This is a genomic window from Rhodococcus sp. C26F (assembly GCF_053345925.1).
The window spans coordinates 1-41,536 of the sequence record NZ_JBKFBA010000025.1 but is presented as its reverse complement, the minus strand read 5'-3'; the positions used below and the strand labels follow the sequence as shown (position 1 = coordinate 41,536).

The window sequence follows — 41,536 nt, the reverse complement described above, 5'->3', positions numbered from 1 at the left end:
TGGCCGGGCAGCAGCAGCTGCCCGTGCAGACGACGGACGTGGTGCCCTTCCCGGACGACGATCCGCGCGGCGCCGGCCTGACCGCCGCGGCCCTGCCGATGGTCTTCGGCGGCCTCATCCCGGCGATCGCGCTGACCCAGTTGTTCCCCGGCCGCGACCGGCTGGTGCTGCGTCTGGTCGGCGTGGCCGGGTTCGCGGTGGTCGCCGGGTTCGCGCTCACCGCGCTGCTGCAGTTCGGTCTGGGCTCGCTCGACGGCAACTACTGGCTCACCGCCGCCGGCTTCACGCTCGGTCTGGCGGCGCTCGCGTTCACGATCCTGGGTCTCGAAGCGCTGCTCGGACTTCCCGGCATCGCGATCGGGGCGGTGACGATGATGTTCGTCGGCAACCCACTGTCGGGCCTGGCCACGGGACATGCCTGGCTGCCCGACGGGTGGTCGACCCTCGGTCAGCTGCTCCCGCCCGGCGCCACTGGATCCCTGCTGCGGGCCAATGCCTTCTTCGACGGCGTCGGCGCAGCTTTCCCCACGATCGTCCTGCTGTGCTGGGTGGTCTTCGGTCTCGTCCTGGCGTTCGTGGCCTCGCGTCGAAAGCCGGTGTCGGACTCGACGCGAACCGAATGACCTGCGACTTCCCCAGCGATATCGCTAGAAATATGTACATGACCACTCTTCCTGTCGCCGTCGCCCGGGCGCAATTGTCACGATTGGTCGACGAGGCCGAACGCACACACGAGCGATTCGAGATCACCCGTAACGGGCACCGCGCCGCGGTGCTTCTCGGTGCCGACGATTACGACGCGATGCAGGAAACGATCGCGGTGTTGTCGGTTGCCGATCTGCTGAGGACGCACATCGCGGGCCGAACCGAGGTCGAGTCGGGTGACGTCGTCGATGCGGAGGAGCTGAGGCAGCTGATGCATGACGACCGGTCGTCCGAGGAATGAGCGCCGCACGGTCGAGGTCACCGCGATTTCGCACCGTGCCGATGCGTATCGATAGAAGACGGTCGGACAGTGCTGCCGCGAGCCGTCGGGGTTGCGGCAGCTACCGATCTGTCAGAGTGCTCCGGCCTTCAACGCCGCCGCGTTGACGCGCACGAGCGCGGCGTGCAGGTCCTGGAGTTCGTCGAGCCCGACATCGAGGGCATCGACGACCTGTCCCGGCACCGACTCGGCCTCGGCACGCAGCGCCCGGCCGGCGTCGGTGAGTTCGAGGACGAGTTGCCGTTCGTCGGCCGCGCTGCGTGCGCGGGTGATCAGGCCCAGCGCCTCGAGTCGCTTGAGCAGCGGAGACAGCGTGGGGGAGTCGAGCTGGAGCAACTGCCCCACCTCCTTGCTCGTCAGCGGCGAGCGTTCCCACAGGGCGAGCATCACCAGGTACTGCGGGTGGGTCAGTCCCAGCCTGTCGAGGATCGGTCGATAGACCGCGAGCACGGCGCGGTTCGCCACGGCGAGCGCGAAACACACCTGCCGCTCCAGCGCGAGAGGATCATCACCGGAAGCGGGGAGGTGGGTGGCCGGGGACTCGACGCTCATGAACCGACGATACCGAACCGGTATGCCCCGGCCCGGGTTCTCCCGGGTGCGACGATTCTCACGGGTCGTAGTCGGGATAGATCGTGTGCAGCCTCAGGTAGCCGGTGACGTTCTCGCGCAACCACCCTTCGCTTTCCTCCGGTGTCACGCCGTCGCAGACCGCGTCGCCCTCGATGCAGATCCGTTCGACGGCGATCGTGCCGAAGTCGTCGCGACCACCGCCGAGCGTGATGCCCGGGACGACCTCGCCCGGGAACAGCGTTTCGACTCCCCGGGTGTCGCGCGGGTCGGAGTACAGCACACCGCTGATCCGCTCCGGCGGCACCGAACCGTCGGCCGCGATCTCGGCGAGGACGTCGCCGGCGATCGACGCGCCCTGCGAGTAACCGAGGACGACGAACTCGCTGTCGGGGCACGAACCGTGCCGGACGATGATCGTCTCGCGCAGGCGCTGATGCCCGATCCTCTTGGACTCGTCGTAGGCGAGACGCCCCGACCCCTCGCTCGACCCGGACTCGGGCACCGGAACCACGACGGCGGGATAGCGGATGTGCTCGACCACCGTGCCGGGTGCCGCGTACCGCGCCGAGATCTTCGCGAGGGGTGAATCGGGATCGATCGAATCCGGGGTGTCGATGTTGCGGGTTCCGTCGACCGCGATGACGAACCGCTCCGGGCACGGACGGAAGGTCTCCGCGCCGGCGGTGGACGCGGTGCCGTCAGTGGTGGTGGCGGCGACGGGTCCGGTCAGGCCGAGGGCGAGTCCTGCGATGATCGCCAGGACACGACGACAAGCGAAGTCGGACATGGCAGTCTCCTGTGATCGACCCCGACACCGATGACTACCGCACGAGAATGTCGTCCGATTTGACGTATTTCTCGCCGGAGAACCGCTACTCCGAGTGTAGTTGGTTACAAAGTCACAGACCGAACGTTCGGCATTCCCGAGCGGTTCGATCAAGCGAGTCCGGTGCTCCGCAGGGTGATATTGAGGCGCCCCGCGGTGAGTCCGCAGCGGGCATTGCCGGTGTCCGGATACACGACCGGCACCCCGTGATAGGCGAACCGCGACGGACCGCCGAAGACGAACAGATCGCCGGACTCGAGACGCACGTCGGTGTACGGCCGGCCGCGCGACTCGGTGTTGCCGAACCGGAACAGGCAGGCATCCCCGAGACTGAGCGACACGATCGGCGCGCTCACCCGCTCGTCCTTGTCCTGATGCATGCCCATCCGCGCGTCGCGGTCGTAGAAATTGATCAGAGCGGTATCGGGCTCGTACCCGCCCCCGGCCGCCGGATCGTCGTAGGCATCGGCGACGGCACGCCGCCCGAGTTCGACGAGCCGGTCGGGAAGCGGCGGAACGGGAGCGTCGTCGACATCGACCGCGGTGCGGGTGTAGCGGTACGGCGACCAATGCCATCCGAGGCACACCGTGCTCACCGACATCCGTCCGCCACCCGGCAGCAGGGTGTGCCGCATCGGCGCCGGCGGGCGCGCCCATTCACGACACAGCTCGACGAGCTCGCGCTGTTCGCCCGGGTCGAGCCAGTCGGGCACGTGCACGGCGCCCGGCGCGATCTCGCGTCGCGGACGGGAGACGGAGAACAATTCGTCCATCCCGGGTACTCGACCTCCATGCGTGTGAGCGGTACCTACAGCCGGTGATACGTGTAGACAGGTTCAGTACCAACTGTGCCGCACGGGACGGCACTGCGATTCGACGGGGAGGTATCAGCGATGAAGGTCGAAGGCAGAGTGGCCGTCGTGACCGGCGGGGGCGGCGGAATCGGCGGCGCCATCGCTGCCGGCCTCGTCGAGCGAGGTGCGCGAGTGGTGGTCGCCGACCTCGACGAACATGCGGCGCAGCGCGTCGTCGCGACGCTCGAGGAGAAGACGCCGGGGAGCGCCGTCGCGGTGGCGGCGGACGTCTCCGACGACGAACACATCCGCGGCCTCGTCGAGCGCGCCGAAGCGGAGTTCGGTCCCGTGGACCTGTACTTCGCCAACGCGGGTGTCACCGGTGTGCCCGGCCTGGAGATCGAGGACTCGGTCTGGGAGCAGTCCTTCGACGTCAACCTGCGCGCACACATCCGTGCGGCGCGACTGCTGGTACCCCGATGGGTCGAACGTGGCGAGGGCTATTTCGTCAGCACGGCGTCGGCGGCCGGCCTGCTCACACAGATCGGCTCGGCCACCTACTCGGTCACCAAGCACGCGGCCGTCGGTTTCGCCGAGTGGCTGTCGGTGACCTACGGCGACAAAGGTGTGAGGGTGAGCTGCCTGTGCCCGATGGGCGTCAACACACCTCTGCTGTACTCGGGGGATGCATCCGGGCACGCGCTCGGTGAACTCGCCACCCGGGCCGTCACGACCGCCGGTGCGGTGCTCGAACCCGCGGACGTCGCGGAGACGGTGTTCGCCGCGATGGAGGAGGAGCACTTCCTGATCCTTCCGCACCCGGAGGTCCTCGAGATGTACCGGAACAAGGGCGCCGACTACGACCGATGGCTGCGCGGCATGCGTCGCTATCGTCAGGCCCTCGAGGAGTCGACTCCCACCGATTCGTGAAATCGGTGCCCCTGCCCCTGGTGGTGTCCTAACGTCACCGGTCATGACATCCCTCGACACCGTTCGCGGCCCTCTCGACACGGGCCGTCTGGGCAGAGTCCTCATGCACGAGCACGTCTTCATTCTCGGCGAGGAGATCCGCACCAACTTTCCCGACTACCCGAGCCCGTGGGACGAGGACGAACGCGTCGACGACGCGGTCGCGAAGTTGAACGCGTTGTCGGAGCGCGGCATCGACACGATCGTCGACCCCACGGTGGTCGGTCTCGGCCGGTACATCCCGCGCATCCAGCGCGTCGCCGAACGGGTGGACATCTCCATCGTCGTCGCGACGGGCCTGTATACCTACAACGACCTGCCGTTCCAGTTCCACAACGTCGGGCCGGGGCTGCTGGTGGACGGACCGGAGCCGCTCACCGAACTGTTCGTGAAGGACATCCGCGAGGGCATCGCCGGCACGGGGGTGCGTGCAGGAATGCTCAAGTGCGCCATCGAGCTTCCGGGACTCACGCCGGGCGTCGAGCGCGTGATGCGAGCGGTGGGGCAGGCGCACGTCGAGACCGGTGTGCCGATCACGGTGCACACCAATCCGCATACCGGGTCGGGGGAGGTGGCGCAGCGAGTGCTCGCGGAGGAAGGTGTCGACCTCACCAAGGTGGTGATCGGGCACAGCGGTGATTCGACCGATCTGGACTACCTGCGTCGCATCGCCGACGCCGGTTCGATTCTCGGGATGGACCGCTTCGGCCTCGATCTGCTGTTGCCGTTCGAGCAACGCGTCGACACGGTGGTCGCGCTCGTGGAGGCCGGTTACACCGAGCGCATGGTGCTCTCGCACGATGCGTCGTGCTTCATCGACTGGTTCCCGCACGACGTGAAGCAGGCCGCCGTGCCCAACTGGAACTACAACCACATCAGCGACGAGGTGCTGCCGGCCCTGCGCGAACGGGGCGTAACCGACGAGCAGATCACCACGATGCTCGTGGACAATCCGAGGCGGATCTTCGAACGCTGAGGCGGCGTAGGTCGCGTCGGGTAGCACCGAGGACGCTCAGGCGGCGTCGTGCAGTACCAGGCCGAGCGTGCGACGCAGGCCCGATCGGACGGTGCTCACGCCGTGCCGGACCGGCGCCCGCGACCATCCGCGCGCCGACCGGATCGGTCGGTCGCGGGTGGTGAAGATCAGCGCGTGGCCTTGCTCGAGCACGGTGACGGTGCCCCGCGACTGCGCGCGGGGCCGTTGTTCGACCAACAGGAACTCGCCGCCGGTGTAGTCGACGCCCGCCCGGTCGAGCCCGATCACGACCTGCAGTGGGAACACGAGGTCGCCGTAGAGATCGCGATGCAGGGCGTTCCAGTCGCCAGTGGTGTAGCGCAGCATCAGCGGGGTGGGGTCGGTCTGGCCGGCCGCGTGGCACATGTCGAGCCAGTCGTCGAAGTCGTCGGGCCAGGGTGCCGGATCGCCGAGGCGTTCGGCCCACGAGCGCGCGACGGCGAGCAGCTGCCGGTAGAACGCCGAGCGCAGGTGTGCGACGGCGTCGGGGACGGGTGAGCCGAAGTACTTGTAGGTGCCGTGTCCGTACCGGTAGCGGCTCATGTCGACCGTGGTGCGGAAGCGGGCGTCGTCGTCCCACAGGGCCGCGAGTTCGGTGCATTCGTCGTCGCTCAACAGCGGCCCGGTGAGGGCGCAGCCGTTCTCATCGAGCTCGCTCGTCAACTCGGGCCAACGCAGCTCGTCGACGCGTGGCTGCAGATTCTCGATGGTCTCCACGGGCTCTCCTCGATCGGCCGGACAACACGGGCACAAGCCCTCGTCGGGAAGACGTCGCCGCCGTCGGAAATGTGAGTACCCGGAACCGGAAGGGATCAGCGCGGCCGGTCGTCGACGAGTTTGTGCAGCAGATCGGACAGTCGTGCGCGTTCCGCGGCGTCGAGCCGGTCGAACATCTCGACGGCGTCGGCATCGCGGGCCGAGGCCAGTTCGGCCCGGATCCTGCGGCCCTCGTCGGTCAGTCGCACGCAGACCGCGCGTCGGTCGGCGGGATCGGGGAGTCGCTCGGTGAGACCCCGCGACTCCAGGCGGTCGACGACCTCGGTGGCCGAGCGGGGGACGATGCGCAGTTCCTTGGCCACGACGCCGAGGCGGATGGGGTCGTCGGCGCGTCCGATGACGTCGAGCGCCCGGTACTCGTGGGGTGACAATCCCCACGGTTGGAGGAGGTCGTGCCAGCGTCGGCGCAGCGTACGCGTGGTGGTGAGGAGGAGATCGCGCAGTGCGACGGGTGAATCCGACATAGTGGTCACATTACCTCACTTGACGGTTACCACTCAATGAGTCAGCCTCAATAAGTACGGAACACGAACCACGAATCGAGGTGGCGCACATGATGCAGCCCCCACCCACTCTCGGCGGCAAGCCGGGCAGCCGCGGCAGGATCGACAAGAAGGATCTCGAGCAGCTCCGCGAGGCCCCGGTGAGCCTGCGCCGTATCGGCGCCCTCTTCGCGCCCTATCGGTGGAAGATCACCCTCGTCGTCGCGCTCATCATCGCCTCGTCGGTGATCTCCCTCGCGACGCCCTTCCTCGTCCGCGCCGTCATCGACGACGCCATCCCGCACCAGAACGTGAGCCTGCTGCTGTGGGCCGTCGGCGGCATGCTGGCCGTCACCGTCGCGAGCTCGCTCCTGTCCGTCGTCCAGACCTGGATCTCCACGACCGTCGGCCAGAACGTCATGCACGGTCTGCGTACCCGGGTCTTCTCCCACCTGCAGCGACAGTCGCTGAACTTCTTCACCCGCACCCGCGGCGGTGAGATCCAGTCGCGGCTGACCAACGACATCGGCGGCATGCAGTCCGTGGTCACCAACACCGCGACCTCACTGGCGTCCAACGTCACCACCGTCGTCGGCACGGCGATCGCCATGGCGGTCCTCAGCTGGCGACTGGCCCTGCTCTCCCTGATCGTGCTCCCGCCGGCCATCTGGCTCACGCGCCGGGTCGCGCTCATGCGCCGCGCCGTCACCGCCCGTCAGCAACGGCGCCTCGCCGACATGCAGTCGCAGATCGACGAAGGACTGTCGGTCAGCGGCGTGCTGCTCGTCAAGACGCTGGGCACCGGCCCGGCACTGTCCGACAAGTTCGCCCGCACGTCGGAGGAACTCGCCGATCTCGAGGTGCACGCGCAGTTGTCCGGCCGCTGGCGCATGGCCACGATGAACATCGTCTTCGCGGCGATCCCCGCGGTCCTCTATCTCGTCGCCGGTCTGCCGGCCACGTCGGGCGGCATGACGATCGGCACCCTGGTGGCCTTCACCGGCCTGCAGGGCGCGTTGTTCCGGCCACTGATGAGCCTGCTCGACGTCGGTGTCTCCGTCACCAGCTCGCTGGCCCTGTTCAGCCGCATCTTCGAATACCTCGACCTTCCCGTCGACATCGACGACCCGCGCGATCCGGTGCCCGTCGACCCGGCGACCGTCGCCGGCCGGGTGCGGTTCGAGAACGTGAGCTTCCGCTACGAAGGCGCGCACCGCAACGCGCTCGACGGGATCGACCTCGACGTCCCGGCGGGGGCGCAGGTCGCGCTCGTCGGTGAGACCGGCTCGGGCAAGACCACGCTCGGCTCGCTCGTCGCACGACTGTACGACCCGGTCGAGGGACGCGTGAGCATCGACGGTGTCGACCTGCGCGACATGCGGCTCGCCGATCTCGCCGGACTGGTCGGCGTGGTCTCGCAGGAGACCTACCTCCTCCACGCGACCGTCCGGGAGAACCTGCGCTACGCGAAGCCGGACGCGACCGACGACGAGATCGAGGCCGCGGCCCGCGCCGCCCACATCCACGACCTGATCGTCTCGCTGCCGGACGGCTACGACACCGTCGTCGGCGCCCGCGGACACCGTTTCTCGGGTGGCGAGAAACAGCGACTGGCGATCGCCCGCACGCTCCTGCGCGACCCGCGTGTCCTCGTGCTCGACGAGGCGACCAGCGCCCTCGACAACGACACCGAGCACGCCGTGCAGCAGGCCCTCGACGCCGCGCGCAGCGGACGCACGACCATCACCATCGCGCACCGGCTCTCGACCGTGCGCAACGCCGACGAGATCGTGGTCCTCGACCGGGGCCGCATCGTCGAACGCGGAACGCACGACGACCTCGTCGCCCACGGGGGCCGCTACGCAACCCTCGCGGCCCGTGCCGAGCGAGGTGAGACCATCCCGTCGGCGCGGAGCGAGATCAGTCCTTCAGAGTGGCCGCGAGAGCGCGCCGCAGTTCGTTCCGGCTGATCTTGCCCACTCCCGTGACCGGGAAGGCGTCGACGAACTGCACCTTGTCGGGGATCTTGTACTCGGCCAGCCCTCGTTCCCTCAGGAACTTCTTGAGCGCGAGGGTTTTCGGCGCTTCACCCTCGGTGACGACGAAGGCGCAGGTGCGCTCGCCGAGATACTTGTCGGGTATCGACACCACCGCCGCGTCGAGCACGGCCGGGTGCGCGATCAGATGATTCTCGACCTCCTCGGCCGCGATCTTCTCGCCACCGCGATTGATCTGGTCCTTCGCGCGTCCCTCGACGACGATGTAGCCGTGCTCGGTGAGCCGGACGATGTCGCCGGTGCGGTAGAAGCCGTCCGGGGTGAATGCCATCGAATTGTGTTCCGGCGCATTGTAGTAGCCCCGGATCGTGTACGGGCCGCGGGTGAGCAGGTGGCCGGTGGTGCCCGCGGCGACGGGCTCGTCCGTGTCGTCGACGACGCGGATCTCGTCGTCGGGGCTGATCGGCCGGCCCTGGGTGGTGACGATGGTGTCCTCGTCGTCGTCGAGCCGGGTGTAGTTGACGAGACCCTCCGCCATGCCGAAGACCTGCTGCAGCGTGCAGCCGAGTTCGGGGCGGACGCGTTTGGCGGCCTCGGCCGGGAACTTCGCTCCACCGACCTGCAGCACCTCGAGCGACGACAGGTCGCGTTCGGTGCGGGCCCGCGCCGACAGCCACGCCTGCGCGAGGGGCGGGACGAGCGATGCCATCGTCACGCCCTCGCTCTCGATGAGGGCGAACGCGGTGTCGGGGCTCGGATCCGGAGCGAGGACGACGGTGCCGCCGGCGTGCAGTACACCGAGGATGCCCGGCGAGCTCATCGGGAAGTTGTGCGCCGCCGGCAGCGCGACCAGCATGCGGGTGTTCTCGTCCACTCCGCAGATCACCGCGGATTCGCGCACGGAGTACAGGTAGTCGGCGTGGGTGCGGGGGATGAGCTTCGACGTTCCGGTCGTGCCACCCGACAGCTGCAGGAAGGCAACGCTTCCGGCGTCGTTCTCCGTGATCGGCGCCGCTTCGCGGTCGCGCAACGACCCGAGCGCAGTGAATTCCTCGGCCTCACCGGCGACCACGACCACCGGCGGATTCTCCATCTCGGAGGTGACCTGCCGGGCGAGCACGCGGTAGTCGAATCCGCCGTGTTCGGCGGCGATCACGTACGCTGCGGCGTCGCTGAACCGGCAGAAGTAGCCGATCTCCGACGCGCGGTGCGCGGGCAGGGAGAAGACGGGGAGCGCGCCGAGGCGGAAGACCGCGAAGAGCACTTCGGTGTACTCGACGATGTTCGGCAACTGCAGGACGACTCGGTCGCCGTTCCGGACCCCGAGGTCGGCGAGACCGGCGGCGATGCGGGCCGAGGCGTCGTCGAGTTCGCGGTAGGTGATGCGCCGCCAGGTGCCCGTCGCGTCGTGTCCGACGACGGCGATGCGACCGGCGAACCGGGCGGCGCGGGCCGGGAGGAATTCGCCGAAGGTCTCGTTCGTCCAGTAACGGGCTGCGCGATACCGCTCGGCGAACTCCTCGGGGTAGCGGGCGGTGTCGGCGAGCGGCGTGCGCTCGAAACCGGTTGTCACGGAACGGTTCCTTTCGGGATTAGGGTCGATGCAGGTCTGTCGGTCAGGCGCGGAGGGTGGCGCCGCCGTCGATGTAGAGCGCCTGCATGGTGATGTGACGAGCACGGTCGGACAGCAGGAACTCGATGGCCTCGGCGATGTCGGCGGGCTCGGCGATGCGGCCGAGGGGGATGCCGACCTTGAACTGCGACAGGTCACCTTCGATGGCGCTGCGTGCGCCGGCGTCGTCGTTCGGGTCCTCCCACAGCGAGCGCTGCATGGCGGTGTCGGTGGAACCCGGCGCGACGATGTTGGCGCGGATCCCGTACTGCGCCAGCTCGAGTCCGAGGATCCGGACGATCATCGTGGACGCGGCCTTGGACGATCCGTAGGCGCCCATGCCCATGCGCGGCACGCCCGCGGAGTTCGATCCGACGACGACGATCGAACCCGACCGCCGCTCCCGCATGGCCCGTCCGACCGAACGCAGGACCGACAGCAGGCCGGTGACGTTGACGTCGTACATGTGCTGCCAGTCCTCGGGATCGGAGTCGAGCACCGAGCCCGTGGTGAAGACACCGGCGACGTGCGCGAGATGCTCGATCGGTCCGTGCTCGGATTCGATGCTCTCGACGACGTAGGCGACGGCGTCGTGGTCGCGGATGTCGACGGGGTAGGTGGGGACGGAGCCGCCGAGCAGCGCGGCAGTCTTGCGCAGTCCTTCGGCGTTGCGGTCGGCGAGCACGAGACGGTGACCGGCACGCACCAGGGCCTCGGCGGTCGCGCGGCCGATACCCTGCGCGGCCCCGACGACGAGCGTGACGGGGGAGGGTGCGGTCTCGGTCATCGGAGTACTCCCAGTGCATCGAGGACGGTGCCGAACTTGACGGTCGTCTCGGCCAGTTCGTCGGCAGGGTCGGAGTCGGCGACGATACCGCCCCCGGCGTAGGCCGTGAGCCCGACACCGTCGGCATCGAGGACGGCGCAGCGGATCGTGACCAACCATTCGCCGTCGCCCGCGGCGTCGCACCATCCGAGGGCACCGGCGTAGAAGCCCCGGTCACCCTCGGTCGCGAGGATCAGATCGCGGGCGGCCGCGGTCGGCGTGCCGCAGATCGCGGGGGTGGGGTGCACCGCGAGTGCGAGATCGAGGGCCGTGACACCCGGATCGCGCAGGCGACCCTCGATGGGAGTGCCGAGATGCCACAGCTGGCGTGTGCTCGTCACGGTCGGCTGCTCGGGGATGTCGAGGTCGACGCACAACGGTTCGAGCGCGGTGCGGATCGCATCGATCACGTGCGCGTGCTCGGCGAGGTTCTTCGCGGAGCCGGCGAGCCTGTCGGCCGTCGCCCGATCGATCTCGGGGTCGCGGTGCCGCGGTGCGGATCCGGCGAGGGGGTGAGCGGTGACCCGATCTCCGCGACGGCGCACGAGCACCTCCGGGCTCGACCCCACCAGGTGACGTCCCGTCCACGCGCCACCGGCTGCTGTGAGGTCGACGAGGAAGCCGTTGTGCAGCGGATCGTTTCGCGTGAGAGCGACGAGGAGGTCGTGCGGGGTGACGGGCCGGTCGGCGCGCAGGGCGAGTGCCCGGGCCAGGACCACCTTGAGCAGGTCGCTGTCGTCCGAGCGGAGCAGGCGCAGTACGGTCTCGACCCGATCGATGTGCTCGCCTTCCGACGGCAATGCGCCCGTGATCGTGATCGGGGGCAGGTCGGCGGCCGGTGCGTCGTAGTGCGCGGGGGAGTGATGGAGTGTGTTCGGAGCGGTCAGTGCGGCCGGACCGTCGGGTGCGAAGGGCAGTGCTCCGACGATCGCGGCGACCTGTCCGGTGCGCAGGGCGTCGGCGGCGGCGGACGCGCGGTCGAAGCGTTCGCTCACGCCTTCGGCGATCACCGTGCCGTGCGGGCGGGACAGGACGAACGGGTGCGCGACGGGCCGCTCGGCCCGGTCGGTAGCGGTTGCACCGAGGACCGGCACTTGCATTCTCGTACCTTCCGGTTGAGGAGGTCTGCTGGCAGGACCGCGCCACAGGACACACGATCACTGAGCAACATATACGGTAAGCCTAACCTTTGGTACTGTGCCCTCCGGCGCCGCAGCGCGCACATCAGCGGATTCCGTTCCCAGTCAATCGTTTCGATCGAAGGAAAGAGGATCTCCAGTGCTCCTTGCCGGCCCGGACGCCTCACGGCTCGCTCTGTCGCGCGCACAGTCGGGCGTATGGTTCGCCCAGCAACTGAACCCCGACAACCCGCTGTTCAACACCTCGGAGTGCATCGAACTGCGAGGCGCGGTCGACGAGGAAGCGCTGGTCACAGCGGTTTCCAAGGCGGCATCCGAGGCCGAGGTGCTGGTCGCGGGGTTCGAGACCCTCGCCGACGGTACGGTCGTCCGGATTCCCGGTGCGCGCACACTCGATCTCGCCCCGACCGTCGACTTCACCTCCGCGGCGGACCCCTGGCAGGCGGCCCACGAGTGGATGGCGCGCGACCTCGAGCGGCCCGTCGACCTGTCGGTGGATCCGTGCGTCCGGGCCGCGGTCCTGCGACTCGCCGACGATCACGTCCTGCTCTACCTGCGTGCCCACCACATCGTCCTCGACGCCTTCGGGTTCTCGCTGTTCAACCGGCGCATCGCCGAGCGCTACACCGCCGCGGTCGCCGGTACGGAAGTTGCTGCCGCACGGTTCGATTCGGTCGAATCGGTGATACGGGAAGAATCGGACTATCGCGACTCGGCCGACTTCGACGCAGACCGTGACTTCTGGAGCGCGTACCTCGACGGCGTGGACGAAGCGGTCGCCCTGCGGCCCGGCCCGGGTGGCATCGCGCGTCGCTCCCGTGGCGCGCGCTTCACCCTCGACGCCGACCGGCAGCGCGGTCTGGTGGCTCTCGGCAAGGAGGTCGGCGCGAGTTGGGGTGACGCGGTTACCGCGCTCGTCGCCGCCTACCTGCGCGGAGCTACCGGACGCGAGGACCTCACACTCGGTTTCCCCGTCATGAACCGGCTCGGCAGCGCCGCACTGCGGGTGCCGATCACCGCGGTCAATGTCGTTCCGCTGCGCCTGAATCCGACCGCATCGGCCACGCTCGTCGATCTCGTGGCGCAGGTGCGCGACGGAGTGGCGCTGTGCCGCAACCACTATCGTTACCGCACCGAGGACATCCAGCGCGACCTGCGACTACCGACCGGATCCCGCGGCGTCATCGGCCCGTCGGTCAACGTCAAACCGTTCGGCGACTCGCTCCGGTTCGGCGACATGCGTGCGGCCGTGCACTCGGTCGCCCGAGGACCCCTGCAGGACTTCATGGTCACCGTGCGGCCCCTCGACGGCAGTGCCGGACTCGAGGTGTTCGTCGACGTCGACGCCGACGTCTACAGCGAGGAGGATCTGACGATCCACACCGAGCGCTTGGAGATGCTGTTCGGTTCGGTGGCAGAGCGGGATCTGCACACCCCGCTCGCACAGGTGTCCGTCCTGACCGCCGACGAGCGACGGACGATCCTCGACGACTGGAGCCACAGCCCCGACATCCCGTTCGACCCCGACCTGACCCTCGTCGACCTGCTGCGGGAGCGGATCGAGGCGGCCCCCGACGCACCGGCCGTGGCGGACACCCATGTGACGCTCACCTACGCACAGTTCGGCGCCCGGGTGCACCGCCTGGCCCGCCACCTCGCCTCGAGCTTCGATCTCGACCGGCCGCACGCGCGGGTCGCCCTCGCGCTGCCCCGCACCGTCGACGCGCTGATCGCGATCCACGCCGTCCTCGAGACCGGCGCCGCCTACGTCCCGCTCGACGTCGATCAGCCCCTCGAACGCCTCGCCCACATCCTCGGCTCCACCGACCCCGTCTGCGTCCTCACCACCCGCACGACCCACGACCGGGTCGCCGTGGTGACGGGGGCGCCGAAGCGCGTCGTGCTCGAGGATCTCGACCTCGACGCCGTGTCCGATGCTCCGCTCGACGACTCGGAACGCGGTCCGCTGACACCCGACTCGATCGCCTACGTGATCCACACGTCCGGCTCGACCGGCAGACCGAAGGGCGTCGTCGTACCCCACCGCGGGCTGGTCAATCTGTTCCACAGCCACCGCGCCCAGGTGTTCACCCGCGCCGCCCGCGAGGCCGGCCGCGAATCCGTCCGCCTCGGACTGGCCTGGTCGCTCGCGTTCGACGCGTCGTGGCAGCCGCTGCTGTGGATGCTCGCCGGGCACACCGTCGACATCGTCGACGAGGCGACCCAGCGCGACCCGGCGGCACTCGCACGTCGCGCCCTCGACGAGGGATGGGACTTCGTCGAGTTCTCACCGAGCCAGCTCGAGCAGTTCGTCGACGACGGTCTGTTCCCCGACGGCACCGTGCCTACCCTCGGTTTCGGCGGCGACGCCGTCTCCGAGCGGTTGTGGAGCCGCCTGCGCGAACGCCGGGGCGCGGCCTTCAACTTCTACGGCCCCACCGAGTGCAGCGTCGACGTCCTCGTCGCGGAGGTCGCCGACGCCGAGACACCGGTCGTCGGTCGTCCCGTCGCCAACCTGCGCGTCCACGTCCTCGACGCGGGACTCGCACCCGTGCCCGCCGGAACCGAGGGTGAGCTGTACGTGGCCGGACCGGGCGTGGTCCGGGGATATCTCGACGCGCCCGCCCTCACCGCGACGAGGTTCGTCGCGAATCCGTACTCGGCGGACGCCTCCGGTCCGTACGCCCGCCTGTACCGCACCGGTGATCTCGTGCAGTGGACCGAGGACGGCCGCCTCGTCTACCGCGGCCGGGTCGACAACCAGGTCAAGGTCCGAGGATTCCGCATCGAGCTCGGTGAGGTCGATGCCGCCCTACTGCGCATCCCCGGTGTCTCCCGCGCCGCGACCGTGGTGCGCACCGATCCCTCCGGCACCGCGCAGCTCGTCGGTTATCTCGTCGGACAGGACGTGCCCGAACCGGTCGAGGCCCGCCGTCTCGTCGCCGAGTTCCTGCCCGGGTACATGGTTCCCGCGGCGCTCGTCGTCCTCGACGAGATGCCGTTGACCTCCAACGGCAAGCTCGACCGCAAGGCGCTGCCCGAACCGGACTTCTCGTCGATGGTCTCGTCCCGCGTCGCGGAGACCGAGACCGAACGGGCGCTGTGCCGGATCTACGCCGACATCCTGGGCCTCGACACGGTGGGCGCCGACGACGACTTCTTCGCCCTCGGCGGGCACTCGCTCAGCGCCGCGAAGCTGCTCGCCCGCATCCGCGACGAGCTCGGTGTGGAGCTGCCGATCCGGACGGTCTTCGACCATCCGCAGGTCGTCGCGCTCGCCGCACACTGCGGAGATCGACCGACCACCGCTCCGGCCCGGCCGGCACTCGTCCCGCGCGGTGGGACCGGCCGTGCACCCCTGTCCCTTGCGCCACTGTCGTATGCGCAGCAGCGCCTGTGGTTCATGTACCGCATGGAAGGGCCCAGCCCCACCTACAACGTCCCCATCACGGTGGACCTGCACGGACCCGTCGATCCGGATGCACTGCGGCACGCGGTCTCCGACGTCCTCACACGCCACGAGAGCCTGCGCACCGTCCTCGTCGAACGCGACGGCGTGGGGATGCAGCATGTGCGCGGAGCAGAAGAGGTTGCCGAGATCGAAGTTCCCTTCGCGGTCGAGTCCGTCGACCGCGACGCGCTCACCGGCCGCCTGCATTCCGAGGCCCGGCACGCGTTCGATCTCGAACGCGAGATCCCGCTGCGGATCCGGTTGTTCACGATCGCGCCCGACGAGCACGTGATGCTCGTGCTCGCCCACCACATCGCGAGCGACGAACTGTCCACGCCGCTGCTGCTGCGCGATCTCGGCAACTTCTACTCCGCGCACGTACGCGGCGGCGCCCACGAGCCTGCACCGCTGCCCGTGCAGTACGCCGACTACGCGATCTGGCAACGGGAACTCCTCGGCGACCAGGACGACGAGGACTCGCTCGCCGCACGACAACTCGCGTTCTGGCGCAAGGAGCTCGACGGTCTCCCGGCCGAACTCGACCTCCCCGTCGACCGCCCGCGCCCGACCGTGGCCTCCTACGCGGGTGGCGGTGTCGAGCACCGGATCCCGGCCGACCGCGCAGCGACGATCCGGGAGGCCGCGCGCACGACCGGCACCACGATGTTCATGATGGTGCACGCGGCGGTGGCGGTCGCACTGTCGCACAGCGGCGCGGGCGAGGACATCCCGCTCGGATCGCCCACCGCGGGACGGCCCGCACCCGAACTCGACGACCTCGTCGGCTTCTTCGTCAACATGGTGGTGCTGCGCACCGACCTCTCGGGCGACCCCACGGTGCGGGAGCTGCTCGCCCGGATCAAGGACACCGACGTCGCGGCGTACTCGCACCAGGACGTCCCGTTCGACCGCGTCGTGGAGACCCTCAACCCCGAGCGCAGCGCCGCCCGGCACCCCCTGTTCCAGGTGATGGTGCAGTATCAGAGCCCGCCCGCCATCACGGGATTCGACGAGCTGACGCCCACACCCTCGTTCGTCGCGAACGACACCGCGATGTTCGACCTCACCTTCGATGTCATCGAGGAATCCGGCGGCGGTCTGTGCGTGCGCGTCGAGTACGCCCGCGACCTGTTCGACGAGTCGTCCGCCGAGGCCTTCGCCGCGCGGGTCGAGCGGGCGTTCGCCGCGGTATGTGCCGATCCGGACGCGAGGCTCTCGCAGCTCGATCTGCTCACCGGCTCCGAGCGCGAGGTGCTGCGTGCCGGTGATGCCACCGCGCTCCCGGACCCGTCCGGCCCGCACCGTGGCAGCGCCGACTGCTCGGCGACCCGCAGCCTGCCCGCACTGTTCGCCCGCACCGTGGAGCGCTACGGCGACGAGACCGCGCTGGTCACCCCGTCGAACCTCCTGACCTTCCATGACCTCGACGCATGGTCCGACCGGATCGCCCGTCACCTCGTCGCCGACGGGATCGGCCCCGAAGACGTCGTGGGACTGAGTCTTCCGCGGGAATCCGTGCTGGTCGCAGCGATCCTCGGCGTGTGGAAGTCGGGAGCGGCCTATCTGGTGCTCGACCCGGAACAGCCGGCGGAGCGGAACGACTACATGCTCCGCGACGCCGGTGTGGGTGTCGTGCTCGATGCCGACGCGGTCGACTCGATCACCGATCACCGCCCGGACGTGCACCTGCCGGTCGTGCACCCGGACACCACCGCCTATCTCGTCTACACCTCCGGATCCACCGGCACCCCGAAGGGCGTGGTGGTGCCGCACCGCGGTGTCGTGAACCTGTGGGAGACGGTGCGCACCCGCACCGTCGGCGATCCCGCGACGCGCCGCCGCACCGTGCTGCTCAGCTACACCTTCGCGTTCGACTCGTCCGTCGAGCCTCTCCTCGCGATGCTGGGCGGCCACACCGTGCACGTGCTCGCCGAGGACCTCATGGCCGATGCCGAGGGCATCGTCCGGTACGTCCGGGAACACCGCATCGACGCGCTCGACTGCGGTCCGGTGCTCGCCGGCCGCCTGCTCGCCGAGGGACTCCTCGACCCCGCCGCGCCGCACCGTCCCGAGTCGATGGTGCTCGGCGGCGAAGCGGTACCGGGTGACCTGTGGACGCAGCTCGCTGCGGAAACCGATGTGCGTGTGAGCAACATGTACGGTCCGACGGAATGCACCGTCGACGCGACCGGCGTCGCGCTCACCCCGGGAAGCGCCCCGAACATCGGAACCCCGATCCACGGCGGCCGGGTGTACGTCCTCGACGCGTACCTGCGGCAGGTGCCCCCGGGCGTGCCCGGCGAACTGTACGTCGGCGGCCCGCACGTCACCCGCGGCTATCTCGGTCGGAGCGCGCAGACCGCGGGACGATTCGTGGCCGACCCCTTCGGCACCGACGGCGAGCGCCTGTACCGCACCGGCGATCTGGTGCGCTGGAGGATCTCCCGGACCGACGGCCCGGTGCTCGACTACCTCGGCCGGACCGACGACCAGGTGAAGATCCGCGGCTTCCGCATCGAACTCGGCGAGATCGAGACCGTGCTCGGCGGCCATCCCGCGGTGAGTGCCGCGGCGGTCGTGGTCCGCGAGGACGAACCGGGTCGCAAACGGCTCGTCGCCTACGCGGCCGGAACGACGGACCCCGACACCCTCCGGATGTACGTCGCCGACCGGTTGCCCGACCACATGGTCCCCGCCGTCACGGTCGTGCTCGACGAGCTCCCGGTCACCCGCAACGGAAAGATCGACCGCAGAGCACTTCCCGAGCCGGTCTTCACGCCGGCCACCGAGAGTCGCCTGCCGGCGGACGAACTCGAACAACGCCTGTGCGAGCTGACGGCGTCGGTGCTCGGACTCGACGCCGTGGGTCCCGACGACGACTTCTTCGCTCTCGGTGGCGATTCGATCGTCTCCATACAGTTGGTGTCCGCGGCGCGCGCCGCCGGGATCCGGTTCACCGCGCGGCACGTCTTCGAACACCGCAGCCCGGCGGGACTCGCCCGCGTCGCGGAGATCGAGGACGGGCCCGGGACGGTCGACGTCGAGGCGGCACTCGGGGAGGTTCCGGCGACCCCGATCGTCCACGACATGCTCGACCGTGGTGGACCGTACGCCCGCTACGCGCAGTCGCGGCTGCTCCTCGCGCCCGCAGGGCTGACGCTCGACCGGCTGACCGACGGCGTCCAGGCCCTGCTCGACACGCACGACGCGCTGCGGGCCGTCTTCGATCCGCAGGCACGGGTGCTCGACGTCCACCCGGTCGGTTCCGTCGACGCCGCCGATGTCGTGACCCGCGTGGACGTCTCGGACTCGGTCGACCTGCAGGAGGCGATCGTCGCAGCGACCGGGACCGCCTATGCCGAACTCGATCCCGCCTCCGGCGCGCTCGTGCGCGTGATCTTCTTCGACGCCGGTCCCGACGCGCCGGGACGGGTGTTCGTCGCGGTGCACCACCTCGTCGTCGACGGTGTGTCGTGGCGCATCCTGGTGCCCGATCTCGCCGGTGCGGTCGACGGTGTCGCCCCGGTGCGCGCAGGCACGTCGCTGCGCCGTTGGGCGCGGGGACTGCTCGACGGAGTGCCGGCGCGCAGATCCGAATTGTCGTTGTGGCGACGCATCCTCGCCCCGGCGGGACGCGTGCGTCTGGCGTCCGGTGATCCGGATCCCACGCGGCACACCATGGCAGAAACCGCGAAGGTGCAGGTCGAGGTTCCCTCCGAGCTCACCGACGCGCTGCTCACCACCGTTCCCGAGCGGTTCCACGCCGGCGTCGAGGACGTCCTGCTCACGGCATTGGCGTTGGCCTCCGCGCGGGTGTGCGGCGAAGGGGCGGTCGCGGTCGACCTCGAAGGGCACGGCCGTGAGGAACAGGCCGTTCCGGGGGCGGATCTGTCGCGCACGGTGGGGTGGTTCACCACGCTCTATCCGGTGCGCCTGGACGTCGCGGGACTCGATGTCGCCGACGCGTACGCCGGCGGAGCGAGCGCGGGTGACGCTCTGAAACGCGTGAAGGAACAGCTGCGGGAGATCCCCGACAGTGGAATCGGATTCGGGATGCTGCGGCATCTCGACCCAGTGGGCGGCCCGGAACTCGCGAGCGTCGGCGCTGTGGACATCGGATTCAACTACCTCGGCCGGTTCACGCTGGGCGAGACCGAAGGGCAGGCGTGGGCCGGTGCTCCGGAGGGTTCGGCGCTCGGTGGGGCCACCGAAGCCGACATGCCCGTGGCGCACGCTGTCGAGATCGGTGTGTTCACCGACGATTCCGGTGCCGAGCCGGTGCTGCGCGGGATGTTCGGGTACAGCCCCGATCTCGTTCCTGCGGAGACGGTGTCGGCGTTGGCCGACGAGTGGATCGCGGCGCTGCGTGCGCTCGCCGGGCACGCGTCGGACGAGGACGCGGGCGGGTTCACACCGTCCGACCTCACGCTCGACGACCTCGACCAGTCGGAGATCGACGATTTCGCGCTCGAATTCGGCTGAGGGCGGAGCGCTTGGCGGGGCGGTCTCTTTCGGTTAGCCTAACCAATCGTGACCGGGGCAACGCGCCCCGGCGGGAGACTCTGGGAGAACAACGATGCGCGTTCTGGAACGCAAGCGCGCGCGGGGCGCCGCGGCGCTCGGCGCGGCAGCTCTGCTGGCCGTCGGACTTGTGGGATGTTCGAGTGACGGCGACAGCAGCAGCACGGAGAGCGGCACCGACTCCGCCGCGACGCGCACCTTCGAAGCGCAGAACGGCAGCATCGAGATCCCGGCCGACCCGCAGCGGATCGTGTCCTGCGGCTACGCGACCCTCCCGCTCATCCAGGCCGGCGCGAACCTCGCCGCCGTGTGCGAGTGGAGCCGCGAGCTCGACAACATGGACGAGGAGACCCTGGCCGCCTACGAGGCGCTGCCGAAGGTCGCTCCAGACGGCGCTGTCTCGGAGCTCAACTACGAGGCCGTCACCGCCGCCGATCCCGACCTCATCATCATGGGCGTCCCGGCCCGCGTGCAGGAGCAGGTCGACGTGGCCAAGCTCGAGGCGCTCGCCCCGGTGGTCTTCGTCGGACTCACGGTCCCGGGCGAGTGGCGCGAACTCGGTGAGCAGTACGCCGACGCTGCGAACGTCAGCGACTCCTACGGGGAGTTCAAGGAGGAGTACGAGGCTCGCGCTGCCGAGATCGCCGACAAGTACGCCGACTCGCTCGGGGGCCTGAAGTTCGCCGGCGTCTGCGGTGTGTGCGGTACCGAGCCCGGTGAGTTCTCCCGCGAATACGCCTCGTCGTACACCACCAACCTGTTCGACGATCTCGGGTTCGACTTCTTCGGTGAGCCGACCGATCCCGAGGGAGTTCACGCCGAGTACCTGTCGGTCGAGCAGTTGCCCGAGAACCTCGGCGAGGCCGACGTGATCGTCTACGGTGTCGAGGCCGACGGTTCGTTGCCGCCCGAGCTGGAGGAACTGTTCGCCTCCCCGCTGTGGCAGGATCTGCCCGCCGTGAAGGCCGGCAACCTCGTCGCCGTCAAGTACTCCAGTGCGGCGACCTACGAAACGGCTCTGCTGGCACTCGATTCCATCGATGCCGAGCTGGCGAAGCTTCCTGCCAACCAGAACCAGGAGTAGTCGCGGCTGCGGGTCCTCCCCGCGCCGCCGACCGAACGGCCCCCGGCGTCCCGACGCGGGGGCCGTTCCTCGTCCGTGCCCGAATCGACCGTCCTATACCGAAAGCGACAGATGACCCGTTCCACTGCGCTCGAAGACATCGTCCCGCTCTCACCGCTGCAGCAGGGCCTGCTCTACCTGAGTACCGTTGCGGCGCCGAACGGCTCGACATCCGACGACACGGGTGCGACCGACCCCGACGCCTACACGGTGCAATCCGTGGTGCGTCTCTCGGGCGCGGTCGACGAGGAGCGGATGGCGGCCTCCGCCCAGGCGCTGCTCGACCGTCATCCGGCGCTGCGCGCGTGTTTCCGTCCCCGCAAGGACGGCCGTACGGCGGGTCTCGTCGTGTCGGGAGTGGAGAATCCCTGGCGGAGCGAGGATCTGTCCGGTCTCGAACGCGCCGAGGCGGAACGCCGGCTCCAGAGGATCGTCGAGGACGACCTGCACGAATGGTTCGACCTGACGCAACCGCCGCTCGTGCGCTGGACCTTCGTGCGGTTCGGCGCCGACGAGGTGCGCCTGCTGCTCACCGCCCACCACATCGTCGTCGACGGCTGGTCGTCCCCGATCCTGGTGCGCGAGCTGCTCGAGATCTACGCCGCCGGGGGATCGGCGTCGGGCCTGCCGTCCGTGCGCCCCTACCGCGACTACCTCGCGTGGCTCGGGCGCCAGGACCACGAGGCCGCCCGGTCGCTGTGGCGGGAGGCGCTCGACGGGGTGAGCGAGCCGTCGCTCGTGGCACCGCCGGGTGCGACCCGCTCGTCGGAACGCTGCGACGAACTCGAGGTGCCGGTCCCCGACGGGCTCGGTGCGGAGCTCGCGGAGCTCACCCGCGCGAGCGGGGTCACGCTCAACACGGTGCTGCAGACCGCGTGGGCGATGCTCCTGTCCGGTCTGCTCGGCCGCGACGACATCGTCTTCGGCGCGACGGTCTCCGGCCGACCGCCGGAACTCGGCGGCGTGGAATCGATGGTCGGACTGTTCATCAACACCGTTCCGGTGCGGGTGCGGCTCGATCCCGCCGCGACCGTCACCGAGCTGCTGCGACGCGTACAGCTCGAGCAGTCGCGCACCGTCGACCACCAGTATCTGGGCCTGTCCGAAGTGCAGCGCGCCGTCGGGATCGGTGAACTGTTCGACACCCTCACCGTCTTCGAGAGCTATCCCGTCGACCGCGACGCCCTCGAACGAGCGCAGCACGCCGGGGGAGTGACGATCACCGGCGTCGACGGACGCGACGCCACCAACTATCCGCTGGTCCTCACGGCCGGCATGTCCGACCGGCTCGTCGTCAAGATCGACCACCGCCCGTCGCTGATCGACGCGGACGAGGCCGCCGCCCTGGGCGCCCGCCTCGTCGCGATCCTCGCGGCCCTGTGTGCCCGGCCCGATGCGCCTGTCGCCGACCTCGACGTTCTGCCGCCCGCGGAACGGGAACGCGTGCTGGGCACCTGGTCCACCGCACCCGCGGCACCGTCGAGCGGCACCGTCGCCGACCTGCTCGCGCACCGGTTCACCACCGGCACCGACCGCCCCGCAGTGGTGTGCGGTGAACAGCAATCGTCGTTCGGTGAACTCGGCGCGGCCTCCGCACGACTGGCGAGGTTGCTCGTCGACCGCGGGGTGCGACCCGACGACCGGGTCGGTCTCGCGCTTCCCCGGACCGGCGCCATGGTCGACGCGATCGTCGCTGTCCTCACCTCCGGAAGCGCCTACCTGCCGCTCGACCCGTCCTATCCCGCCGACCGGCTGAAGCACATGATCACCGACGCCGCACCGCGACTGGTGATCACCACCGAGGCCGTGCGCGCGGGTCTCGGCGACGTGCTCGACGGGGCCGACGTGCTGGTCCTCGACGACCCGGACGTCGAGTCCACACTGTCGGCGCTGCCGTCCGCTCCGCTCACGGATGCGGACCGGCGCGCTCCGCTCCGCCCCGGTCATCTGGCCTACGTCGTCTACACCTCCGGCTCCACGGGTCTGCCGAAGGGCGTGGCCGTCACGCACGCCAATCTCGCCGACCTGCACGCCGCACAGGCCGCCGGGCCCATGCAAGCCGCCGGTCGTGCGCCGCGCGACGGCCAGTGGCACGTCCTGCTCACCTACCCGTTCGCCTTCGACTCGGCGGTCGCCGCGCTCACCTGGCTCTTCGAAGGCCATGTGCTGCACGTGCTTCCCGACGAGTACCGTGCCGACGTCGACCACATCGTCGACTACGTGCGCACCCACGGCATCGACTACGTCGACACCGTGCCCGTGCTCATGAACCGCCTGCTCGACGCCGGTCTCCTCGAACCGGGTGGGCACGTTCCCGCGATCGTCACCGTGGGCGGCGAAGCGGTGAGCACCGCGCTGTGGCAGCGACTCGCCGCGAGCGACGTGGTGGCGACGAACTGCTACGGACCCACCGAATGCACCGTCGACGCGACCTCCGCGCACATCGCGGGGGACACCGTGACGATCGGCGGTCCCACTCCCGGGACGAGCGTGCGGGTCCTGGACCACTGGCTGCGTCCCGTGCCCATCGGAGTGGCCGGTGAACTGTACGTCTCCGGAAACGGTGTCACCCGAGGCTATCTCGGCCGGCACGACCTGACCGCGGCGCGCTTCGTCGCCGACCCCCACGGGCCCGCGGGTGCCCGCATGTACCGCACCGGCGACGTCGTGCGCTGGACGGACGACGGCACACTCGAATACGTCGGCCGCGACGACGACCAGGTCAAGATCCGAGGATTCCGAGTGGAACCCGGCGAGATCGAGACCGCACTCACCGCGCATCCGGCCGTGCGGAACGCCGTGGTGGTCCCGCACACCGACGACCGGGGGACCACCCGCCTCGTCGGGTACATCGTCGGCGACGGACCCGACACCGCTGAGGTGCGGGCCGCGCTCGCCGACCGGTTGCCCGACTACATGGTCCCGGCCGTGCTCGTCGCTCTTCCCGTCCTTCCGCTGACGGCAAACGGCAAAGTCGATCGGAAGGCGTTGCCCGAACCCGACTTCTCGTCCCTCGCAGGTGCCGGCGAACCGCGCACCGAGACCGAGCGGACGCTGTGCGCCACCGTCGCCGACGTCCTCGGCCTCGACCGCGTGGGTGTCCACGACGACTTCTTCACCCTCGGTGGCGATTCGATCGTCTCCATCCAGCTCGTGTCGCGTCTGCGCGCGGCCGGCCTGCGCGTGACGGCCCGCCAGGTCTTCGAACTGCGCACCGCAGCCGCACTCGCCGCAGCGTGCGAGGCACCCGCCGAGGAACCCCGACGAGCCCGGACGGCGGCGACCGGACCGGTGCCCGTCACGCCGATCGTGCACGAATCCCTCGCATTCGGATCGTTCGACTCGCTGCGCCGATTCACCCAGTCCCGGACGCTCGTCGCCCCCGTCGGTCTGCGGGAGACGGATCTGGTCACGGGCGTGCGGGCGCTGCTCGCGGCCCACCCGATGCTGCGCTCGCGGTTCACCGTCGGCGACTCCGGACCGTCGTGGATCGTGCCCGAGGACATCCCGGAGGCCGCGACGCTCGTCCGGCGAGTGGATCTCTCGACCACGGAACAGGTCTCGTGGAACGATCTCATCGCCGAAGCGTCGTCGGACGCCGTCGACGCACTCGACCCCGAGGTCGGGGTCATGCTCCGCGTGGTCTTCCTCGACCCGGGACCGCAACAGGCCGGACGCATCGTCGTCGTCGCGCACCACCTCGTCGTCGACGGCGTGTCGTGGCGGATCCTGGTGCCCGACCTCGCCGGTGCCGTCTCCGCGGCCACCCGCGGGGAGACGCCAGCGCCGGAGGACACCGGGACGTCCTTCCGGGAGTGGGCGGAATCGCTCGTCGAAGCGGCCTCGTCCGAGCGGATCACCGGATCGTGGCCGGTCTGGGAATCCGCCCTCGCCGCCGAGAGTGCGCCCGCGGTGGGAAGCCGCGCCCTGGACCCGCAGCGCGACATCGTGTCGACCTCGGCGTCCGTCGAGATCGACGTACCGGTCGACGTCACCGAACGCATCCTCACCACGGTTCCGTCCGCCCTCGGTATCGGCACCGGCGATCTGCTGCTCGCGGCCCTCGCACTCGCCGTCACCGACGTCTGCGGCGGATCCGCCCTGCGAGTGCATCTCGAGGGTCACGGCCGCGAGGAACAGATCGTGCCCGGTGCCGACCTGTCGCGTACCGTCGGATGGTTCACCTCCCTGTACCCCGTGACGGTCGAACTCGGCGGAGACCGTGCGCTCGACGGTGGTGCTCCGCTCCGAGCCGTCGCCCACGCGACCGAATCGCTGAAACGCATTCCCGACAACGGAATCGCCTTCGGTCTCCTGCGTTTCCTCGGCGACGACCGCGACCGCTTCGATGGCTACCGGACCCCGGAGGTGATGTTCAACTACCTCGGCCGGATGACCCTCGGCGATACCGCCGACTCCGCGTGGTCGGCCGCACCCGAGGCGGCCGCGCTCGGTGGTTCCGTCGATCCGGCCATGCCCCTCGACCACGTCCTCGACGTCAACGCGATCACGGAGGACGGACCGGACGGACCCGCTCTCTCGGCGGTGTTCACCTACGCCACCGGTGCCCTCGACGCCGATCGGGCCCGCCGGATCGGGCAGCGCTGGCTCGCGGCACTGCACCTTCTCACCGACACGGTCTCCGGCGGTGCCGTGGGCGTCCCCGTGCCGTCGGTGCTCACGGCGTCCGGGCTGTCCGTCGACGAGGTGCTCGCACTGCACGCCGAGAATCCGGACGGCATCGAGGACATCGTGCCGCTGACACCCCTGCAGCGCGGCATGTACTTCCTGGCCGGACTGGACGAGCCGTCGGGATCGGGCAGTGTCGCCGAGGGTGTCGATGTCTACACGATGCAGACCGACCTCGCCCTCGACGGCCGCGTCGACGCCGGCACGATGCAGCGCTCGGTGCGTGCACTCGTCGACCGGCACGCCGTGCTGCGCACCGGATATCGGCTCGGCGCAGCGGGAGAACCGATCGGCGTCGTCCGTCGTACCGCCGAACCGCACTGGGAGGTCGTCGATCTCGGGACCGTCGGGCATGACGATCTCGACACGCGGGTGACGGAACTGCTGGCCACCGACCGTGCCCGCAGGTTCGATCTCGCGGCCGCACCGCTGGTGCGCTTCACGCTGGTGGTCGCGGGACCGTCGCGGGCGCGACTGCTGTTCACGATGCACCACCTCGTCTCCGACGGCTGGTCCACCCCGCTGCTCGTGCAGGAACTCCTGCAGATCTACGCCGCCGGTGGCTCCATCGCCGGACTCGCGCCCGTCGCGCCGTTCTCCGACTACCTCGACTGGCTCGGCGAACAGGACGTCGCGGCCGGTGTCGAGGTGTGGCGCGAGTTGCTCGACGGCGTGGACGAACCCACCCTCGTCGCACCGTCCGGTACGGCGCTGCGACCGGAGTTTCCCGCCGAACTGACGGTCGCCGTGCCCGGCGGACTCTCGCGACGACTCGTCGAAGCGAGCCGCGCACAGGGTGTCACGGTCAACGGACTCGTCCAGACCGCCTGGGGTCTTCTCGTCGGATCGCTCACCGGCAGAACCGATGTCGTCTTCGGTGCGATCGTCTCCGGACGCGTCCCCGACGTGCCGGGCGTGGAATCGATGATCGGCCTGTTCATCAACACCGTCCCGGTACGCGTCCGCACGCAGGCGGGGGAGTCGATCACCGATCTCGTCACGCGCACGCACGCCACACAGAACCGTGTGATGGACCACCAGTACGTGGGTCTCGCCGACATCCAGCGTGCCGTCGGGATCGGCGAACTGTTCGACACCCTGCTCGTCTTCGAGAACTATCCCGTCGACCGCGACGCCCTCGACGCGGCGCAGCGGGACGGTGGCGTGCGGGTCGGCTCCGTCGGAGGTTCGGACGCCACGAACTTCCCGCTCGTGCTGGTCGCGGGACTGGAGGACGAACTGCACCTCGGCCTCGAGTACCGGACCGATCTGTTCACCGAGGACGACGCCACCGCACTGGGGGAGCGCCTCGTCCGCATCCTCGACCAGCTCGTCGCCGAGAACCCCGGCACCGTGGCGCAACTCGATGTGCTCACGACCGCCGAGCGGGCCGGTCTGCGCAGCGACCGGTCGACGACCCCCGCGGCCCCGTCGAGCGGAGCGGCGACCGTCGCCGATCTCCTGGCGCGGCAGATCGCCCGCACCCCGCACGCACCTGCGGTGGTCGCCGACGGCACGACACTGTCGTTCGCGGAACTGGGCGAGCGATCCGCGCGACTCGCGCGGCTCCTCGTCGACGCCGGAGTCGGACCGGAGACGGTCGTGGGACTCGCGCTGCCGCGGTCCGAGCACATGGTCGTCGCGATCGCTGCGGCGATCTCGTCGGGTGGCGTGTACGTGCCGATGGACCCGTCCTATCCGCAGGATCGACTGGCGCACATGGTGTCCGACTCCCGGCCACAGGTGATCGTCACGGTCGCCTCGGTTCTCGACGGTATCGTCCCCGTCGCAGGCGATACGAGGATCGTGGTGCTCGACGACCCCGGCCTGCAGCGACAACTCGGTGGATTCTCCACCGCCCCGATGACCGACGCCGACAGGCTCGGTGCGCTGCGCCCGCACAACGGCGTGTACGTCATCTACACCTCCGGTTCGACCGGACTGCCGAAGGGCGTCGCGGTCACGCACGCGAACCTGCTCAACCTGTTCGAGAGTCACCGCGCGGATCTCTACGTCCCGACCGTCGCGGCGTCCGGACGCGATTCCGTCGGCGTCGGGCACGCGTGGTCGTTCGGTTTCGACGCCTCGTGGCAGCCGACCCTGTGGTTGCTCGACGGACACACGGTGCACGTCTTCGACGAGGACACCATGCGTGATCCCGAACGGATGGTCGCATACACGCTCGAGCACGAACTCGACTTCCTCGAGGTCACCCCGTCCTTCCTCGACCGCATGCTCGCGGCCGGACTGTACGAGAGCGGACACCGCCCCGCCTCCGTCGGATTCGGTGGCGAGGCAGTCAATCCGGCGTCGTGGCAGCGACTGCGGGAGCTGACCGACGGGCGCGCCTTCAACCTCTACGGACCGACCGAATGCACCGTGGACTCGCTCATCGGGGCCGTCACCGACGCCGACACACCGTGCCTCGGCCGGGCCGTGTACGGCGCCGGCGCGTACGTCCTCGACGCGATGCTCCGGCCCGTCCCGATGGGTGTGGTCGGCGAACTGTACGTCTCCGGTGCCGGTGTCGCCCGCGGATATCTCGGCCGACCCGACCTCACGACGGTGCGGTTCGTGCCGAATCCTTTCGCCGACGACGGCACCCGTATGTACCGCACCGGCGACCTCGTCCGGCGGGTGCGTGGTGCCGACGGCCGGCCCGTGCTCGAATTCCTCGGCCGCGGCGACGATCAGGTCAAGATCCGCGGCTTCCGGGTCGAACTCGGTGAGGTGGAGGCCGCGCTGACCGCGGTGCGCGGGGTGCGGGACGCGGTCGTGAACGCGCACACCGACAGTCGTGGAGTGACGCGTCTGGTCGGCTACGTGACCCCGGACGGTGCCGTCGATCCGGCGGTCGTCCGTGCCGCCGTTACCGAGCGTCTGCCCGACTACATGGTGCCCGCCGTGGTGCTCGTGCTCGACGCCTTCCCCGTCACCGCCAACGGCAAGGTCGACCGGAAGGCGTTGCCCGAGCCGGACTTCTCGTCGCTGGTCGGTGCGCGTGCACCGCGTACCGACACCGAGCGGGTCCTGGCGGGACTCGTCGCGGACGTGCTCGGACTCGAACGGGTGGGGATCGACGACGATTTCTTCTCCCTCGGTGGCGACTCGATCGTCTCGATCCAGCTCGTGTCGAAGGTCCGGGCGGCAGGGCTGTGGATCACCACGCGTCAGGTGATCGAGCTGCGCACCGTCGAGGCACTCGCGGCCGCGATCGACAGTGGCGGCGGACAGACCCGTCCGGTAGCCGTCGGCGACGTGGCGGGCGAGGTGACCGTCACGCCGATCGTGTGGGACACCCTCGAGCAGTGGACGGGGTTGTCCCGGTTCTCGCAGGCGCGACTGCTCGTCGCGCCGGTCGGGCTCACGCTCGACACCCTGCGTACCGCGGTCGAGGCACTCGTGGCCGCCCATCCGATGCTGCGCTCGACCTTCCGTGTCGACGACGAAGGCCGACCGTCGTGGACGGTCCCCGAGACCGTTCCCGACCTCACCGCAGCCGTGCGGCGCGTCGACGCCACGGGCCGGGACTGGGACGAGTTGTTCGACGAGGAGCGTGAGAACGCCTACGCCGCACTCGATCCCGAGAACGGGATGATGGTGCAGATCGTGTGGTTCGACTTCGGGCCGCAGCAGGCCGGACGCGTCCTGATCGTCGTGAACCACCTCGTGGTGGACGGCGTGTCGTGGCGGATCCTCGTCCCCGACCTCGCCGACGCCGTCGAACAGGCCGAGCGCGGGGAGCCGGTGACCCTGCCGTCGAGCGGCACACCCTTCCGGGTGTGGGCGGACGAACTCGCGAACGCCGCACGCTCGGAGCAGATCACCGCGTCGTGGTCGGCCTGGCAGCGCGCCGTCGACGCCGACGAACCGATGCTCGGTTCGCGCCCGCTCGACCCGGCACGCGACACCGTCCTCTCGACCCGGTCGACCCGCGTGCAACTGCCCGTCGACGTCACCGAACGGGTACTGGCCGCGGACGTCGTCGACGACATCCTGCTCTCGGCCCTCGCCGTCGCGGTGGCGTCGGTCCGGGGCGGCGACCAGGTCCGCATCGACCTCGAGGGACACGGCCGGGAGGAGCAGGTGGTCCCCGGTGCCGACCTGTCGCGCACGGTCGGCTGGTTCACGTCGATGTATCCGGTGACGGTGGATCTGGCGGAGGTCGACGTGGCGTCCGCGTCCCGGGACACCGACGCCGCGGGCGCGGCGCTGCGTGCGGTGGCCCGCGCGTCGCGGGAACGACCCGACAACGGCATCGGCTTCGGCCTGCTGCGTCGACTGAACCCGGACTTCGGCGACCGCTTCGCCCGGTACGTGCCGCCGGCCGTCGTCTTCAACTACCTCGGTCGGCTCACGCTCGGCGAGGCGTCGGGCAGCCCGTGGTCGGGTGCACCGGGCGCCGCTGCGATCGGGGGTTCGGTGGATCCGGACATGCCGCTCGACCACGTCCTGCAGGTGGACGCGATCACCGAGGACACCCCGGACGGCGCGGTTCTGGAATGCGAGTTCGCCGCCGCAGCGGACGTGGTCGACGCGGACACGCTCGCCGAGATCGCGCGGATCTGGCAGGACACGGTGCAGGTCGTCGTCGCCGCGAGAGAACTCACCGGCACCGCTTACTAGGGCATAGCGCCTGCACATCGAAAGAAGGAGAACACCATGCTCGATCGCACTACCGTCCTCGCCGACACCGCCCGGATCCTGGACATCGACGTCGACGAACTCGACCCCTCGGCGAGCCTCGTCGACCAGGGACTCGACTCCGTCCGGCTGATGGCCCTCGTGGAACAGTGGCGCAGCGCCGGCGTCGAGGTCGACTTCGTGGATCTCGCCTCCGCCCCCGACCTCGAGCAGTGGATCGCGCTGCTCACCCGCGGATGAGCGGGTGATCGTGGCCGTCTTCGAGAAGCTCCTCATCGACCTCGACCCGCTGCGGACCAGCCGCGAGTTCCGGTACCTGTTCACCGCACGCGTCGTGTCGCTGCTCGGTCTCGGTTTCCTCATCGTGGCCGTGCCCGTGCAGGTGTACCAGCTCACCGGCTCGACGGCGCAGGTCGCCGCCGTCTCCGCGGTGATCGGTGTGACCACCTTCGGGGCCACCTTCGCGGGCGGGGTGCTCGCCGACCGGTACGACCGGCGGAACGTCATCGCCCTCGCCCGCGGCACCGCGGGCGTCGCCTTCGCGCTGCTGGCGATCAACGCGTTCCTGCCCGAACCGCAGATGTGGGCGATCTACGTGCTCGCCGTCGTCGACGGCATCGCGGGCGGGATCTCGTCGACCGCGCTCATGGCGGTAACCCCCAGCCTGATCCCGCGCGACAAGCTCGCCGCGGCCGGCGCGCTCATGGCGCTGACCGCCGACCTCGGCTCCATGATCGGCCCGGCGCTCGGCGGTGTCGTCATCGCCGCCGGTGGTGTGGGTGTGGCCTACGCGCTCGCGGCGTTCACCACGGCGATCACCACCTTCTGCATCACCCGCCTGCCGTCGCTGCCGCCGACGCACGTGGCGGAGGAATCACCGCTGAAGTCTGTGGTGTCGGGCTTCCGGTACGCGGCACACAACCGCGTGGTGGGGCAGGTGCTGATCGTCGGATTCCTCGCGATGCTGCTGTCCGGCTGGGCCGTGCTGATCCCGGAGTTCGCCGACGAGGTGCTCGGCGTCGGACCGTCGGTGGTCGGCCTGCTCTACACCGCACCCGCCGTCGGAGCCGTGGTCGGCTCGCTGACCAGCGGCTGGACCGGCTCGATCCGCCGGTACGGGCTGGTGGTGTACCTACTCATGGCGGTCTCCGCCGCGGGTCTGGTGGGTGCCGGCGCGACCGGCGTCCTCGCCGTCGTGCTGCTCGGCCTCGCCGCGCACGGTTTCGGCGACTCGCTCGCGGACGTCGTGCGGTACGCGACCGTCCAGCGCAACACCTCCGACGAGTACCGCGGACGGATCGCGGCCGTGTGGGGCGCGCAGGTGACGGCCGGTACCTCCGTCGGCGCGGTCGCGGCGGGCGTCGTGGCCTCGCTGGTGCCGATCTCGATGGCCCTGACCGTCTACGGCGTGGCCGGTGTGGTGATCATCGCGATCATGTTCGTCGCGACCCCGACGCTGCGGCGGTTCGAGGACGCGGGCGATCTCGAAGCTGTGGGCTGACCTGCGGCTCGGCGAGCGGGGCCGGGGTGATCCCCGGCCCCGTCTTCGCGTCGATCAGCGCTTTCGCGTCATACCCGTCCGTCGCGCGCCCAGGCCTCCACGGCCGAATACCCTTCGCTGACGCCCTGGGTGTAGGCGACGAGCGCGCCGTACAGCCGGGATCCCTCGGCGGCGAGCTCGATGGTGCCCACCCAGTCGGCAGCGCGTGCCATGACGTGCGCGGAGATGTCCTGCCGGTCGCGGGTCGCGGACGACACGATCCGGAACGCCTCGTCGGCGATCCGGAAGGTCTCGGCGACACCGCGCCAGAAGTACTCCGCGTCCATGGCAGAGCGCAGCGACTCGTAATCCGTCGTGTCCTGCATCGCCGTGGCGTGTGCCAGTCGCTGCAGAGCATGCTCCGCAGCCCCGACGGGGAAGTACGTCACGTCGTCGATGGTGTCCTTGCCGCCGCTTGTCGTTCTCACCGCAGAGATGGTGCCCGATCTCGAGCGAATACGAAACAGCGCGTAGGTAACGGTATAGGCACGCGGCGTGTCGCCTACCCGGCCGCCACCGGACGGTTCGGGATCAGGCACACGCACGACACCAGCAGGACGGCGCAGACCAGAACGGCGACGAACACCGGCGCCACGGACGCCGCCAGTTGCGCCGCGTCGGGAGCCCCCGTGGTGGTCTCGTCCGCCACTGCACCACCGAGGGCCGCGTTGGCGAGCGCACCGAACACCGCCACTCCGACCGCGCTGCCGATCGCGCGGGCGAAGGCGTTCGCCCCCGTGACGACGCCCCGCTCGGACCACTCGACACTCGACTGCGCCGCGATCAGCGACGGGCTGGCGATCAACCCCATCCCGAGACCGACGAGGACGCAGCAGACCGCGACCTGCCAGGGAGCCGAATCCTTCCCGACCTGCGTCAACAGTGCCGCGCCGCAGAGCAGCGGCACCGCACCCACCAGGCCGGTGTTGCGGAAACCGATCCGCAGGTAGAGCCGGCCCGACTGCGCCGCGGCGATCGGCCAGCCGATCGTCATCGTCGCCAGCGTGAAGCCCGCGACGAGCGCCGTGGTCCCCAGCGCGCCCTGCACGAACGACGGAACGTACGAGGTCAGACCCAGCACGACCGCACCCACCAGGCACGACACCGCGCTGGTGGTGACGAGCACCCGACGGGTGAACAGGCGGATCGGCAGGATCGGCTCGGCCGCCCGGGACTCGATCCACACGAACACCACGATCAGCGTCGCGCCCGCGCCGAAGATGCCGATGCTCGCCGCCGACGTCCACGCCCACGACTGGCCGCCCTCGAGCAGACCGAGGATCAACAGGGCGGCGCCCGCCGCGAGGGTCGCCGCGCCGGCCCAGTCCACCCGCGGTCGTGGTCCGGCCGGTTTCTCCTCGCGGAAGTTGCGGACGAGCACCCACGCCGCGAGGGCACACAACGGCAGGTTGACCCAGAAGATCCACCGCCACGACAGGAAGTCGGCGAAGATGCCTCCCACGGCCGGGCCGACCACCGCCGACATACCCCACACGCTGGCCAGATAGCCCTGCGCCTTGGCCCGCTCGGCGACCGTGTAGATGTCCCCGGCGATCGTCTGCGCCATCGGCAGCACCGCACCGGCGCCGAGTCCCTGCACCGCGCGGAACGCGATCAGCGCCGGCATGCTCCACGCCACCGCGCACAGCACCGAACCCGCCGCGAACACCCCGATCCCGAACAACAACAGCGGAGTGCGGCCGAAGACGTCGGAGAGTTTGCCGTAGACCGGGACGAGCACCGCCTGCGTGAGCAGGTAGGCGGAGAACAACCACGGGAACTGCGTGAAGCCGCCCAGGTCCGCGACGATCGTCGGGACCGCGGTGGCCAGGATGGTGCTCTCGAGCGCCACGAGGGAGGTGGCGAGCATCAGAGCGATGAGGATCGGGCCCCGTTCGGACCTGAACCCGACGTCCACTCGCGACGATGCGGCCATGCCACTCCTGTTCTCACTCTCGCGTCGCTGTTCCGTCGTGCTGTGACCGAGTGGGATATCCGCCACGGGTTGCGGTACGCCCACTCGATGAGCACTAGGGTGTCAGCGTGCGTCCTTCACTCGAGTCCTACCAACACCTCGCCGGCGGCAAGGTGCGTGATCTGTACGTGATCGACGACGAGCACCTGCTCCTCGTCGCCAGTGACCGGATCTCGGCCTACGATCACGTGCTCGAGACCCGGATCCCCGACAAGGGGCGGGTCCTCACTGCGATGAGCGTGTTCTTCTTCAAGCTGCTCGACGCCACCAACAACCATCTCGCGGGAGAACCCGACGACGAGCGTATCCCCGAGGAGGTCCTCGGCCGCGCACTCGTGGTCAAGCGCCTCGAGATGGTGCCCGTCGAGTGCGTCGCCCGCGGCTTCCTCACCGGCTCCGGCCTGCTCGACTACCAGGCCACGGGCTCCGTCTGCGGGGTCGCCCTGCCCGAGGGCCTCGTCGAGGCCAGCAGGCTGCCCGAGCCGATCTTCACCCCGGCCAGCAAGGCCGCGCTCGGCGACCACGACGAGAACATCTCGTTCGACGACGTCGTCGAGAAGGTCGGGCTCAACCTGGCGATGAAGCTGCGCCAGGACACGCTCGACATCTACGACCGCGCCGCGATGTACGCCTCCGAACGCGGCATCCTGCTCGCCGACACCAAGTTCGAGTTCGGTCTCGACAAGGCCGGCAACCTGGTGCTCGCCGACGAGGTCCTCACTCCGGATTCGTCCCGCTACTGGGACGCGAACGAGTACGAGGAGGGCAAAGTGCAGCCCAGCTTCGACAAGCAGATCGTTCGGAACTGGCTCACCGGACCCGAATCGGGCTGGGACCGCGCCTCCGACACCCCGCCCCCGCCGCTGCCGCAGTACGTCGTCGACAGGACGCGTGCCCGCTACATCGAGGCGTACGAACGTATTTCGGGAATGTCCTTCGACGATTGGATCGGCTGACCGCATATGACCTCCTCGAAGATCACTCCGCCGGTCGCGAAGAAGGTGCCGCTCGAGCGCACCCACCACGGGCACACCTTCGTCGATGACTACGAATGGCTGCGCGACAAGAACGACTCCGAGGTCGTCGCGTACCTGGAAGCGGAGAACTCGTACACCGAGGCGCAGACGGAGCATCTCGCTCCGCTGCGTGAGGCGATCTTCGAGGAGATCAGGTCGCGCACCCAGGAGACCGACATGTCGGTCCCCACCCGGATGGGCGACTGGTGGTACTACGCCCGCACCGTCGAGGGCAAGCAGTACGCGATCCAGTGCCGGTGCCCGATCACCGACGCCGACGACTGGACACCGCCCGACGTCACGCCTGGTGTGGAACTCCCCGGCGAGCAGGTGCTCCTCGACGGCAACGTCGAGTCGGAAGGGCACGAGTTCTTCTCGCTCGGGGCGTTCTCGATCAGCCACGACGGCACGCTGCTCGCGTACTCGACCGACGTCGTGGGCGACGAGCGCTACACCCTGCGCATCAAGGACCTCACCACCGGTGAGATGCGGGCGGACGAGATCCCCGGCACCGCACCGGGAGCGACGTGGGCGCTCGACCACAGCCACGTCTTCTACCAGACGGTCGACGAGTCGTGGCGGCCCGACACCGTCTGGCGGCACAAGCTCGGCACCTCCGTCGACGAGGACGTGAAGGTCTTCCACGAACCCGACGAGCGGTACTGGGTGTCGATCGGTTCGACCCGCAGCGAGAAGTACCTCATGATCTGGGTCGGCTCGAAGATCACCACCGAGGGATGGGTGCTCGAATCCGAGAACCCCACAGGCGAATTCCGCGTGATCCTGCCGCGCCGCGAAGGTGTCGAGTACGGTGCCGAGCACGCCGTGATCGCCGGTGAGGACCGCTTCCTGATCCTGCACAACGACGTCGACCCCGAGACGGGGGAGAAGGCCGAGAACTTCGTCCTCGCCGAGGCTCCCGTCGACGACCCGTCCGCGCTGCGCACTCTGATCGAGCACCGGCACGACGTGCGCCTCGAGGACGTCGACGCGTTCGAGGGACACCTCGTGCTCGGCTACCGCCGCGAAGCCCTCACCCGACTCGCGGTGTGGCCGTTGACCGACGAGGGCTACGGCAAGCTCACCGAACTCGAGTTCGACGAGGAACTCTTCGCCGTCGGACCGGGCGCGAACCCCGAATGGACCCAGCCCACACTGCGTCTGGGCTACACGTCGTTCATCACCCCGAGCCGGGTCTACGACTACACCGTGAGCACCGGTGAGCTGAAGCTGCTCAAGTCGCAGCCGGTGCTCGGCGAGTTCGACCCGACGCTCTACGAGCAGCGCCGCGAGTGGGCGACCGCCGAGGACGGCACGAAGATCCCGCTGTCGATCGTCGCGCGCAAGGGCACCCCCGAGAACGCGCCCACGCTGCTGTACGGCTACGGCTCGTACGAGGCCAGCATCGACCCGGCCTTCTCCGTCGCACGCCTGTCGCTGCTCGACCGGGGCATGGTCTTCGCGGTCGCGCACGTGCGCGGCGGCGGCGAGATGGGCCGGCACTGGTACGAGAACGGCAAGTCGCTGACGAAGAAGAACACCTTCACCGACTTCGTGGCGTGCGCGCGGCACCTGATCGACGCCGGCGTCACGAGCCCGGAGAAGCTGGTCGCCGACGGCGGCAGTGCCGGTGGCCTGCTCATGGGTGCGGTCGCGAACATCGCACCCGAGCTGTTCGCGGGCATCCTCGCGAACGTCCCGTTCGTCGACCCGCTCACCTCGATCCTCGATCCGTCCTTGCCGCTCACGGTGATCGAATGGGACGAGTGGGGCAACCCGCTCGAGAACCCAGAGGTGTACGAGTACATGCGCTCGTACAGCCCCTACGAGAACGTCGAGGCCAAGGACTACCCGGCGATTCTCGCGATCACCAGCATCAACGACACCCGCGTGCTCTACGTCGAACCCGCCAAGTGGGTCGCCAAGCTGCGCGCGACGAAGACCGGCGATGCCCCCTTGCTGCTCAAGACGGAGATGAGCGCGGGGCACGGCGGTGTGTCGGGTCGCTACGAGAAGTGGCGCGAGGTCGCGTTCGAGTTCGCGTGGGTGCTCGAGACATCCGGCGCCTACCGCGCGGAGGCTTCCGCGCAGTAGCCTGCACCCCGAGGGCACGTCGGTGGAACAGGGGAGGTGACCGGTGCGGTCGATCCGGCTCGAAACGGAACTGCCCACCTCGGCCGATCGGGTGTGGGAGGCGATGCTCTCGCCCGTCACCTTCCTGTACGTCGTCCGAGGTCTGTTCGGGATGCCGGCGCTGGCCGGTCGCGCCACGCCGCTACAGGAGGGCGAGCGCGGCAGCGGGTGGGTGTGGGTCCTCCACGTGCTCCCGGCCTACCGTCACACGATCGAGGTCGTCGAGGTCGATCCGGCGACCCGCACCGTTCGCACCCGTGAACACGGTGGGGTGCTGCGGCAGTGGAACCACACCCTGCACGTCGAGCCCGCAGGTGAGCGCCGGTGCCGGTACAGCGACGTCGTCGACATCGACGCCGGACGTCTGACGCCGGTCGCCGTCGCGGTGGCCGGGGTGTTGTTCCGGTACCGGCAGCGGCGCTGGCATCGGCTCGTCCGCAAGCACTACCTGCCGTGAGCTACTCGTATCCGCTCGCGTTTTCGCTATTCGCCGCAGCAATTCGCTGGTTGTCAGGATGACGAAGTGTGTAGCGGATGCACGACCGCTCACCTGCGCAGTTCGTACCGGACCTGGGGCCGGCCGGCGCGGCCGTACTCGGTGATGCGGGTCGCGGCTCCGTCGTCGGCGAGCCGTTCGAGGTAACGCCACGCCGTGACGCGTGAGACCCCCACGGCCGAGCCGACTTCCGCGGCGGTGCGCGGGCCGTCGGCGTCGTGGAGGAAATCGGTGATCTTCGACAGCGTGTCGGGGGAGATGCCCTTGGGGGTCGACGGGCGGGAACTGCTCGTGCGCAGGGCCGCCATGGCGCGGTCGATGTCGTGCTGACCCGCCGCCGTCTCCGCGTCGCGCAGCGCCGAACGATAGGCCACGTACTGTTCGAGCTTGTCCTGCAGCGCCGCGAAGGTGAACGGCTTGAGCAGATACAACACCACCCCCCGCGCGACCGCCGTCCGCACGACCTCCAGATCGCGGTTCGATGTGACGGCGATGATGTCGGGGCTCGGACGACCGGCACTCAGGCGCGCGGCGACCTCGAGGCCGTTCGTGTCGGGGAGTCCGATGTCGAGCAGCACCAGGTCCACCGGTGTTCCCGCCCGCGCCGCCGACGCGACCGCCCGCACGGCGTCGCGGCCCGTGTGCGCGACGCCCATCACCTCGAATCCCTCCACCCTGCCGACGTATTCGCGGTGGGCCTCGGCGATGAGCGGATCGTCCTCGACGACGAGCACCCGGATCACGACGCGCCTCCGAGAGGGATCTCGGCGACGATCATCGAACCCAGCGACGGTTCGGTGCGCAGGGTGCCACCGTGACGGGCGACGACCTGGGCGACGAGCGCGAGTCCGAGACCGCGCTGCTCGGACTTGGTGGAGTAGCCGCGCTGCATGGCCCGGGCCAGCACTTCCGGTGACATCCCCGGCCCGCTGTCGGCGACCTCGACGACCATCGACGAATCCTCCTGGCGCACAGTCACCTCCACCCACGGATCGTCCGACGCATGGGAGGCGTCGATGGCATTGTCGATGAGATTCCCGACGAGAGTGACGATATCGCGCGGCGGGATCGGAACCGGACCGAGTTCCGTGTCGTCGGTGACGGTCAGTTCCACACCTCGTTCGGCGGCCTCGTCGATCTTGCCGAGCAGCAGTGCCGACAGCGCCGGTTCGTGGACGGCGCCGGTCAGCCTGTCGATCAGGTGCTGGGACACCGCCAGTTCCTGCGTCGCGAAGGCGACCGCCTCGTCCGGCCGGCCGAGTTCGACCATCGTGATGATGGTGTGCAGGCGGTTCGCCGACTCGTGTGCCTGCGCCCGCAGCGACTCGGCGAACCCGCGGACCGAGTCGAGTTCGCCCAGGACACCGCGTAGTTCGGTGTGGTCGCGGAGAGTGACGACCGTACCGATGCGTCGCCGGTTCCACACCACCGCATCGCTGTTCACCACCAGGACCCGGTCGCGGGTCAGGTGCACCTCGTCGCGTGCCTCGTCGGCGACGGCGAGTTCGCGCACCGTCGCGGGCAGACCGTCGAACTCCACCGCGCCGACGGGTTCCAACCCGAGCAGCCGGCGGGCCTCGTCGTTGACGATGTCGACGCGAGGGGAACCGTCGGCGGTGCCGAACACCAGCAGTCCCTCACCGATCGAGTGCAGGACGGCGTCGTGGTGTTCGTACATGCGCCGCAGCTGGTCGGGATTCAGGCCGAGGGTCTGCCGGCGGAGCCTCCGGGAGATGAGATAGCCACCCGCCGCGGTGACCCCGAGCCCGGCCGCCACCAGGCCGAGGATGCCCGGCAGGCTCCGCACGAAGTTCTCGGCGATCCTCTCCCGCGTCACCCCGACCGACACGAACCCGACGAGCGTGCCGTCGTCGTAGACGGGGGCGATGGTGCGTATCGACGGGCCCAGGCTGCCGGTGTACGTCTCGGTGAACGGCGTGCCCGAGCGGGCCTCGTCGGTGTGACCCGTGTAGGGGAGTCCGATCTGCTCCGGGACCGGGTGTGTCACACGGATGCCCTCGGGGTCCACGACGACGACGAAGTCCACCCCGGTCGCCTCACGGATCTGCTCGGCGCGGGGTTGGAGCGCTGCCGTCGGATCAGGAGAGACCAATCCGTCCGAGACCTCCGGGAAGAGCGCGGCGGTCACTGCGATATCCGTCACGGTGCGGCGCGTGGCCTCGTCGGCGTCGCGGCGTTCGTCGACGACGATGAGCGCACCCGCCACGATCGCTACCACCGTGAACACCACCAGTTGGAGGATGAGCAGCTGGCCCGCCACACTCATCGGCGGTCTCGCCTCGCGACGGTTCACCGGTCACCTCCCGTGAACACTATGTACACAAACTTCTCCCGCAGTGAGCGGACCACCACCATTTCCTGTGTGGACGTGATGCCGGTCACCGCCCGGGCGCGGAGAGGCCCTACCAGGGTCCCGTAGTACCCGACCGAACCACGGTCGATTCCCGAGTCCCCGCCGGTGCGTCACCGCATCCCGTTATCCGTGAACATCGCGCGACGAGCCCGCGCATGATCGAAGGGCACCCCATGAGCACCAGCACCGAACGCGACGGGAAACGCCGCGACCGTACCCACTGGCTGTACATCGGCGTCATCATCGCTGTCGTCGCCGGTATCGCCGTCGGATGGCTGGCCCCGGAGACGGGCAAGTCGCTCGGTGTCCTCGGCACCATGTTCGTGGACCTGATCAAGATGATGATCAGCCCGGTGATCTTCTGCACCATCGTGCTCGGTATCGGGTCGGTCCGGGCCGCGGCGAGTGTCGGCCGGATCGGCGGACTCGCGCTGATCTATTTCGTGGGCATGTCGACCGTGGCACTCGCGATCGGCCTCGGTGTGGGCAACCTGCTCGACCCGGGATCGGGTCTGACCCTCGATCCGGCCAACGCCGGTTCGGGTGCCGAACTCGCCGAGAAGGCACACGCGGCGGGCGGCACCGTCGACTTCATCGCGTCGATCATCCCGACCTCCCTGCTCTCCGCACTCACCGCCGGCAGCGTCCTGCAGACCCTGTTCGTGGCGCTGCTCGTCGGCTTCGCGATCCAGGGCATCGGCAAGTCGGGTGAACCGATCCTCCGCGGCATCGCCCACCTGCAGAAGCTCGTCTTCCGCATCCTGACGATGATCCTGTGGCTCGCCCCGATCGGTGCGTTCGGCGCCATCGCCAACGTCGTCGGTCAGACCGGACTGAGCGCGGTCCTGCAGCTCGGTGTGCTGATGATCGCCTTCTACCTCACGTGCGTCGTGTTCGTCTTCGGCGTCCTCGGATCGCTGCTGCGGGCCGTCGCCGGTGTCTCGGTGTTCAAGCTCGTGAAGTACCTCGCCCGCGAGTACCTGCTCATCTTCGCGACGTCGTCGTCGGAGTCCGCGCTGCCGCGTCTGATCGCCAAGATGGAGCACCTCGGTGTCCAGCGCACCACCGTCGGCGTGGTCGTGCCCACCGGTTACTCGTTCAACCTGGACGGCACCGCGATCTATCTGACGATGGCTGCTCTGTTCGTCTCCGACGCGATGGGCAGCCCGCTGAACATGGGCGAGCAGCTCTCGCTCCTGCTGTTCATGATCGTTGCCTCGAAGGGCGCGGCCGGGGTCACCGGTGCGGGCCTGGCCACTCTGGCCGGTGGGCTGCAGAGCCACCGTCCCGACCTGCTCGACGGTGTCGGCCTGATCGTCGGTGTCGACCGGTTCATGTCCGAGGCGCGAGCCGTCACCAACTTCTCCGGCAACGCCATCGCGACCCTGCTCATCGGCACCTGGACCCGGTCGGTGGACCGTGACCGCGTCGACGAGGTGCTCAGCGGACGGCTGCCGTTCGACGAGAGCATGATGGTCGACGATCACGAGCCCGCTCCCGAGCGCGAACCGGCGAACCTGGAGAAGGTCTCCGTCTGATCCGGCATCCGCTACGACAATGGCTGTCCGCTACGGAAATT

Annotated in this window: 25 protein-coding genes and 1 pseudogene; 14 read left to right on the top strand and 12 right to left on the bottom strand. The window is 69.4% G+C overall.

Annotation, left to right across the window (positions count from 1 at the left end; all coding sequences use genetic code 11):
- Together ACLBYD_RS21100 and ACLBYD_RS21095 are read left to right on the top strand one after the other, a co-directional pair.
- A pseudogene (locus tag ACLBYD_RS21100) lies at positions 1 to 623 on the top strand (ABC transporter permease); the annotation flags it as partial.
- 32 nt (positions 624 to 655) lie between these two features.
- Positions 656 to 946, top strand: coding sequence for a type II toxin-antitoxin system Phd/YefM family antitoxin (locus ACLBYD_RS21095; protein WP_447817968.1), 291 nt, complete (start codon positions 656 to 658; stop codon positions 944 to 946).
- 111 nt (positions 947 to 1,057) lie between these two features.
- On the opposite strand, the gene ACLBYD_RS21090 is transcribed toward ACLBYD_RS21095, so the two are convergent.
- From ACLBYD_RS21090 to ACLBYD_RS21080, 3 genes are all read right to left on the bottom strand, one after another.
- Complete coding sequence (locus tag ACLBYD_RS21090; RefSeq protein WP_230788296.1) at positions 1,058 to 1,537, bottom strand: MarR family winged helix-turn-helix transcriptional regulator; 480 nt, start codon at positions 1,535 to 1,537, stop codon at positions 1,058 to 1,060.
- Positions 1,538 to 1,595: 58 nt separating this feature from the next.
- On the bottom strand, positions 1,596 to 2,345 hold the full coding sequence (locus ACLBYD_RS21085; protein WP_447817967.1) for a cutinase family protein: 750 nt from the start codon (positions 2,343 to 2,345) through the stop codon (positions 1,596 to 1,598).
- Between the two features lie 149 nt (positions 2,346 to 2,494).
- Positions 2,495 to 3,157 (bottom strand): alpha-ketoglutarate-dependent dioxygenase AlkB family protein, encoded by a 663-nt coding sequence (locus tag ACLBYD_RS21080; RefSeq protein ID WP_447817966.1) that lies wholly within the window; start codon positions 3,155 to 3,157, stop codon positions 2,495 to 2,497.
- Between the two features lie 120 nt (positions 3,158 to 3,277).
- Between ACLBYD_RS21080 and ACLBYD_RS21075 the strand changes: the two genes are divergently transcribed.
- Both ACLBYD_RS21075 and ACLBYD_RS21070 read left to right on the top strand, forming a co-directional pair.
- On the top strand, positions 3,278 to 4,108 hold the full coding sequence (locus ACLBYD_RS21075; RefSeq protein ID WP_447817965.1) for an SDR family oxidoreductase: 831 nt from the start codon (positions 3,278 to 3,280) through the stop codon (positions 4,106 to 4,108).
- A 43-nt stretch (positions 4,109 to 4,151) separates the two neighbouring features.
- Entirely contained in the window at positions 4,152 to 5,123 is a 972-nt protein-coding gene (locus ACLBYD_RS21070) for a phosphotriesterase family protein (protein WP_447817964.1), read from the top strand.
- 36 nt (positions 5,124 to 5,159) lie between these two features.
- On the opposite strand, the gene ACLBYD_RS21065 is transcribed toward ACLBYD_RS21070, so the two are convergent.
- Together ACLBYD_RS21065 and ACLBYD_RS21060 are read right to left on the bottom strand one after the other, a co-directional pair.
- The gene (locus ACLBYD_RS21065; protein ID WP_447817963.1) at positions 5,160 to 5,879 is read right to left on the bottom strand and encodes a 2OG-Fe(II) oxygenase; all 720 of its coding nucleotides are present in this window, start codon (positions 5,877 to 5,879) and stop codon (positions 5,160 to 5,162) included.
- Positions 5,880 to 5,974: 95 nt separating this feature from the next.
- The gene (locus ACLBYD_RS21060; protein WP_447817962.1) at positions 5,975 to 6,403 is read right to left on the bottom strand and encodes a MarR family winged helix-turn-helix transcriptional regulator; all 429 of its coding nucleotides are present in this window, start codon (positions 6,401 to 6,403) and stop codon (positions 5,975 to 5,977) included.
- A gap of 89 nt (positions 6,404 to 6,492) precedes the next feature.
- On the opposite strand from ACLBYD_RS21060, the gene ACLBYD_RS21055 reads away from it, so the two are divergent.
- Positions 6,493 to 8,391 (top strand): ABC transporter ATP-binding protein, encoded by a 1,899-nt coding sequence (locus tag ACLBYD_RS21055; RefSeq protein ID WP_447817961.1) that lies wholly within the window; start codon positions 6,493 to 6,495, stop codon positions 8,389 to 8,391.
- On the opposite strand, the gene ACLBYD_RS21050 is transcribed toward ACLBYD_RS21055, so the two are convergent.
- From ACLBYD_RS21050 to ACLBYD_RS21040, 3 genes are read right to left on the bottom strand one after another with little or no spacing between them, the layout of a single operon-like run.
- The gene (locus tag ACLBYD_RS21050; protein ID WP_447817960.1) at positions 8,342 to 9,991 is read right to left on the bottom strand and encodes a (2,3-dihydroxybenzoyl)adenylate synthase; all 1,650 of its coding nucleotides are present in this window, start codon (positions 9,989 to 9,991) and stop codon (positions 8,342 to 8,344) included. The two genes, ACLBYD_RS21055 and ACLBYD_RS21050, sit on opposite strands and share 50 nt — an antisense overlap.
- 43 nt (positions 9,992 to 10,034) lie before the next feature.
- Positions 10,035 to 10,817: a 2,3-dihydro-2,3-dihydroxybenzoate dehydrogenase gene (locus ACLBYD_RS21045; RefSeq protein WP_447817959.1), complete on the bottom strand. Its 783-nt coding sequence runs from the start codon at positions 10,815 to 10,817 to the stop codon at positions 10,035 to 10,037.
- Positions 10,814 to 11,956 (bottom strand): isochorismate synthase, encoded by a 1,143-nt coding sequence (locus tag ACLBYD_RS21040; protein WP_447817958.1) that lies wholly within the window; start codon positions 11,954 to 11,956, stop codon positions 10,814 to 10,816. Before ACLBYD_RS21040 ends, ACLBYD_RS21045 begins: the two co-directional genes overlap by 4 nt.
- A 178-nt stretch (positions 11,957 to 12,134) precedes the next feature.
- On the opposite strand from ACLBYD_RS21040, the gene ACLBYD_RS21035 reads away from it, so the two are divergent.
- The 5 genes from ACLBYD_RS21035 to entS all read left to right on the top strand — a co-directional run bounded on the left by ACLBYD_RS21035 (position 12,135) and on the right by entS (position 31,924).
- Positions 12,135 to 19,928: an amino acid adenylation domain-containing protein gene (locus ACLBYD_RS21035; RefSeq protein ID WP_447817957.1), complete on the top strand. Its 7,794-nt coding sequence runs from the start codon at positions 12,135 to 12,137 to the stop codon at positions 19,926 to 19,928.
- A 94-nt stretch (positions 19,929 to 20,022) separates the two neighbouring features.
- Positions 20,023 to 21,051, top strand: coding sequence for an ABC transporter substrate-binding protein (locus ACLBYD_RS21030; protein WP_447817956.1), 1,029 nt, complete (start codon positions 20,023 to 20,025; stop codon positions 21,049 to 21,051).
- A 111-nt stretch (positions 21,052 to 21,162) separates the two neighbouring features.
- Positions 21,163 to 30,405 (top strand): amino acid adenylation domain-containing protein, encoded by a 9,243-nt coding sequence (locus ACLBYD_RS21025; RefSeq protein WP_447817955.1) that lies wholly within the window; start codon positions 21,163 to 21,165, stop codon positions 30,403 to 30,405.
- 36 nt (positions 30,406 to 30,441) lie between these two features.
- Positions 30,442 to 30,663 (top strand): phosphopantetheine-binding protein, encoded by a 222-nt coding sequence (locus tag ACLBYD_RS21020; RefSeq protein WP_059382429.1) that lies wholly within the window; start codon positions 30,442 to 30,444, stop codon positions 30,661 to 30,663.
- A gap of 10 nt (positions 30,664 to 30,673) precedes the next feature.
- Positions 30,674 to 31,924 (top strand): enterobactin transporter EntS, encoded by a 1,251-nt coding sequence (gene entS, locus ACLBYD_RS21015; protein WP_447817954.1) that lies wholly within the window; start codon positions 30,674 to 30,676, stop codon positions 31,922 to 31,924.
- Positions 31,925 to 31,992: 68 nt separating this feature from the next.
- Here entS and ACLBYD_RS21010 read toward each other — a convergent pair whose 3' ends face one another.
- Together ACLBYD_RS21010 and ACLBYD_RS21005 are read right to left on the bottom strand one after the other, a co-directional pair.
- The gene (locus tag ACLBYD_RS21010) at positions 31,993 to 32,391 is read right to left on the bottom strand and encodes a hypothetical protein (RefSeq protein WP_447817953.1); all 399 of its coding nucleotides are present in this window, start codon (positions 32,389 to 32,391) and stop codon (positions 31,993 to 31,995) included.
- Between the two features lie 74 nt (positions 32,392 to 32,465).
- Positions 32,466 to 33,899, bottom strand: coding sequence for an MDR family MFS transporter (locus ACLBYD_RS21005; protein WP_447817952.1), 1,434 nt, complete (start codon positions 33,897 to 33,899; stop codon positions 32,466 to 32,468).
- A 107-nt stretch (positions 33,900 to 34,006) separates the two neighbouring features.
- Here ACLBYD_RS21005 and ACLBYD_RS21000 point away from each other — a divergent pair, with 107 nt between their 5' ends.
- The 3 genes from ACLBYD_RS21000 (at position 34,007) to ACLBYD_RS20990 (ending at position 37,544) form a co-directional block, all read left to right on the top strand.
- Positions 34,007 to 34,894, top strand: a complete 888-nt coding sequence (locus ACLBYD_RS21000; RefSeq protein ID WP_447817951.1) for a phosphoribosylaminoimidazolesuccinocarboxamide synthase — start codon at positions 34,007 to 34,009, stop codon at positions 34,892 to 34,894.
- 6 nt (positions 34,895 to 34,900) lie between these two features.
- The gene (locus ACLBYD_RS20995) at positions 34,901 to 37,048 is read left to right on the top strand and encodes a S9 family peptidase (protein WP_447817950.1); all 2,148 of its coding nucleotides are present in this window, start codon (positions 34,901 to 34,903) and stop codon (positions 37,046 to 37,048) included.
- Positions 37,049 to 37,151: 103 nt separating this feature from the next.
- Positions 37,152 to 37,544: a hypothetical protein gene (locus ACLBYD_RS20990; RefSeq protein WP_447818001.1), complete on the top strand. Its 393-nt coding sequence runs from the start codon at positions 37,152 to 37,154 to the stop codon at positions 37,542 to 37,544.
- Positions 37,545 to 37,633: 89 nt separating this feature from the next.
- On the opposite strand, the gene ACLBYD_RS20985 is transcribed toward ACLBYD_RS20990, so the two are convergent.
- Together ACLBYD_RS20985 and ACLBYD_RS20980 are read right to left on the bottom strand one after the other, a co-directional pair.
- Positions 37,634 to 38,326 (bottom strand): response regulator, encoded by a 693-nt coding sequence (locus tag ACLBYD_RS20985; RefSeq protein ID WP_447817949.1) that lies wholly within the window; start codon positions 38,324 to 38,326, stop codon positions 37,634 to 37,636.
- On the bottom strand, positions 38,323 to 39,870 hold the full coding sequence (locus ACLBYD_RS20980; protein WP_447817948.1) for a sensor histidine kinase: 1,548 nt from the start codon (positions 39,868 to 39,870) through the stop codon (positions 38,323 to 38,325). Before ACLBYD_RS20980 ends, ACLBYD_RS20985 begins: the two co-directional genes overlap by 4 nt.
- 260 nt (positions 39,871 to 40,130) lie before the next feature.
- Here ACLBYD_RS20980 and ACLBYD_RS20975 point away from each other — a divergent pair, with 260 nt between their 5' ends.
- Positions 40,131 to 41,495, top strand: a complete 1,365-nt coding sequence (locus ACLBYD_RS20975; protein WP_447817947.1) for a cation:dicarboxylate symporter family transporter — start codon at positions 40,131 to 40,133, stop codon at positions 41,493 to 41,495.
- The last annotated feature ends 41 nt before the right edge of the window (positions 41,496 to 41,536 follow it).

Excerpts from the sequence above, each read along its gene's own strand:
- ACLBYD_RS21095 (WP_447817968.1), top strand. The coding sequence starts at position 656 with ATGTACATGACCACTCTTCCTGTCGCCGTCGCCCGGGCGCAATTGTCA.
- ACLBYD_RS21090 (WP_230788296.1), bottom strand. The coding sequence starts at position 1,537 with ATGAGCGTCGAGTCCCCGGCCACCCACCTCCCCGCTTCCGGTGATGAT.
- ACLBYD_RS21085 (WP_447817967.1), bottom strand. The coding sequence starts at position 2,345 with ATGTCCGACTTCGCTTGTCGTCGTGTCCTGGCGATCATCGCAGGACTC.
- ACLBYD_RS21080 (WP_447817966.1), bottom strand. The coding sequence starts at position 3,157 with ATGGACGAATTGTTCTCCGTCTCCCGTCCGCGACGCGAGATCGCGCCG.
- ACLBYD_RS21075 (WP_447817965.1), top strand. The coding sequence starts at position 3,278 with ATGAAGGTCGAAGGCAGAGTGGCCGTCGTGACCGGCGGGGGCGGCGGA.
- ACLBYD_RS21070 (WP_447817964.1), top strand. The coding sequence starts at position 4,152 with ATGACATCCCTCGACACCGTTCGCGGCCCTCTCGACACGGGCCGTCTG.
- ACLBYD_RS21060 (WP_447817962.1), bottom strand. The coding sequence starts at position 6,403 with ATGTCGGATTCACCCGTCGCACTGCGCGATCTCCTCCTCACCACCACG.
- ACLBYD_RS21055 (WP_447817961.1), top strand. The coding sequence starts at position 6,493 with ATGATGCAGCCCCCACCCACTCTCGGCGGCAAGCCGGGCAGCCGCGGC.
- ACLBYD_RS21045 (WP_447817959.1), bottom strand. The coding sequence starts at position 10,817 with ATGACCGAGACCGCACCCTCCCCCGTCACGCTCGTCGTCGGGGCCGCG.
- ACLBYD_RS21040 (WP_447817958.1), bottom strand. The coding sequence starts at position 11,956 with ATGCAAGTGCCGGTCCTCGGTGCAACCGCTACCGACCGGGCCGAGCGG.
- ACLBYD_RS21030 (WP_447817956.1), top strand. The coding sequence starts at position 20,023 with ATGCGCGTTCTGGAACGCAAGCGCGCGCGGGGCGCCGCGGCGCTCGGC.
- ACLBYD_RS21025 (WP_447817955.1), top strand. The coding sequence starts at position 21,163 with ATGACCCGTTCCACTGCGCTCGAAGACATCGTCCCGCTCTCACCGCTG.
- ACLBYD_RS21020 (WP_059382429.1), top strand. The coding sequence starts at position 30,442 with ATGCTCGATCGCACTACCGTCCTCGCCGACACCGCCCGGATCCTGGAC.
- ACLBYD_RS21005 (WP_447817952.1), bottom strand. The coding sequence starts at position 33,899 with ATGGCCGCATCGTCGCGAGTGGACGTCGGGTTCAGGTCCGAACGGGGC.
- ACLBYD_RS20995 (WP_447817950.1), top strand. The coding sequence starts at position 34,901 with ATGACCTCCTCGAAGATCACTCCGCCGGTCGCGAAGAAGGTGCCGCTC.
- ACLBYD_RS20990 (WP_447818001.1), top strand. The coding sequence starts at position 37,152 with ATGCTCTCGCCCGTCACCTTCCTGTACGTCGTCCGAGGTCTGTTCGGG.
- ACLBYD_RS20980 (WP_447817948.1), bottom strand. The coding sequence starts at position 39,870 with ATGAGTGTGGCGGGCCAGCTGCTCATCCTCCAACTGGTGGTGTTCACG.
- ACLBYD_RS20975 (WP_447817947.1), top strand. The coding sequence starts at position 40,131 with ATGAGCACCAGCACCGAACGCGACGGGAAACGCCGCGACCGTACCCAC.